Source organism: Streptomyces sp. TRD_SC_5, from assembly GCF_056836825.1.
On record NZ_JBWZZS010000001.1, the window covers coordinates 2775084 to 2832258 of the forward strand.

At 71.1% G+C, this 57175-nt stretch carries 48 protein-coding genes, 2 pseudogenes and 1 riboswitch (2 of these 51 only partly in view); of the genes and pseudogenes, 14 read left to right on the forward strand and 36 right to left on the reverse strand.

What is annotated here, in order from left to right; genetic code table 11:
* Both AC1P0E_RS12750 and AC1P0E_RS12755 read right to left on the reverse strand, forming a co-directional pair.
* On the reverse strand, positions 1–1353 hold the 5' portion of the coding sequence (locus tag AC1P0E_RS12750; protein ID WP_482742298.1) for a metallophosphoesterase. It extends 21 nt beyond the left edge of the window; only the first 1353 of its 1374 coding nucleotides appear in the window; it begins with the start codon at positions 1351–1353; its stop codon lies off the left edge, out of view.
* 2 nt (positions 1354–1355) lie between these two features.
* On the reverse strand, positions 1356–1607 hold the full coding sequence (locus AC1P0E_RS12755; RefSeq protein WP_482742299.1) for an SCO4848 family membrane protein: 252 nt from the start codon (positions 1605–1607) through the stop codon (positions 1356–1358).
* Positions 1608–1686: 79 nt separating this feature from the next.
* Between AC1P0E_RS12755 and AC1P0E_RS12760 the strand changes: the two genes are divergently transcribed.
* The gene (locus AC1P0E_RS12760) at positions 1687–2958 is read left to right on the forward strand and encodes a D-alanyl-D-alanine carboxypeptidase family protein (protein WP_482742300.1); all 1272 of its coding nucleotides are present in this window, start codon (positions 1687–1689) and stop codon (positions 2956–2958) included.
* Here the strand turns inward: AC1P0E_RS12760 and AC1P0E_RS12765 are convergent.
* From AC1P0E_RS12765 to AC1P0E_RS12780, 4 genes are read right to left on the reverse strand one after another with little or no spacing between them, the layout of a single operon-like run.
* A complete protein-coding gene (locus AC1P0E_RS12765) occupies positions 2906–3928 on the reverse strand; it encodes a YihY/virulence factor BrkB family protein (RefSeq protein ID WP_482742301.1) in 1023 nt (340 codons plus the stop codon). The genes AC1P0E_RS12760 and AC1P0E_RS12765 overlap by 53 nt on opposite strands.
* Positions 3916–4368, reverse strand: a complete 453-nt coding sequence (locus AC1P0E_RS12770; RefSeq protein WP_482742302.1) for a GtrA family protein — start codon at positions 4366–4368, stop codon at positions 3916–3918. The genes AC1P0E_RS12765 and AC1P0E_RS12770 overlap by 13 nt, the downstream gene beginning before the upstream one ends.
* On the reverse strand, positions 4365–5369 hold the full coding sequence (locus AC1P0E_RS12775) for a decaprenyl-phosphate phosphoribosyltransferase (protein WP_482742303.1): 1005 nt from the start codon (positions 5367–5369) through the stop codon (positions 4365–4367). The genes AC1P0E_RS12770 and AC1P0E_RS12775 overlap by 4 nt, the downstream gene beginning before the upstream one ends.
* Positions 5362–5964 carry a phosphatase PAP2 family protein gene (locus AC1P0E_RS12780; protein ID WP_482742304.1) on the reverse strand — a complete coding sequence of 201 codons (603 nt, stop codon included), beginning with the start codon at positions 5962–5964 and terminating at the stop codon, positions 5362–5364. Before AC1P0E_RS12780 ends, AC1P0E_RS12775 begins: the two co-directional genes overlap by 8 nt.
* A gap of 183 nt (positions 5965–6147) precedes the next feature.
* Between AC1P0E_RS12780 and dprE1 the strand changes: the two genes are divergently transcribed.
* Positions 6148–7527, forward strand: coding sequence for a decaprenylphosphoryl-beta-D-ribose oxidase (dprE1, locus tag AC1P0E_RS12785; protein WP_482742305.1), 1380 nt, complete (start codon positions 6148–6150; stop codon positions 7525–7527).
* A 32-nt stretch (positions 7528–7559) separates the two neighbouring features.
* Positions 7560–8315, forward strand: coding sequence for a decaprenylphospho-beta-D-erythro-pentofuranosid-2-ulose 2-reductase (gene dprE2, locus AC1P0E_RS12790; RefSeq protein WP_482742306.1), 756 nt, complete (start codon positions 7560–7562; stop codon positions 8313–8315).
* A 36-nt stretch (positions 8316–8351) separates the two neighbouring features.
* Here dprE2 and AC1P0E_RS12795 read toward each other — a convergent pair whose 3' ends face one another.
* Together AC1P0E_RS12795 and trpS are read right to left on the reverse strand one after the other, a co-directional pair.
* The gene (locus AC1P0E_RS12795; RefSeq protein WP_482742307.1) at positions 8352–8945 is read right to left on the reverse strand and encodes a 2'-5' RNA ligase family protein; all 594 of its coding nucleotides are present in this window, start codon (positions 8943–8945) and stop codon (positions 8352–8354) included.
* A gap of 109 nt (positions 8946–9054) precedes the next feature.
* Positions 9055–10068, reverse strand: a complete 1014-nt coding sequence (gene trpS, locus AC1P0E_RS12800) for a tryptophan--tRNA ligase (protein ID WP_482742308.1) — start codon at positions 10066–10068, stop codon at positions 9055–9057.
* Positions 10069–10122: 54 nt separating this feature from the next.
* Here trpS and AC1P0E_RS12805 point away from each other — a divergent pair.
* Positions 10123–10344: pseudogene (locus AC1P0E_RS12805) on the forward strand (siderophore-interacting protein); the annotation flags it as partial.
* 62 nt (positions 10345–10406) lie between these two features.
* Here AC1P0E_RS12805 and AC1P0E_RS12810 read toward each other — a convergent pair.
* Entirely contained in the window at positions 10407–11702 is a 1296-nt protein-coding gene (locus tag AC1P0E_RS12810; RefSeq protein WP_482742309.1) for a serine hydroxymethyltransferase, read from the reverse strand.
* Between the two features lie 39 nt (positions 11703–11741).
* Positions 11742–11833: riboswitch (ZMP/ZTP riboswitch) on the reverse strand.
* Positions 11834–11953: 120 nt separating this feature from the next.
* Here AC1P0E_RS12810 and rocD point away from each other — a divergent pair.
* On the forward strand, positions 11954–13162 hold the full coding sequence (gene rocD, locus AC1P0E_RS12815) for an ornithine--oxo-acid transaminase (protein ID WP_482742310.1): 1209 nt from the start codon (positions 11954–11956) through the stop codon (positions 13160–13162).
* Positions 13163–13288: 126 nt separating this feature from the next.
* Here the strand turns inward: rocD and AC1P0E_RS12820 are convergent, their stop codons facing one another.
* On the reverse strand, positions 13289–14488 hold the full coding sequence (locus tag AC1P0E_RS12820) for a glutathionylspermidine synthase family protein (protein WP_482742311.1): 1200 nt from the start codon (positions 14486–14488) through the stop codon (positions 13289–13291).
* Positions 14489–14530: 42 nt separating this feature from the next.
* A complete protein-coding gene (locus AC1P0E_RS12825) occupies positions 14531–14767 on the reverse strand; it encodes a hypothetical protein (protein ID WP_482742312.1) in 237 nt (78 codons plus the stop codon).
* A gap of 178 nt (positions 14768–14945) precedes the next feature.
* Here AC1P0E_RS12825 and AC1P0E_RS12830 point away from each other — a divergent pair, with 178 nt between their 5' ends.
* A complete protein-coding gene (locus AC1P0E_RS12830; protein WP_482742313.1) occupies positions 14946–15794 on the forward strand; it encodes a DMT family protein in 849 nt (282 codons plus the stop codon).
* Between the two features lie 304 nt (positions 15795–16098).
* Here the strand turns inward: AC1P0E_RS12830 and pdxR are convergent, their stop codons facing one another.
* Entirely contained in the window at positions 16099–17529 is a 1431-nt protein-coding gene (pdxR, locus tag AC1P0E_RS12835; RefSeq protein WP_482742314.1) for a MocR-like pyridoxine biosynthesis transcription factor PdxR, read from the reverse strand.
* A gap of 47 nt (positions 17530–17576) precedes the next feature.
* Between pdxR and AC1P0E_RS12840 the strand changes: the two genes are divergently transcribed.
* Positions 17577–18086: a carboxymuconolactone decarboxylase family protein gene (locus AC1P0E_RS12840; RefSeq protein ID WP_482742315.1), complete on the forward strand. Its 510-nt coding sequence runs from the start codon at positions 17577–17579 to the stop codon at positions 18084–18086.
* Between the two features lie 78 nt (positions 18087–18164).
* Here the strand turns inward: AC1P0E_RS12840 and AC1P0E_RS12845 are convergent, their stop codons facing one another.
* From AC1P0E_RS12845 to AC1P0E_RS12895, 11 genes are all read right to left on the reverse strand, one after another.
* A complete protein-coding gene (locus AC1P0E_RS12845) occupies positions 18165–19130 on the reverse strand; it encodes an ABC transporter substrate-binding protein (RefSeq protein WP_482742316.1) in 966 nt (321 codons plus the stop codon).
* Between the two features lie 49 nt (positions 19131–19179).
* Entirely contained in the window at positions 19180–21222 is a 2043-nt protein-coding gene (locus AC1P0E_RS12850; protein ID WP_482742317.1) for an ABC transporter permease, read from the reverse strand.
* Positions 21219–22301, reverse strand: a complete 1083-nt coding sequence (locus AC1P0E_RS12855) for a quaternary amine ABC transporter ATP-binding protein (protein WP_482742318.1) — start codon at positions 22299–22301, stop codon at positions 21219–21221. Before AC1P0E_RS12855 ends, AC1P0E_RS12850 begins: the two co-directional genes overlap by 4 nt.
* Positions 22301–23833 carry a GMC family oxidoreductase gene (locus tag AC1P0E_RS12860; RefSeq protein WP_482742319.1) on the reverse strand — a complete coding sequence of 511 codons (1533 nt, stop codon included), beginning with the start codon at positions 23831–23833 and terminating at the stop codon, positions 22301–22303. Before AC1P0E_RS12860 ends, AC1P0E_RS12855 begins: the two co-directional genes overlap by 1 nt.
* A gap of 111 nt (positions 23834–23944) precedes the next feature.
* Positions 23945–25447 (reverse strand): aldehyde dehydrogenase family protein, encoded by a 1503-nt coding sequence (locus AC1P0E_RS12865; protein WP_482742320.1) that lies wholly within the window; start codon positions 25445–25447, stop codon positions 23945–23947.
* A gap of 202 nt (positions 25448–25649) precedes the next feature.
* Positions 25650–26186 carry a hypothetical protein gene (locus AC1P0E_RS12870; protein ID WP_482742321.1) on the reverse strand — a complete coding sequence of 179 codons (537 nt, stop codon included), beginning with the start codon at positions 26184–26186 and terminating at the stop codon, positions 25650–25652.
* On the reverse strand, positions 26186–26431 hold the full coding sequence (locus AC1P0E_RS12875; RefSeq protein ID WP_482742322.1) for a helix-turn-helix transcriptional regulator: 246 nt from the start codon (positions 26429–26431) through the stop codon (positions 26186–26188). Before AC1P0E_RS12875 ends, AC1P0E_RS12870 begins: the two co-directional genes overlap by 1 nt.
* A 1157-nt stretch (positions 26432–27588) precedes the next feature.
* Complete coding sequence (locus AC1P0E_RS12880; protein WP_482742323.1) at positions 27589–28578, reverse strand: malate dehydrogenase; 990 nt, start codon at positions 28576–28578, stop codon at positions 27589–27591.
* Positions 28579–29017: 439 nt separating this feature from the next.
* Positions 29018–30229, reverse strand: coding sequence for an XRE family transcriptional regulator (locus AC1P0E_RS12885; protein ID WP_482742324.1), 1212 nt, complete (start codon positions 30227–30229; stop codon positions 29018–29020).
* A 590-nt stretch (positions 30230–30819) separates the two neighbouring features.
* A complete protein-coding gene (locus tag AC1P0E_RS12890) occupies positions 30820–31500 on the reverse strand; it encodes a DUF3017 domain-containing protein (protein WP_482742325.1) in 681 nt (226 codons plus the stop codon).
* Positions 31501–31520: 20 nt separating this feature from the next.
* Positions 31521–32399 (reverse strand): bifunctional methylenetetrahydrofolate dehydrogenase/methenyltetrahydrofolate cyclohydrolase, encoded by an 879-nt coding sequence (locus AC1P0E_RS12895; protein WP_482742326.1) that lies wholly within the window; start codon positions 32397–32399, stop codon positions 31521–31523.
* A 226-nt stretch (positions 32400–32625) separates the two neighbouring features.
* On the opposite strand from AC1P0E_RS12895, the gene AC1P0E_RS12900 reads away from it, so the two are divergent.
* A complete protein-coding gene (locus tag AC1P0E_RS12900) occupies positions 32626–33297 on the forward strand; it encodes an RDD family protein (protein ID WP_482742327.1) in 672 nt (223 codons plus the stop codon).
* Between the two features lie 88 nt (positions 33298–33385).
* Here AC1P0E_RS12900 and purH read toward each other — a convergent pair whose 3' ends face one another.
* Positions 33386–34966 (reverse strand): bifunctional phosphoribosylaminoimidazolecarboxamide formyltransferase/IMP cyclohydrolase, encoded by a 1581-nt coding sequence (purH, locus tag AC1P0E_RS12905; protein ID WP_482742328.1) that lies wholly within the window; start codon positions 34964–34966, stop codon positions 33386–33388.
* Entirely contained in the window at positions 34963–35619 is a 657-nt protein-coding gene (gene purN / locus AC1P0E_RS12910; protein WP_482742329.1) for a phosphoribosylglycinamide formyltransferase, read from the reverse strand. Before purN ends, purH begins: the two co-directional genes overlap by 4 nt.
* 264 nt (positions 35620–35883) lie before the next feature.
* Between purN and AC1P0E_RS12915 the strand changes: the two genes are divergently transcribed.
* A complete protein-coding gene (locus AC1P0E_RS12915; RefSeq protein WP_482742330.1) occupies positions 35884–36681 on the forward strand; it encodes a hypothetical protein in 798 nt (265 codons plus the stop codon).
* A 54-nt stretch (positions 36682–36735) separates the two neighbouring features.
* Here the strand turns inward: AC1P0E_RS12915 and AC1P0E_RS12920 are convergent, their stop codons facing one another.
* The gene (locus AC1P0E_RS12920) at positions 36736–38706 is read right to left on the reverse strand and encodes a cell division protein PerM (protein ID WP_482742331.1); all 1971 of its coding nucleotides are present in this window, start codon (positions 38704–38706) and stop codon (positions 36736–36738) included.
* 116 nt (positions 38707–38822) lie between these two features.
* Between AC1P0E_RS12920 and AC1P0E_RS12925 the strand changes: the two genes are divergently transcribed.
* Positions 38823–40088, forward strand: coding sequence for a helix-turn-helix domain-containing protein (locus AC1P0E_RS12925; protein ID WP_482742332.1), 1266 nt, complete (start codon positions 38823–38825; stop codon positions 40086–40088).
* Between the two features lie 87 nt (positions 40089–40175).
* Here AC1P0E_RS12925 and sucD read toward each other — a convergent pair whose 3' ends face one another.
* From sucD to AC1P0E_RS12965, 8 genes and pseudogenes are all read right to left on the reverse strand, one after another.
* Positions 40176–41060 carry a succinate--CoA ligase subunit alpha gene (gene sucD, locus AC1P0E_RS12930; RefSeq protein WP_215137979.1) on the reverse strand — a complete coding sequence of 295 codons (885 nt, stop codon included), beginning with the start codon at positions 41058–41060 and terminating at the stop codon, positions 40176–40178.
* A 21-nt stretch (positions 41061–41081) separates the two neighbouring features.
* Positions 41082–42263, reverse strand: a complete 1182-nt coding sequence (gene sucC, locus AC1P0E_RS12935) for an ADP-forming succinate--CoA ligase subunit beta (protein ID WP_482742333.1) — start codon at positions 42261–42263, stop codon at positions 41082–41084.
* A 352-nt stretch (positions 42264–42615) separates the two neighbouring features.
* Entirely contained in the window at positions 42616–43566 is a 951-nt protein-coding gene (locus AC1P0E_RS12940) for a hypothetical protein (protein ID WP_482742334.1), read from the reverse strand.
* Positions 43567–43672: 106 nt separating this feature from the next.
* Entirely contained in the window at positions 43673–44560 is an 888-nt protein-coding gene (locus AC1P0E_RS12945; RefSeq protein WP_482742335.1) for a hypothetical protein, read from the reverse strand.
* Positions 44561–44652: 92 nt separating this feature from the next.
* A complete protein-coding gene (locus AC1P0E_RS12950; RefSeq protein ID WP_482745739.1) occupies positions 44653–45711 on the reverse strand; it encodes a VWA domain-containing protein in 1059 nt (352 codons plus the stop codon).
* 300 nt (positions 45712–46011) lie between these two features.
* A pseudogene (locus AC1P0E_RS12955) lies at positions 46012–48312 on the reverse strand (DUF5682 family protein); the annotation flags it as partial.
* The gene (locus AC1P0E_RS12960) at positions 48309–49430 is read right to left on the reverse strand and encodes an ATP-binding protein (protein ID WP_482742336.1); all 1122 of its coding nucleotides are present in this window, start codon (positions 49428–49430) and stop codon (positions 48309–48311) included. The pseudogene AC1P0E_RS12955 and the gene AC1P0E_RS12960, both read right to left, overlap by 4 nt.
* A gap of 102 nt (positions 49431–49532) precedes the next feature.
* Positions 49533–49934 carry a hypothetical protein gene (locus tag AC1P0E_RS12965; protein WP_482742337.1) on the reverse strand — a complete coding sequence of 134 codons (402 nt, stop codon included), beginning with the start codon at positions 49932–49934 and terminating at the stop codon, positions 49533–49535.
* 125 nt (positions 49935–50059) lie between these two features.
* Here AC1P0E_RS12965 and AC1P0E_RS12970 point away from each other — a divergent pair, with 125 nt between their 5' ends.
* The gene (locus AC1P0E_RS12970; protein WP_482742338.1) at positions 50060–51409 is read left to right on the forward strand and encodes an SWIM zinc finger family protein; all 1350 of its coding nucleotides are present in this window, start codon (positions 50060–50062) and stop codon (positions 51407–51409) included.
* Between the two features lie 16 nt (positions 51410–51425).
* The gene (locus tag AC1P0E_RS12975; protein WP_482742339.1) at positions 51426–53273 is read left to right on the forward strand and encodes a DUF5691 domain-containing protein; all 1848 of its coding nucleotides are present in this window, start codon (positions 51426–51428) and stop codon (positions 53271–53273) included.
* Between the two features lie 138 nt (positions 53274–53411).
* Here the strand turns inward: AC1P0E_RS12975 and icmB are convergent, their stop codons facing one another.
* On the reverse strand, positions 53412–53825 hold the full coding sequence (gene icmB / locus AC1P0E_RS12980; protein ID WP_482745740.1) for a coenzyme B12-dependent isobutyryl CoA mutase small subunit: 414 nt from the start codon (positions 53823–53825) through the stop codon (positions 53412–53414).
* Between the two features lie 367 nt (positions 53826–54192).
* Between icmB and AC1P0E_RS12985 the strand changes: the two genes are divergently transcribed.
* Both AC1P0E_RS12985 and AC1P0E_RS12990 read left to right on the forward strand, forming a co-directional pair.
* A complete protein-coding gene (locus AC1P0E_RS12985; RefSeq protein WP_482742340.1) occupies positions 54193–55044 on the forward strand; it encodes an alpha/beta hydrolase in 852 nt (283 codons plus the stop codon).
* Positions 55045–55310: 266 nt separating this feature from the next.
* Positions 55311–56981, forward strand: a complete 1671-nt coding sequence (locus AC1P0E_RS12990) for a M23 family metallopeptidase (RefSeq protein ID WP_482742341.1) — start codon at positions 55311–55313, stop codon at positions 56979–56981.
* Between the two features lie 85 nt (positions 56982–57066).
* Here the strand turns inward: AC1P0E_RS12990 and pcrA are convergent, their stop codons facing one another.
* Positions 57067–57175: the 3' end of a DNA helicase PcrA gene (pcrA, locus tag AC1P0E_RS12995; protein WP_482742342.1), read on the reverse strand. 2351 nt of this gene lie beyond the right edge of the window; only the last 109 of its 2460 coding nucleotides appear in the window; the start codon falls outside the window, past its right edge; it ends in the stop codon at positions 57067–57069.

A 57175-nucleotide genomic window follows, 5' to 3' on the forward strand; every position in this document is an offset into this window, starting at 1 on the left:
TTCCACCACCGTGATGTCGGACTCCGCGCCCACCCGGACCGGCGGGCCCCATGCCCCCGCGCCCCGCGTGACGTACAGCTGTGTGTCGCCGTACCGCTCAAGACCGGCGACGGTCGGATTCGCCTGGGCGGCGATGAAGTTGCCGGGCCAGAGCTGCCCGCCGTGCGTGTGCCCGGACAGCTGGAGGTCCACCCCGTGGCGTACGGCGTCGTGGATGACCACGGGCTGGTGGGCGAGCAGGACGGACGCGCGGGTACGGTCCCGGTCCCCCAGCGCCCGTACGAAGTCGGGCCCCTGCCCCTCCCTCTCCCCCGCGATGTCGTTGACGCCGGCGAGGTCGAAGCCCGCGATCTCGACGCGGTCGTTCTCCAGCGGCCGCAGACCGAGCTCGCGCACGTGGTCGACCCACTCCTCGGCGCCGGAGAAGTACTCGTGGTTGCCCGTGACGAAGAAGGCCCCGTGCCGGGCCCTGATCCGGGCCAGCGGCTCGGCGGCGTGCCCCAGGTCGGCCACGCTCCCGTCGACGAGGTCACCGACGACGGCCACCAGATCGGGCTGGGCGGAGTTGATGGTGTCGACGATCCGCTGCGTGTGGGCGCGCCCGAGGACCGGCCCGAGGTGTACGTCGCTGACGACGGCGATCCGGAACCCGTGCGCGCCACGGGGCAGTTTGGCCAGCGGCACCGTGACCCGCTTCAGCCGCGGCCCACGCATCACCCCGTACGTCCCGTAGCCCACGGTCCCCAGCGCGGCCACGGCAGCACCCGCGCCCACCACCCGCGCGACGAACAGCCGCCGCGAGAAGTCACCGGAGGCGGTGGAACCGCCGGCCACGTCGGCCGCGACCGGAGGCTCGGGGGAGGGCGGCGCGGGAGGTGCGGGTTCCGTCACCGTGTCCGTGCCGCCGGGCGCGGGCGAGGTGTCGCAGGCGCCGAGCCGCGAAGGCGCTCGCGCCCCACCCGCGGCCGAACCGCGAGCCGATGCCGCGGGAAGGAGCTCAGCGGGTGAAACCCCGTCGGCAGTCGCGGACTCCCGGCGGCTCGCCCACCACCGCAGCAGCGGCCGCACCGCCTCGCCGATCACCAGCGCCATCACCAGATACATCAGCACTGCCAGCCACATGTACCCCGGCCACGCCAGCACCTGCTGCGCCCAAAACGGCACACCGGCCCGCGCCGACACCAGCGCCCCGACCGCCAGCAACGGCAGCAGCACCGCCGCCACCGTCCCCGCCCGCCGGGCGACGCCGCCCGGCACGGTCGTGTCGCGGACCAGCCTCCGCCAGACGTACCAGTGCGCCCCGGCGAACAGGGCGAGGACCGACAGCGCGACGAGAACGAAGACGACGACCACAGTTATCCCTGGCTCCGCTCACGTCGCAGGGCCCGCACACCACGGAACCCGATCACCCCGACCGCCGTCCCCAAGAGAAAGGACGTGACGGCGAGCAGCAGATGCACCCAGAAGTACGTGGTCGGGTCACCCGCGTCGTCGAAAGCAAGCCCGCTTCCGTCCTTCAGCAGATTCTTGACGAAAGTGATCCAGATGAACCAGCTCCACACCCCGAAGGCGAGCAGGAACCAGGAGACGGAGCGGCTGAGCTTCATAGGCCCAGTATCGCCACCCCACCCCGGTACCCGCCGCCGGGGTGGGGACACCGGCCCCGCGCCCTGTACGTTCTTGATCGTGTCCGCCGTTAAAAAGACCGCACTGACGGTCCTCTCCGCCGCGCTGCTGCCCGCACTCACCGCACTGCCCGCGCACGCGGCGACCGCGGACGACAAGCCCGGCGCCCGGCAGCCGAAACCCCCCGCCGTGATGTCGACGGTCGGCGGCGCGCAACTCGGTCTGCCCGGTACGCAGGTGAAGCTCGGCCGGGGCGCACCCATCCTCCCCAAGGAGGTGAGCGGCCGGTCGTGGATCGTCGCGGACGCCGAATCGGGCGACGTACTCGCATCGCACAACTCCCACTGGCGGCTGCCCCCCGCGTCCACCATGAAGATGCTCTTCGCGGACACGGTCCTGCCGCGGCTGTCCAAGACGCAGCAATACAAGGTGAAGGACACCGATCTGGCGGGAATCGGCGCGGGCAGCAGCCTCGTCGGCATCAAGGAGGACCACACCTACTCCGTCCACGACATGTGGCTCGGTGTGTTCCTGAGGTCCGGCAACGACGCCGTGCACGTCCTGTCGGAGATGAACGGCGGGTGGGACAAGACCGTGGCGGACATGCAGACGCACGCCGACGAGCTCCAGGCGCTCGACACCACCGTCGTCTCACCCGACGGCTACGACGCGAAGGGGCAGGTCAGCAGCGCGTACGACCTGACGCTCATCGCCCGCAGCGGCATGCAGAAGAAGGACTTCCGCGAGTACTGCTCCACAGCGACCGCCACGTTCCCCGGTGAGAAGAAGAAGGGGAAGAAGCGCGAGAGCTTCCAGATCCAGAACACCAACCGCCTGCTGACGGGGGCCTGGGGCGTCGAGCCGTACAAGGGCATCGCGGGCATCAAGAACGGCAACACCACCCACGCGGGGGCGACGTTCACGGGCGTCGCGCAGCGCGGCGACAAGGTGTTGCTGGTGACCGTCATGAACCCGTCGGCGAGCGAGGGCAGCGCCGTCTACAAGGAGGCCGCCCGCCTGCTCGACTGGGGCTTCGAGGCGTCGGGGAAGGTCACGCCGGTCGGTGAGCTGGTGCCGCCGAAGTCCGCGAAGACGGGCCAGGGCGCGCCGCCCGTGAAGGGCAAGGGCAAGGGCCGCAGCGCGGGCACGGGTGACACCGCCGCCGCGAAGGACGGGCAGACGCAGCTGGCGGCGACGGACGAAGGAACCAGCGGCGTGGGCACCGCGCTCGCGATCGCGGGCGGTGCCTTGGTGGTGCTGGCCGCAGGGGTGTTGCTGGTCAACCGCCGCTGGCCGCTGCCCGCCCTGTCGCGTCGCCGCCCGCGCCGCTAGGGGGCGCGCCGGTGGGCGGGGGCTTCTGGGCCTTGTCGGCTGACGTCTCGGGCTCCTCGGGCTCCTCGGCCTCCTCCGCGTCGGACCGTTCCTCCTCCGCCTCCGCCGCCCGCTCGCTGTCGTGCCGCGTCGCCGTCCAAGCCGCGCAGCACAGCAGCAGTTTCGCCGTGAGGTTGATCCACAGCAGCAGGGCGACCGGAACGCCGAAGGCCCCGTACATGCTCTTCGCCGCGACGCCCTTCATATAGCTGCCCAGCAGCACCTTGAGCAACTCGAAGCCGATCGCGCCGATGAGCGACGCCGTGATCAGCCGGTGCCTGGCCGGCTGCACCCCCGGCAGCAGCGTCAGGACGTACAGCAGGATCAGGAAGTCCGCGCCGACCGCGAGGGCGAGCGCGGCGATCCGCAACAGCACGCCTCCCGCGCCGCTTTCGGACATGCCGACCTGCTCGGCGGTCCAGTCGACGGCCGTCGAGCCGATCGAGGAAGCCGCCCAGGACGAGAGCCCGATCACGCCGAGGCCGGCCAGCACACCGGCGTCCTTGAGTTTGCGGAGGAAGAGGTTGCCCTCGTCGGTGTCGTCCAGCTCCCAGACGGCCCGCAGGCACTCCCTCATCGAGCCGACCCACCCGATGCCCATGAAGAGCAGCACAGCGCCGGCGACGATTCCGACGGTGCCCGCGTTCGCCACCAGGGATTCGAGGTCGAGCTGCCCGGAGATGCCGGGCACCTGCTCGGCGATCTTGTTCTCCATGCGGTGGAGCTGATCGTCGGAGAGCAGGGCCGCGCCGATCGCGGCGGCGACGGTGATCAGCGGGAAGAGGGCGAGAAAGCTGATGAAGGTGATCGCGGCGGCCAGCCGGGTCCAGTGGGCGCGATCGAGCGTTTCGTACGTACGCCATGCGTGAGTGACCGCCAGCCGCCGCGTCACGAACGGGCCGACGACGGGCAGATTCTTCAGCCAGTCCATGACGAACGCTTACCCTCCGAGGCGAAAACCAGCGTCCTGGTCCCCCAGAAACGCAGGCATGTCGCGAGCGCCATGCCGACGACCGCTCCGGAGACGGTGTCGGCGCGGGGCGACGTCAGCCCGAGGCCGTAGTGCGAGGCGGTGAGACAGAGGAGTTGTACGAGCGCTCCCGCGACGTTGACGGCGAAGAAGACGGCGTACTGCCGCGCCCGCTCCCGGGCGCGGACCACCACCCGCCGCCGGTAGGTGCCGAGTGCGTTTCCGGCGTACGCGACCGAGCATCCGGCGACGAAGGACAGCGCCTTCGCGGTGAGCGGGTCCCAGCCGAGCGGGCCGCGCAGCCACATGAAGAGCGCGAGGTCGACGGCGTACGCACAGCCGCCGGCGAGCGCGAAGCCGCGCAGCTCGGCCCAGGTCGAGCTGCCCCCGGCCCGTCTCACAGATCGGCCACGGCAAGCCCGTACATCGCCACCCAGACGAGCCCGATGACGGCGAGCCCCCGGTCGCGCAGGACGACGTCCTCGGGGGCTCCGGCCGTGCCCCGGTCGGCGAAGACGGCGTACCGCAGCACGGAGAGGATGAACGCGACCATCGACAGCTGGCGCCACGGCAGCAGGCTGCCGTTGGCCGTGCCACCGCTCTCCAGGGCCCACAGGCAGTACGCGAGTACGGCGACCCCGGCCGCGAGCTGCCAGACGAAGCGCAGGTATCCGGTGGTGTATTCGCCGAGGAGGGCGCGGGTGGCGCCGCGCTTCTCCGGGCGGCCGGCCATCTGCACGGCCTCGGAGTAACGCTTCGCGGCGACCATGAAGAGCGCGCCGAAGCCCGCGGTGATCAGGAACCAGCGGGAGAGGGGGATGTGGAGGGCGACCCCGCCGATCATCGCGCGCATCAGGAAGCCGGTGGTGACGACGGCGAGATCGACGACGAGGACGTGCTTCAGCCGGACGCAGTACGCGAGCTGCATGGCGACGTACGCCGTGAGGAGAGCGGCCGTCATCGCGTTGCAGAGCAGGACCGCGGCGACCGGCGCGAGGACGGCGAGCAGCCCGCCGGCCGCGTACGCCACGGGTACGGGGACCTGTCCGGCGGCGACGGGGCGGTGGCACTTGACGGGGTGCGCGCGGTCGGCGTCGGCGTCGCGCGCGTCGTTGATGAGGTAGACGGCGGACGCGGCGGCGGTGAACAGCACGAAGACGACGGCGAGTTGGGCGACGGCGTGGCGGGAGGCCAGTTCCCCCGCGGCGGCGGGCGCGGCGAGGACCAGTACGTTCTTGACCCATTGGCGGGGGCGCGCGGTGCGCAACAGTCCGGCGGGCAGGCTCAGGGGGCGTCGCTTCGGCGGTCTCGGGGGTGCGGCAGCGCGGCGGGGCTGCCCGATCACGGCGGTGGCGGCGGTTGTTGTGGTGGTGGCGGTAGTGCTGCTGCTGTGCTCAGGCATGTACGGCACCTCCTTCAGCCACGGCCACCGAGGCGCTCGCGGCGGCGGTGGTCGTCCCGGTCGTGACAGTGGTGACGGTGGTGACGGTGGCCGGCCCGGTCATCCAGGCCGCGCCGAGTCCGGCGGTGATCCCGCCGAGCAGGACACCGGCCACCACATCGGTCGGGTAGTGGACCCCGGCAACCAGCCGCGACACGCACATCGCGGCGGCCAGCGGCGGCGCGAGGTGGTGCCCGACGGGCCGCAGCGCGCCGAAGGCCACCGCCGCGGCTGCCGCCGAGGCCGCGTGGGAGCTGGGGAACGAGTGCCGGCCGGCGGTGGACACCAGGGGCTCCAGGGCGGCGAGTTGGGGGCGGGCGCGGCGTACCGCCAGCTTGACGGCCATGCTCGCCAGGTGCGCCGCACCGACCAGCGCCGTACCGCGCAACCAGGCGCGGCGGCGCTCGTGGTCGGCCCCCGCGCCCAGCAGGCCGGCGGCAATCCAGACGGCGCCGTGCTCACCGCACCAGGAGAGCCCCCGGGCGGCGGACGCCACGCGTGGATCCGTACCGCAGTCCCGCATTGCCGACAGCAGACGGCGATCAACCTCTCGCATCTGTCACCCCTCTTCCGTAGCGGCGACCCGGCCGGTCGGTCGGCCGCAGGCCAGGGGCGACTCTGCTCGGATTAAGCAGACTAGTCATGTTAATTGCCCACGACACACCACCAATCACCCATTCGCCCAGCACAACAGGCGATTTACAGAACTGCGATGTTTAGGGACGATACGGTCACTGCCATGTCTGTCGACACCGCCTCAGTGGAAGTGACCGGTTGGGGCCGCACCGCCCCGACAACCGCCGCCCGCCTGGTCCGGCCGCGTTCGTACGAGGAGGCGGCGGCAGCGGTCCTCGACTGCGGGACGGGCGGGGGGCACGCACCGCGCGGCGGCATCGCCCGCGGGCTCGGCCGGGCGTACGGCGACGCGGCACAGAACGCGGGCGGCTCCGTACTCGACATGACCGGCCTCGACCGCATCCGTACGATCGACGCCGGGTCGGGCGTCGTGGTGTGCGACGCGGGCGTGAGCCTGCACCGGCTGATGGAAGTGCTGCTGCCGCTCGGCTGGTTCGTGCCGGTCACGCCCGGAACGCGGTACGTGACCGTGGGCGGCGCGATCGGCGCCGACATCCACGGCAAGAACCACCACGGCTCGGGCTCCTTCTCGCGTCACGTCGTCTCGCTCGAACTGCTCACCGCCGACGGCGAGGTACGTACCGTCCCTTCCGGCACCGACCTCTTCGACGCCACGGCGGGCGGCATGGGCCTGACCGGCGTCATCCTCGGTGCGAGCATCCAACTCCTGTCCGTCGAGACCTCGTTGATGTCGGTCGACACGGAACGGGCCACCGACCTCGACGACCTGATGGCCCGGCTCACCGCCACCGACCACCGCTACCGCTACTCGGTCGCCTGGATCGACCTGCTCGCGCGCGGAGCCGCCATGGGGCGCTCGGTCCTCACCCGGGGGGATCACGCCCCGCTCGACGCGCTCCCGGCGCGCGCCCGCCGGGCGCCGCTGACGTTCCGGCCGGGCAGGCTCCCGGCCGCGCCCGGCTTCGTACCGGAAGGGCTGCTCGGCCGGGCGACGGTGGGGCTGTTCAACGAGCTCTGGTACCGCAAGGCGCCCCGCGCACCTCGCACCGGCGAGATCCAGAAGCTGTCGACGTTCTTCCACCCGCTGGACGGTGTCCCGCACTGGAACCGGATCTACGGGCGCGGCGGATTCGTCCAGTACCAGTTCGTCGTCGGGTACGGACAGGAAGAGGCCCTGCGCCGGATCGTCGGACGCATCTCGGGGCGGGGCTGCCCGTCGTTCCTCGCCGTACTGAAACGCTTCGGAGAGGGCGATCCGGGCTGGCTGTCGTTCCCGCTGCCCGGCTGGACGCTCGCGCTGGACATTCCGGCGGGCCTGCCGGGACTCGGCGCGTTCCTCGACGAGCTCGACGATGAGGTCGTGGCGGCCGGCGGCCGCGTCTACCTCGCGAAGGACTCGCGGCTGCGGCCGGAACTGCTGGGCGCGATGTATCCGCGACTGCCGCGATTCCGGGCGCTGCGCGCGGAACTCGACCCGCGCGGCGTCTTCGCGTCGGACCTCTCCCGCCGCCTTTCCCTCTGACTTACGGTCTTCCACCCTCCAGGAGCGCACTCATGAAGGACGCCTTCGGCACCCCGCAGTCCCTGCTCGTCCTCGGCGGCACGTCCGAGATCGGCCTCGCCACGGCCCGCCGCCTGATCGCGCGCCGCACCCGTACGGTCTGGCTGGCCGGCCGCCCGTCCCCCGGCCTCGAAACGGCGGCGGCCGGGCTCCGCGCGCTGGGTGCGGAGGTCCGTACCGTCGCCTTCGACGCGCTCGACCCGGTGGCGCACGAAGACAAGCTCGGCAAGGTCTTCGCCGAGGGCGACATCGACATGGTGCTGCTGGCCTTCGGCGTCCTCGGCGACCAGGCGCACGACGAGGAGCAGCCGCTGTCGGCGGTCCGGATCGCGCAGACCAACTACACGGGCGCCGTCTCGGCGGGCCTGGTGTGCGCGAGGGCGCTCCAGGGACAGGGCCACGGCTCACTGGTCGTGCTGTCGTCGGTGGCGGGCGAGCGCGCCCGTCGCGCGAACTTCATCTACGGATCGAGCAAGGCCGGCCTGGACGCCTTCGCCCAGGGCCTCGGCGACGCGCTGCACGGGACGGGCGTACACGTGATGGTCGTACGCCCCGGATTCGTCCGGACGAAGATGACGACGGGCCTGCCGGAGGCCCCACTGGCGACCACGCCGGAGCTGGTCGCCGCCGCCATCGAGCTGGGGCTGCGGCGCCGCTCGGAGACCGTGTGGGTGCCGGGGGCCATGCGTGCGGTGATGTCGGCGCTGCGCCATCTGCCACGGCCGCTGTTCCGGCGGCTGCCGGTCTGAGGGGGTCCTCCCCGCCTCGCAGGGCGCTCCCGGCGGTCAGGAGCGCAGTGAAGGCCGCGCAGGCTGGTCCACCGGTGAGTTCTGCGCGGGCACGACGCCCGCCGCCCCGCCGCCGAACGCGTACTCACGGAGCTTGCGCCACACGCCGTCCGCACCCTGCTCGTACAGCGCGAACCCGGCGCAGGCCCACTGGGCCTCGTACTCGGAAAGCTCTTCGTACGCCCGGTCCATGCCCTCTTCGGAGATGCCGTGGGCGACCGTGACGTGCGGGTGGTACGGGAACTGGAGCTCGCGCACGAGCGGCCCCGACGCGTCCCTGACCCGCTTCTGGAGCCACGCGCACGCCGCCGCCCCCTCGACGACCTGCACGAAGACGACCGGCGAGAGCGGACGGAACGTACCCGTCCCCGACAGCCGCATCGGGAAGGAGCGCCCGGACGACGCGACCTCCGCGAGGTGCGCCTCGACGGCGGGCAGCAGCGCCGCGTCGACCTCCGTGGGCGGGAGGAGGGTGACATGCGTGGGGATGCCGTGCGCGGCCGGGTCCCCGAAGCCCACGCGCCGCTCCTGGAGCAGGCTGCCGTACGGCTCCGGGACCGCGATCGAAACGCCGAGCGTTACGGTCCCCACGTCGTTCTCCTCCGTCGTCGTCCAGTACGTCCTGTGGTGGTGCTGCCAGTGTGCAGTGTGGCGGGCGCGCGGGCCCTGTGGCCAGAGTCCTTGGTCCGAACCTTGGCGGTCAGTGCTTGGCCGGCAGCAGGCCGACCTTCTCGTAGGCCTGGGCGAGGGTCTCCGCGGCGACCGTACGGGCCTTCTCGGCGCCCTTGGCCAGGATGGAGTCCAGCGTCTCCGGGTCGTCCAGATATTCCTGGGTGCGGGTCCGGAACGGAGTGACGAACTCCACCATGATCTCGGCGAGGTCCGTCTTGAGCGCGCCGTACATCTTGCCCTCGTACTTCTTCTCCAGCTCGGCGACGGTCTCGCCGGTGAGCGTGGAGTAGATGGAGAGGAGGTTGCTGACGCCCGGCTTCTCCACGGCGTCGTAACGGATCACGGTGTCCGTGTCCGTGACCGCGCTCTTGATCTTCTTGGCGGTCACCTTGGGCTCGTCGAGCAGATTGATCAGGCCCTTCGGCGTCGACGCCGACTTGCTCATCTTGATCGCCGGGTCCTGGAGATCGAAGATCTTCGCCGTCTCCTTGAGGATGTACGGCGCCGGGACGGTGAACGTCTCGCCGAAGCGGCCGTTGAAGCGCTCGGCGAGGTCGCGGGTCAGCTCGATGTGCTGGCGCTGGTCCTCGCCGACCGGGACCTGGTTGGCCTGGTAGAGCAGGATGTCCGCGACCTGGAGGATCGGGTACGTGAAGAGGCCGACGGTGGCGCGGTCGGAGCCCTGCTTGGCGGACTTGTCCTTGAACTGCGTCATGCGGGAGGCCTCGCCGAAGCCGGTGAGGCAGTTCATGACCCAGCCGAGCTGGGCGTGCTCGGGCACGTGGCTCTGCACGAAGAGCGTGCAGCGGTCCGGGTCGAGGCCGGCGGCCAGCAGCTGGGCGGCGGCCAGCCTGGTGTTGGCACGCAGTTCGGCGGGGTCCTGCGGAACCGTGATCGCATGCAGGTCGACGACCATGTAGAAGGCGTCGTGCGATTCCTGCAGGGCGACCCACTGGCGTACGGCGCCAAGGTAGTTGCCGAGGTGGAACGAGCCTGCGGTGGGCTGGATGCCGGAGAGCACGCGAGGACGATCAGAGGCCATGAACTCATTCTCTCAGGTGTCGAACCCAACTCGGTTCTCCGGTGTATCAAGAGTGTGAGGACGCGGGAGGGGACCCTGGAGGGGGCCGGGGAACCCGAGGCGTACGCGGAACTGGTGCGCGCCTGCAACGGAAGACGTGGTGCGGGCGGCGTTTTCTTCAGGGCGTACCAGTCGCCGGGGCGCTTCGGGGACGGCTCGGCCTTCCGGCCGTGGTCGCTGCGAATTGTCGCAAATGAGACGAGAAACACAGTGCGCTCGGCGAGTCGGCTGCGGGCGGCCACGGCGGGGACCCGGGCCCACCGGGGCCCCGCCGTCGACTCATCGATTCGTGAAGGACATCAGTCCGTCGGAAGGCCGGGTGCCGGGAAGGCGGCCATGAGGTCGGCGACCTCGGCGCGGATCGCGGCGAGCGCTTCCTCGTCGCCGGTGCGGGCGGCGGTCACGCCCCGGTCGATCCAGTCGGCGACGGCCGGCATGTGTTCCGTGGCGAGACCGCGCGAGGTGAGGGAGGGGGTGCCGATGCGGACGCCGGAGGGGTCGAACGGCTTCCTCGGGTCGTAAGGGACGGTGTTGTAGTTGACGACGATCCCGGCCCGGTCGAGCGCCTTCGCCGCCACCTTGCCCGGTACGTCCTTCGGGGTGAGGTCCATCAGGATCAGGTGATTGTCGGTGCCGCCGGAGACCAGGTCGAAGCCGCGCGCGAGCAGTGCCTCGGCGAGCGCCTTGGCGTTGTCGACGACCGCGTGCGCGTAGTCGCGGAAGGAGGGCTGGGCCGCCTCGTGGAGGGCGACGGCGATCGCGGCGGTGGTCTGGTTGTGCGGGCCGCCCTGGAGGCCGGGGAAGACGGCCTTGTCGATGACCTTCGCGTGCTCCTCGCGGGACATCAGCATGGCGCCGCGCGGGCCGCGCAAGGTCTTGTGGGTGGTCGTGGAGATCACGTCGGCGTGCGGGACCGGGGACGGGTGGGCACCGCCCGCGATCAGCCCGGCGATGTGGGCGACGTCCGCGACGAGCACGGCGCCGGACTCGCGGGCGATCTCCGCGAAGGCCGCGAAGTCGATGGTGCGGGGGAGGGCGGTGCCGCCGCAGAAGATCAGCTTCGGGCGCTCCTTGAGCGCGAGGTCACGGACCTCGTCGAAGTCGATGAGCCCGGTGTCGTGGCGTACGCCGTACTGGACGCCGCGGAACCACTTGCCGGTGGCCGAGACGCCCCAGCCGTGGGTGAGGTGGCCGCCCATCGGCAGGGCCATGCCCATCACGGTGTCGCCGGGCTCGGCGAAGGCGAGGTAGACGGCGAGGTTGGCGGGCGAGCCGGAGTAGGGCTGGACATTGGCGTGGTCGACGCCGAACAGGGCCTTGGCGCGGGCGGTGGCGAGCCGCTCGACCTGGTCGATGTTCTGCTGGCCCTCGTAGTAGCGCCGGCCCGCGTAGCCCTCGCTGTACTTGTTCTGCAGGACGGTGCCGGAGGCTTCCAGCACGGCCTGCGAGACGTAGTTCTCGCTGGGGATCAGGCGCAGGGTGTCGGCCTGGAGCTGTTCCTCGGCTCCGACCAGCGCGGCCAGTTCGGGGTCCGTGGCGGAGAGTGCTGGGTGGCGGGGCGGGAGATTCGCAGCGTGGCTGAGCGGGAGAGTCATCTTGTCCTCCGGGGCGAGCGGTCAGTGTCCGTCGTGATCCCGGGGTGCCCAGGCGGGCGGCACCTCGTGCTGTTGTTCCCCGCACGGCTTCCCCGCGGTCTGTTCCGCGTACGCCAGTCGCCGTGCGTACCCGCCACCCTAGCGGCCGCACCGCAAAGCATGGTTTCTTCGTCCGGCATACGAGCGACGATAGAAAGGGGCACCATCCCTGCCCCTCGCCGGATGGATTTGTTGCGACGATCGGAGACCCCGTGTCGACCACCACCCAAGCCGCCATCACCTCTGCCGAGGCACACAGCGCGCACAACTACCATCCCCTCCCCATCGTCGTCTCGTCGGCGGAGGGCGCCTGGATGACGGACATCGAGGGGCGCCGCTACCTCGACATGCTCGCCGGGTACTCCGCACTCAACTTCGGCCACGGCAACCGCCGGCTCATCGATGCCGCCAAGGCGCAGCTCGACAGAGTGACGCTGACCTCCCGGGCCTTCCACCACGACCGGTTCGCCGAGTTCTGCGCACAGCTCGCCGAGCTGTGCGGCATGGACATGGTGCTGCCGATGAACACCGGGGCCGAGGCGGTGGAGACCGCGGTGAAGACCGCCCGCAAGTGGGGCTACAAGGTCAAGGGCGTACTGGACGGCACGGCGAAGATCGTCGTCGCGGCCAACAACTTCCACGGCCGTACGACGACCATCGTCAGCTTCTCCACGGACCACGAGGCCCGGGCGGACTACGGCCCCTACACGCCGGGCTTCGAGATCGTCCCGTACGGAGACCTGACGGCGCTCGACGCCGCGGTGACCGACAACACCGTGGCCGTACTGCTCGAACCCATCCAGGGCGAGGCGGGGGTCCTGGTGCCGCCGGCCGGATACCTGGCGGCCGTAAGGAAGTTGACCCGCGAGCGGAACGTGCTCTTCATCGCGGACGAGATCCAGTCGGGCCTCGGCCGTACGGGCAAGACCTTCGCCTGCGAGCACGAGGGCGTCGTCCCCGACATGTACGTCCTGGGCAAGGCCCTGGGCGGCGGCGTCGTGCCGGTGTCCGCCGTCGTGTCGTCGGCCGAGGTGCTGGGGGTGTACGGGCCGGGCGAGCACGGTTCGACGTTCGGCGGAAACCCGCTGGCCTGCGCGGTGGCGCTGGAGGTCATCGCGATGCTGCGCACCGGCGAGTTCCAGCAGCGCGCCACCGAGCTGGGCGACCACCTCCACCAGCAGCTGGGCCTGATGGTGGGCGGCGGCGCGGTGGAGGCGGTGCGCGGCCGCGGGCTGTGGGCGGGCATCGACATCACCCCGTCGCGCGGCACGGGCCGGCAGATCTCGGAGAAGCTGATGGACCGGGGCGTACTGGTCAAGGACACGCACGGCTCGACCATCCGGATCGCCCCGCCGCTGGTGATCAGCAAGGAGGACCTGGACTGGGGCCTGGACCAGCTCGGCGCGGTGCTGGCGGGCTAGGGACCCGTACGACCCACTGCACTGCTCCGTGCGTTCGCTGTGGCAGAGCGCGGCGAACGCACGGTTCGGTGGTGGGTGCGGTCACCGCTCGGGGCAGTGCACCGCGGGATTCCGCGCCGGCGCCCGTCAGAGGATGACGTGCGGCAGGAAGCGGGCGTACTCGTCCGTGATCAGGCCCGAGGACTCCCGGATGCCGAGGCCCGCCGCCTCGTCCTCGACAACCCACGCACCGAGCACGACACGGTTGCCGTCGAAATCGGGCAGCGGGGCCAACTCCTGGTAACAAACCGGCTGTTCGCCGCCGGGCCGAGCGGCTGCGGGGGCCGAGCCCGGCTCGTAAATCGTGACACCGGCGCCCTCCCGGCCGAGCAGCGGCTTCGCGACGTAGCCGGGACCGCCGGGGGCGGCCAGCTCGCGCGGGCCGTCGAGATACGCGGCGAGCAGGTTCGGGTGGCCGGGGTAGAGCTCCCAGAGGATCGCGAGCAGCGCCTTGTTGGAGAGCAGCATCTTCCAGGCCGGCTCGATCCAGCAGGTGGTGCCGGTGCCGCCGCCGTTGTCGAGGGTGTTCAGTACGTGCGGCCCGAACCGGTCGGTCGTCAGCCACTCCCACGGGTAGAGCTTGAAGCAGCTGCGGATGAAGCGCAGCCGTTCGTCGACGAAGCGGCCCGACAGCCGGTCCCAGCCGATCTGTTCGACCGACAGCGCCTCGGTGACGAGCCCGGCCTGCTGGGCGGTCTCGCGCAGATACGCGACCGTCATCAGGTCTTCGCCGAGTTCGTCGCCGTCCGAGTGGACGAAGTGCAGCGGCCCCGGCGGCAGGAGGTGCGCCTGGCGCTTCCACGCGTCGACCAGCCGCTCGTGCAGCGAGTTCCACTGGTCGGCGCCGGGGAAGCGTTCCTCCATCCAGAACCACTGCGGGCTGGCCGCCTCGACCAGCGAGGTGGGGGTGTCGGCGTTGTACTCCAGCATCTTGGCGGGGCCCGACCCGTCGTACCGCAGATCGAACCGGCCGTAGATGGAGGGAAGTTCGGCCCGTCGCCGCCAAGAGGTGGCAATGCGTGAGACCAGTCGCGGGTCCGTGATACCGAGGTCGGCGAAGCGGTCGTGCTCGACGATGTGCGCGGCGGCGGCCAGGCACATGGCGTGCAGCTCCTCGACGACCTCCTCCATCGCCTCGACCTCGGGCAGCGAGAACTCGTAGTACGCGCTCTCGTCCCAGTAGGGGCGGAGCGACCCGTCGGGGAAACGGGTCAGCGGGTAGATGAGGCCCTGCTCCTCGACGGTCTGCTGCCAGCCGGGGCGGGGCTCGATCGTGTGTCGCTTCATCGGTGAGTGCCTGGGTGCCTGTGCCTGGGCCCGAAGGCCCGGTCAGCCGCCGCCGGAACCGGAGGAGCCGAAGCCGCCCCGGTCGACCGCGGACTTGTCGAAACTGCCGTCCGTGACCTTGCCGCTGCTGACGTGGCCGCCGTAGTAGTACCTGCCGTTGCTGGAGCCGTCATCGTCGTCGCACTCGTAGTCGGGCAGCACTTCCTGCGTGACCCGGTCCACGCACCGCTGGTCCGGCTCCGAGCCGCAGGCGGTGAGCGTCGCCGCGAGCACGCCCATACCGCCGAGCAAAACAGTGCCCGACCTCAATTTGCGCCGTTGTGCCGCCATGTCCCGGCCCCTCCCCCGTCGTTCGAACAGATTCTCCAGACCGTCCGACAGACTAGATGGCCCGCTTCCGTCGCCGGAACCCGGTGCCCGATCTCCACCCATCTAGAGTCGGTTTGTGATCCTTGGGATGATCTGCGCACTCTCTTCGGCGGTCTGCATCGGTACGGCTTCCGTGCTCCAGGCAGTCGCCGCGCGTGCCGCGCCGCCCGGCACCGGCAGCGGAGTCGACGTAACGCTGCTGCTGCACGCCCTGCGTCAGTGGCGGTACGTCGTCGGTCTCGCCCTCGACGGCCTCGGCTTCGCGCTCCAGATCGTCGCCCTGCTCACCATCCCCATCTACGCGACCGAGGCCGCCCAGGCCGCGAGCCTCGCCGTCACCGCGGTGGTCGCCGCGCACGTACTGAAGGTCCGGCTCAGGGGCACGGAGTGGGCGGCGGTGGCCGTGGTCTGCGCGGGGCTGGCGATGCTCGGGCTGTCCGTCGGCGCGGAGGGGGAGAGCGACGGCCCGCCCGCCCTGCCGTACGCCCTGCTCGGGGTCGCCTTCGCCGTACTGCTCGCAGGCGCCGTGGCGGGCCGCCTGCCGGGCCGGGCCCGCGCGCTGGTACTCGGCTTCGGCGCGGGCACGGGCTTCGGTGTGGTGTCGGTCTCGGTACGGCTGATCGACGACCTGGCGCCGTCTGCGCTGGTCGCCAATCCTGTCTCGTACGCCCTTCTGCTGGCCGGCGGTACGGCGTTCCTGCTGCTCACGTCGGCGTTCCAGCGCGGCTCGGTGACCACGGCGACGGCGGGCATGGTGGTCGGCGAGACGATCGGCCCGGCCGTGGTGGGCGTCGTGTGGCTCGGCGACCGCACCCGCGAGGGCCTGGCGGTGGCAGCGGTCCTGGGCTTCGCGGTGGCGGTGACGGGCGCACTGGCCCTGGCCCGGTTCGGCGCCCCGCCGGCGGCCGCCGCGGCGGGGTCGCCCGACGCCCCGTAGCCGGCGCTGCCGTGCCCGGCTTGGGCACCGCGCGAAACCACCGTCCGGGTTGCAAGCCTCCTCAGCCACATCCAGCCCGGCCGGCGCTTGAGGCCTTCCGGGGAGGGGCGGGGCGGGGGAGGAAAAGGCCCCGTGGGCGCCCCCGGCGCAGACGCTCGCCGGGGGTGGTTTATCGTTCATCCATGCGTGGAGCGTGCCGCCGCAATGCGGCCGCCAGCCGCACCCGTACGAGCCCCGGTCGGTCCCCCCGTCCGGCCGGGGCTCCCCCCTCTCCCCCTCCGTCGGCCAGGCCAGGCGCGAGCCGTCACGGCAGCGCCCGGCACAGCGCGTCCAGCGCCCCCGCCCACGCGCTGTCCGACGGCCTCGCGTACCCGACGACCAGCGCGTCCCGGTCCCGCTCCGCCGACGGATGCCGGAAGCTGCCCACGCCCTCCAGCGCGAGCCCCTGCCAGGCCGCTGCCTGCACCACGGACCGTTCCGTGCCCGCCGGCAGTTCGAGCACCGCGTGCAGCCCCGCCGCGATCCCCGTCACCCGTACGTCCGGCGCACGCTCAGCCAGCGCCGCCACCAGCTGGTCGCGCCGCCGCCGGTAGCGCAGCCGCATGGAACGCACATGGCGGTCGTACGCGCCCGAGGCGATGAACTCCGCGAGCGTGAGCTGGTCCAGAGAGCTCGACGCCCAGTCGACCACCCCCTTGGCCGCCGCCACCTCCTCCGCGAGCGCCTCCGGCAGCACCATCCAGGCCAGCCGCAGTCCCGGCGCGAGCGACTTGCTCGCCGTACCCAGGTAGACGACCCGCTCCGGATCGAGTCCCTGAAGGGCGCCGACCGGCTGCCGGTCGTAGCGGAACTCCCCGTCGTAGTCGTCCTCCAGGATCAGTCCGCCCGTACCGCGCGCCCAGTCCACGGCTGCCGCGCGCCGGTCCGGACGCAGGGCGACCCCGATCGGGAACTGGTGGGCCGGCGTCAGCAGCACCGCCCCCGCGCCCCGCAGCTCCCCCAGCTCGCCGGTGCGCGATCCGTAGCCGTCGAACCCCAGCGCCGGGGTGCGCAGCCCGCCGTCCGTAAGCAGGTCCCGGTGGAAGGGCAGACCGTACGACTCGACCGCCACCTCCCGTACGCGCCGCTGCCTCAGCACCTTCGCGACCAGCATCAGCCCGTGCACGAACCCGGAGCAGATGACGACCCGGTCCGGCGTGGCCCGCACACCGCGCGCCCGCGCCAGATACTCCGCGACCGCGGTACGCAGTTCGACACGCCCGCGCGGATCGCCGTACCCGAACGCGTCGTGCGGCGCTGCGGTCAGCGCGCGCCTGGCCGCCTTCAGCCACTGGGCACGCGGAAAGGACGCGAGGTCGGGCGAGCCCGGCATGAGGCTGTACGCCGGGTCGCGCCGCGCGCTGTGCCGCGTCGCGGCGGCCGGTGCGGCCTTGCGCGGCGCGGCCACGGCCCGCTGCGCGACCCGCGTGCCCGAGCCCTGCCGGGCGGTGAGGCGGCCCTCGGCGACCAGCTCGGCGTACGCGTCGGCGACGGTGTTACGGGCGACGCCCAGGTCGGCGGCGAGCGAACGCGACGACGGCAGCCGCGCCCCGGGCGCCAGCCTGCCCGTACGGACAGCTTCGCGCAGGGCCTTCGTCAGGCCCGTACGCAACCCGGAAGCGCCCATCTCCACATGCAGGTCGATCCCGGCGATGACATCGGCGGCTGCCGCCGAAGTGGCCCATGAATCCGTCACGGAAATGGACCATACCGGTGCGCCAACCGCGCCGTAGCGTCGTACCCATGACGATCGACAAGGCCACGGCAAGCACCGAGTACGCCCCCGAGCACACCCCCCGCCTTGACATGGCGAAGCTGGCCCCCGAGGTCTACAAGGCCATGAGCGCGCTCGCCGGGGCGGCGAAGAAGGGCCTCGACCCGGTCCTCGTCGAGCTGGTCACGATCCGCGCCTCACAGATCAACCGCTGCGCCTTCTGCATCGACATGCACACCAAGGAGGCACTGGCCGCGGGCGAGACGGTCGAGCGGATCGTCCAGCTCGCCGCCTGGGAGGAGTCCCGGCACTTCTACACGGAGCGGGAGGCCGCGGCGCTCGAACTCACGGAGGCCGTGACCGTCCTGACCGAAGGGTTCGTCACGGACGAGGTGTGGGAGAGGGCCGCCAAGCACTTCGACGACGCGGAACTGGCCCAGCTGACCGCCGTGATCACGGTGATCAACTCCTGGAACCGTTTCGCGGTGACGACCCGCATGGTCCCGGGCCACTACACCCCGGGTGCCTTCAAGCACTGACACACGCGCCACGGAGACGAGGCGCGGCGAGGGGCCCGCTGCCAGGCAGCGGGCCCCTCGCCGAACCTCACCTGCCGTCTACTTCTTCGGCATCCAGGTCTTCCACGTCGACTCGTTCGCCTTGACCCACTTCTCGGCCGCGGCCTCGGGCGACAGCTTCTCGTCCGCGATCATCAGGGCGACCTCGTTCTGCTGCTCGGTCGTCCACTTGAAGTTCTTCAGGAACTCCGCCGCCTTGCCGCCGTTCTTCGCGAAGTCCGCGTTGAAGAACTTCTGGAGCGGCGTGTTCGGGTAGGCGCAGGCGACCTTCTTCGGGTCGGCGTCGCAGCCTTCCTTGTACTCCGGCAGCTTGACCTCGACCATGTCGATCTCGGCGTTCAGCCACTGCGGCGTCCACCAGTACGTCAGGAACGGCTTCTCCGCCTTGGCGTACTTCTTCATGGCCGTGATCTGGCTGGCCTCGGAACCCGAGTAGTTCGTCTTCAGGTTCAGCTTCAGGTTCTTGATGATCGCGTCGTCGTTGGTGACGTAGTCGGGCGAACCTTCGAGGATCTCGCCCTTGTCACCGCTCTCCGCGGTCTTGAACTCGTCGGCGTACTTGTTGAGGTTCTTCCAGTCCGTGACGTCCGGGTGCTTGTCCGCGAAGTACTTCGGCACGAACCAGCCGATGTGCCCGGTGACACCGAGGTCGCCGCCCTTGACGACGGTCTTCTTGGTGTCGACGTACTGCTTCTCCTCCTTGGGGTGGCCCCAGTCCTCGAGGATCCCGTCGATGTCGCCCTTCGACAGCGCGTCCCACGCGAGGACCTCGCCCATCTGCTGGGTCTTGACGGTGTAGCCGAGCTCCTTCTCCAGGAGGTACGCCGCGACAGCGGTGTTGGCCTGGGCGCCGACCCACGAGGGGACGGTCAGCTTCACGGTCTTCTTGTCGCCGGCGTCGTCGCTCTTGCCGGTCTCGGCGGCGCCGCACCCGCTGAGGGCGAGCAGGCCGAGGGCGGCGGCGGAAGCGACGGCCGTACGAAGTATGCGTGTGTTCGTGCGCATGGTGAGGATGTCTCTCTTCTGGCAGGAATGAGGCAAAGAGTGGGTGGAGTCAGCTGTCGTCACGGCCGCGGGAGCGGCCCGCGCCGGGCTGGGTGAGGCGGTCCAGTACGAGCCCGAGGCAGACGATCGCGGCGCCGGCCGTCATGCCGACACCCATCTCGCCGCGCGAGAGGCCCTTGACCACGTCGTAACCGAGCGCGCCACCGCCGACGAGGCCGCCGACGACGACCACGGCGAGCACCAGCACCACGCCCTGGTTGACGGCGAGCTGCAGTGCCGGGCGGGCCAGCGGCAACTGGACCTGGAGGAGCTGCTGGCGGGAGCCGGCGCCCAGGGAGCGCGAGGCCTCCAGTGCGGACGGGTCGACATCCCTGATGCCCTGGGTGGTGATGCGTACGACTGCGGGCAGCGCGTACACAACGGCCGCGATGATCGCGGAAGCGCGCGTGACACCGAACAGCGCGACCACCGGGATCAGATACACGAACTGCGGCATCGTCTGCATGGCATCGAGCACCGGCCGCATCCACCGTTCGAAGCGTCCGGCCCGCGCCGCCGCGATCCCGAGCGCGAAGCCCAGCAGCAGTGTCACGAAGAGCGCCGCGATCACCTGGGACAGCGTGTCGAGGGACTTCGTCCATACGCCGAGTACGCCGATGGCGCCCATCGCGAGCGTGGAGGTGACCGCGGTCGCCCACGACCCCACCAGCCACGCCAGCCCGGCGACGATCAGCAGCAGCGCCCACCAGGGCATCCACACCAGCCCGTCGCGCAGCGGGTTGAGGATCCACAGCGTGAAGCTCTCCGACCACACCTCGGTGCCGCCGATGACCGGGATGCCCGACGTGAGGTGCTCGGTGATCCAGTCCTGGGCCTTGTTGACGGGCGTGGAGATGTCGTACGTCCAGCCCTCCGGCCAGGTCTGCGTCAGCAGCGCCCGCCCGGCCGCGGCAGCGGCGGCGGTGACGACGGCGACCAGCGCCCAGGCGCGCCACCCGTGCAGCAGCCGCGAGCCGCCCGGCACGGAGGTGCCGATACGCTCGCCCGCCGACGCGGTCGTACGGTCGAGCCAGACCGCGATCAGCACGATCGGGATACCGGCCGCGAGCGCCTTGCCGACATCGACCGTGGAAAGAGCCGAGTAGACCTCTTCACCCAGCCCGCCGGCGCCGACGAGCGCCGCGATGACGACCATCGACAGCGCCATCATGATCGTCTGGTTGAGGCCGAGCAGCATTTCCTTGCGCGCGAGCGGCAGTCGCGCCGTCCACAGCCGCTGCCGGCCGCTGGCGCCGAGCGAGGCCGAGGCCTCCAGGACGCCGGCGTCGGCGCCGCGCAGCCCGAGGGCCGTGAGGCGGGCCATCGGCGGGGCGGCGTAGATGACCGTACAGAAGAGGGCCGCCGGCGTACCGGTGCCGAAGACGAGCACGAACGGCAGCAGGTACGCGAAGGCCGGCATGACCTGCATGGTGTCCAGCACCGGTCGCAGCATCCGGTGGAACCGGTCGGACAGCCCGGCCGCGAGCCCGAGCAGTATGCCGAGCACGGACGCGAGCCCGACCGCCACCACCATCAGCGCGATGGTGAGCAGCGTGGCGTCCCACATGCCCAGCAGCCCGCACACGGCGAACACGCCGGCCGCGATGCCCGCGGTCTTCGCGCCGCGCCGGTCGAGACCGGCGGCACGCCACGCGAAGAGCACCGCCATGGCGGCGAAGCCGACCCAGCCGAGCGCGTCGAGGCCGCTGTAGACGGCGTTGACCGCGTCGGTGGCGGTGTTGGAGAGGTGCAGCAGGAAGTACAGGAAGAGAGGGTGGGTCTCGCGGTTGTCGATGACCCACTGGTTGACGTCGTCGAGCGGACCCGACACGTCGACGGTCATGCCGGCGGGCCAGCTGCCCCCGCCCCACAGCAGGACTCCGAGCGGTACGAGCACGAACGCCGCGACGGCGAGCGCCAGCAGCTTCCGGCCGGCCCGGTGACGTACGACCGAGACGAACCGGCCGGGGGCGCGCCCAGCCACCTCCTCCTCCCTCGTCTCCGTCTTCTCCGTCATGGGGTCCTTCGGGGGCGAGGTGACGGCCGCCGTCATGCGGCGACCGCCTTCGCCGTATCGATGCCCGCGACGACGGCGAGCAGGCCCTGATGGTCTACGACGCCGATGCAGCGTCCGTTCTCCATGACGCGGGCGGGCTCACCGGTGCGGGCGACGGCCTCGATGGCGGTCGAGACCGTGGCGTCGGGTGAGACGGACGCGCCGGTCTCGGTCTCGGTCACGTCCTCGGCGGGGCGCATGGCCGTGCGTACGGTCATGACCTGCTCACGCGCCACGTCGCGGACGAAGTCGCGCACGTAGTCGTCGGCGGGCGATCCGACGATCTCCTCCGGGGTGCCGAGCTGCACGATCCGGCCGTCGCGCATCAGCGCGATCCGGTCGCCGAGCCGCAGCGCCTCGCTGAGGTCGTGGGTGATGAAGACCATGGTGCGACCCTCTTCGCGGTGCAGGCGGATGACTTCTTCCTGCATGTCGCGGCGGATCAGCGGGTCGAGCGCGCTGAACGGCTCGTCGAACAGGAGTACTTCGGGGTCGACGGCGAGAGCGCGGGCGAGGCCCACACGCTGCTGCTGCCCGCCGGAGAGCTGGCTCGGCCGACGCTCTCCCATGCCTCCCAGGCCCACCTTCTCGACGACCTCGGCGGCCTTGGCGCGGCGCTCGGACCGCCCCATCCCCTGGATTTCGAGCCCGTAGGCGACATTGTCGATGACGGACCGGTGCGGCAGCAGACCGAAGTGCTGGAAGACCATGGAGGCGCGGTGCCTGCGCAGTTCGCGCAGCCGCGACTTGTCCATGGACAGGACGTCCTCGCCGTCGATGGCGATGGCGCCGGAGGTCGGCTCGATGAGCCGGGTCAGGCAGCGTACGAGGGTGGACTTGCCGGAGCCCGAAAGCCCCATGACGACGAAGACCTCACCCTTCTGTACGTCGAAGGAGACGTCGCGCACGGCGGCGGTGCAGCCGGTGCGGGCCCGCAGCTCCTCGGCGGACAGTTCGGCGTAGTCCTTGTTCGCCGGTATTCGGTCGGCCTTCGGTCCGAAGACCTTCCACAGGTTCTGTACAGAGAAAACCGGTTCGGCAGCGTTCGTGTTTTTCGTGTGCTCAATAGCGGTCATCACGCATCACCTCCCGGTGCAGTTGTTGAGGCAAGCAGTTCGGCGCACTTCTCCCCGACCATCAGGACCCCGATCATCGGGTTCACGGCGGGCATCGTAGGGAAGACGGATGCGTCGGCGATGCGGATGCCTTCGAGCCCACGGATTTTCAAGTCCGGTGACACTACGGCAAGTTCATCTGAGGGTGCCCCCATCCGGCAGGTCCCTGCCGGGTGGTAGACCGTGTGCGCGACCTTGCGGGCGTACTCGCTGATGTCCTCGTCGGTGGTGACGTCGGGCCCGGGGCAGACCTCGCGCTTCAGCCACTTCGCCAGCGGTTCGGCCTTGGCGATCTCGCGCGCGATGCGGATGCCGTCGACGAGCGTACGGCCGTCGTAGTCGTCCTCGTCCGTGAAGTAACGGAAATCCAACGAGGGCTTCACAGACGGATCCGCGCTGGTCAGGAAGAGCCGGCCGCGGCTGCGCGGCTTGGGGATGTTCGGGGTCATCGACACGCCGTGCGCGGGACGTTCGTACCCGAGCCGCTCCGGATTGTCCGTGAACGGAATCTGATAAAAGTGGAACATCAGATCGGGCCCGCGGCTGTCGGGGTCCCTCCGGACGAACAGCCCCGCGTCGGAGTCCATCGCCGAGTTCTCGGGGATCGGCCCGTCCGTCTCCCAGACGATGACCGACTCGGGGTGGTCGAGCAGGTTCTCGCCGACGCCCGGCAGGTCGAGCGCGACGGGAATCCCGAGCGCTTCGAGATCGGCCTTCGGACCGATACCGGAGTGCATCAGCAGTCGCGGGGTGTCCACAGCCCCCGCACACACCAGCACTTCACGACTGGCCTCGACGAAAACTTCCTCCCCACCCTTTGTCCGGACGTGCACACCGGTGGCCCGCGTCCCGTCGAGCTCCAGCTTGTACGCCCAGGTCTCCAGCATGATGTGGAGGTTCGGCCGGTCGAGGAACGGATGCAGGTACGCGACGGACGCGGACGAGCGCTTGTTGTTCTCGGGGTGATAGGCGAGGTCGAAGAACCCGACGCCCTCGTGGAACGGCTCCCGGTTGAACCCCTCGACACGGGGTACGCCAATGGCCTCCTGCGCCGCGTCGACGAAGTCGCGGGCGATGGCGTTCCGGTCCTTCTCGTCGACCGGCACGATGTTGTTGCGGAGCTTGTGGAAGTACGGCCCCATGGCGGCGGCGTCCCAGCCCTCGGCACCGGCGGCCGCCCACTCGTCCCAGTCGGACGGCAGGGGCTGGAAGGCGATGAGGGTGTTGTGCGAGGAGCAGCCACCCAGGACGCGGGCGCGGCTGTGCCGGATGTGGGAATTGCCGCGTGGCTGCTCGGTGGTGGGGTAGTCATAGTCGAACTCACCGCCGAGCAGGCCCATCCAGCGGCGCAGCGTCAGCACTTCGGGGCGGTCGACGTCCGAGGGGCCGCCCTCGATCACGGCGACGCGGACGGACGGGTCCTCGGTGAGCCGGGACGCGATCACCGATCCCGCGGTGCCGCCGCCGACGACGACGTAGTCGTATACAGGCATGGGGTTACTGCTCCTCTTTCGTGCAACCACGGAAAAAATTGAGCCCGTCCGGCGTTTGACGACCGGGGCCTGAGGCGGAGCCCCAGTTGCGGGAACGGGTGAGGAAAACCCTCAGCCCGCGAACCAGCGCACCGGGCGCGGGTCCAGGTTCTGATACACGTGCTTCGCCTCGCGGTACTCGGCCAGTCCGGAGGGGCCCAGTTCGCGCCCGACACCCGACTTGCCGAAGCCGCCCCACTCCGCCTGCGGCAGGTAGGGATGGAAGTCGTTGATCCACACCGTGCCGTGCCGCAACCGCCCGGCGACTCGCCGCGCGCGCCCCGCGTCAGCGGTCCACACGCCACCGGCCAGCCCGTACTCGGTGTCGTTGGCCAGAGCGACGGCCTCGTCCTCGGTACGGAAGGTCTCGACCGTCAGGACGGGCCCGAAGACCTCTTCCCGTACGACGCGCATCTCGCGGTGGCAGTGGTCGAGGAGGGTAGGCGCATAGAAGTACCCGCCCTCCGGCCGTACGTCGGACGGCTCGGGGCGGGCGCCGCCGGAGCGCAGCACCGCGCCCTCCTCCAGCGCGGAGGCGACGTACATCTCCGTCTTCGTCAGCTGCTGCGCGGAGACGAGCGGTCCGCACTCCACACCGTCGGCCGTACCCCGCCCGAGCCGGATCTTCGAGGCCCGGCGGGCGAGCTCGGCGACGAACCGTTCGCGCACCGACTCCTCGATGATGAGCCGGGAACCGGCCGAGCAGACCTGACCGCTGTGGATGAACGCGGCGTTCAGCGCCTGGTCGACGGCGGTGTCGAAGCCTTCCTCGGTCGCGCAGGAGTCGGCGAAGACGACGTTGGGGTTCTTCCCGCCGAGCTCCAGCGCGACCTTCTTCACGGTGACGGCCGCCGCCTGCATGACCTTCGTACCGCTGGCGAGGCCGCCCGTGAACGAGACGAGGTCGACATCGGGGTGCTCGGACATCCGCGCGCCGACGGGGTCCCCGGCGCCGGTCACGAGGTTGGCGACACCGGCCGGAAGACCGGCCTCCACCAGGAGCTCGACCAGTGCGACGGTCGTCAGCGGAGTGATCTCACTCGGCTTGAGGACGAAGGTGTTGCCCGCGGCCAGCGCCGGAGCGATCTTCCAACTCGCCTGCAAGAGCGGGTAATTCCACGGCGCGATGAGCGCGCAGACGCCGACCGGCTCGTGCACGACGACGCTGTGGATCTCGGGAGAGCCGGCGTCGACGACGCGCCCTCCGCTCTCGCCCACGACGAGGTCGGCGAAGTACCGGAAGGCGTCGGTCACGCAGTCGACGTCGACCCGGCCCTCTTCGAGGGTCTTCCCCGCGTCGCGGCTTTCGAGGAGCGCGATCTCCTCGCGGTCCCGCTGGAGCAGCTCACCGACGCGCCGCAGCAGCGCGGCCCGCTCGGCGACCGGGGTGCGGGGCCATTCGCCGGTGTCGAATGCCGTACGGGCCGCCGCCACGGCGGCATCGACGTCAGCGGCACCGCCCTCGGCGACGAGGGCGAAGGGCTTGGCGTCCGCGGGGTCGATGATCTCGCGCGTGGCGCCGGAAGCGGCTGCCTGCCACTTCCCGCCCACATGGATGGTCTTTTGTGCCGACACGTCGCGTTTGGCCTTCCGTTCCCGATATGTTCCGCCAGTAAAGAGACCGGCAACCGGGAGCCCTCCCCCCGGGGCCGGGAACCATGCGCAATACATGGCCGAAAGTGCCCTGCATCACGAACGTTATGAAGCAAATCAGGTCATAACCTGCCACTAATCCGGAGGCATCAGCCCGCGACCCGGGCAAAGCGACGCCACACACTCACCCCTCGACGGGCTCGTCCCGCACCATCAGACCGGCGACCCACAACGGCATCAGCCAGTGCCCGGCCAGGACCGCGGTCAGTACAGGCGCGATCAGCCCTTCGACCTGTACGTCGCCGATCCAGCCGGCCGCACCGACCCCGAGGGCCGCGACCAGCAACAGCCCGGAGGTCAACCGGTGCGCGCGGGCGCGAGCCCGGTCACGGTCGGCGAGCTGCCGCTCGTCGAGCACGCGGCCACTCAGTTCGAGCAGGCCACGTGTGGCGGAATTGATGACGCCGGTCGCGAAGCACCAGGGCAGCAGCAGGGCCAGCGTGGCGACGAGCGCCCAGACTTGCCGCTCCCCGAAGACGAGGATGTTCCAGCACGCGACGGAGACGATCGTCATGAGGACGTGCGCGCCGACGAAGAGCCGCCGACGGGCGGCCGTGGCATGAAGGGCGGCGCCTTCTTCGCGGTTCATCAGCGCGAACATGCGCCGATCGTGGCTGGTGACTGCGGCGGCTGCCCGCCCCTGTGCTTGCCCTGCGGTCATCACTGCTTCCTCCCGTAGACCTCGTCGGTGAGCGGCCGGAACGGCCGGAGGGAGAACAGCGCCTCCACCGGCAATTCGAAGAACTCGGCAATTTTCAGGGCCAGATCGAGACTCGGGTTGTACTGCCCGCGTTCGATATACCCGACGGTCTGGTAGTGCGCCCCGACAGCCTCGGCCAACGCCTGCCGCGACACCCCACGCTCGGCCCGAACCACCGCCAGCCTGTTGTGTACCTGCTCGCTCATGTATAAGAAGTACTACATTCCGTTGGAGAACTGCAAGAGGCGGCAGGTGAGGCAACCGGACCCCGAAGAAGGCGAAATCCAGCCAGCTGCTCCGGCTGCGACACGGGCGGAAAGAGCGCCCCCTCCCCCGCAAGCACCGAACCGACGGTCGACAACCGCCACACCAAGCTCACCAGTCACACCCGCCGAGCCGACCCCCAACGCCAGCCCTTCTCGACCCCACCACGCCCTGCCGGTGGGTCGAAACGCTCCCGCGATGACCGGAAGCGCAACGGCTGTGACGAGTGAGGCGTGAGAGGCGCCCAGATTCACCAAGTGTCGAGTTCGTCGCATCGGACGACCGCAGCTCATCAACAACGGACGCCCATACGGGCGCCATAAGCGACCTGAGCCGCTGACCGGGCCGAGCGGAAACGTCCAGCCGACAACCGGCGGTCTCACCGGATGTCGGCTCGGACATACGAGCGCTCGAGGCGCATGCCGCGCCGCTGGTGTGGCATCCGGCCCGGGAAGGGGCCACGGTCTCGACCGACAACTCGCCCCTGGATTCCCTTCCACACACCAAGCCCAGCCACGTGCTTGTGGTTCGACCGGTCACCGGGCGGGGTGGACGCCGAACCGGCCCGAGTCGCCCCATTCAACTGTCGCGCCCCACCCGCGCAGACATCAGTTCGCAGGTCGGCCCGGACGGCCGACCGCCCACCCAACCTGGGTGCGCGTGTGCGTTGGAATGGGGGTCGTGCACCAACGGCCGTCGCCGCACTCGCTGAGACTGGGGCCGAGCCGCCCCTTAGACCGACCGCGCCCCACCCACCAGCCCGCAAGCCACCGAGCCGACCCGCGCCCGTATCCCAGTTGTCGTGCAGGGCGTTTTTTCTTGGGCCGTCCCCTGTTGAGCGTTAGCGGTGGGACGGGGCGGCGGGTCAAGGGTGGGCCGCAGGCCCATCGCGCAGCGACGCGACCGCAGGGAGCGCCCTTGACGCGCCGCCCCGGCCCACCGACACTCGAGCGCTCGGGACGGCCCGAAACCCCCAGACGCAACCAGTGGTTCCGGTGGCTCCAGCGGCCCCCGTGTCACGACAACGCCCCCGGCGGCCGACTCAATCGGCTACCGGGGGCGTTGGCATTGGCATACGTACGGACGTACGCCAGTCAGGTCAGATCAGGCCCAGCTCGCGCACCGCGTCGCGCTCTTCCTTGAGCTCCTGCACCGAAGCGTCAATGCGTGCGCGGGAGAACTCGTTGATGTCCAGGCCCTGGACGATCTCGTACTTGCCGTCCTTCGTCGTGACCGGGAAGGAGGAGATCAGGCCCTCCGGGACGCCGTACGAACCGTCCGACGGGATACCCATCGACGTCCAGTCGCCGGCCGCCGTGCCGTTGACCCACGTGTGGACGTGGTCGATGGCGGCGTTCGCGGCCGAGGCCGCCGAGGACGCACCGCGCGCCTCGATGATCGCCGCGCCGCGCTTGGCGACGGTCGGGATGAAGGTGTCGGCCAGCCACTGCTCGTCGTTGACGACCTCGGCGGCGTTCTTGCCGGCGATCTCCGCCTGGAAGATGTCCGGGTACTGCGTCGCCGAGTGGTTGCCCCAAATCGTGAGGCGCTTGATGTCGGCGACCGTCGAGCCGGTCTTCTTCGCGAGCTGCGACAGCGCGCGGTTGTGGTCCAGCCGCGTCATCGCGGTGAAGCGCTCGGCCGGTACGTCCGGGGCCGCCGCCTGCGCGATGAGCGCGTTGGTGTTGGCCGGGTTGCCGACGACGAGGACCTTGATGTCGTCCGCCGCGTTGTCATTGATGGCCTTGCCCTGCGGCTTGAAGATGCCGCCGTTGGCGGACAGCAGGTCGCCGCGCTCCATGCCCTTCGTGCGCGGGCGGGCGCCGACGAGGAGCGCTACGTTCGCGCCGTCGAAGCCGACGTTCGGGTCGTCGGTGATCTCGATGCCCTGGAGCAGCGGGAAGGCGCAGTCGTCGAGCTCCATGGCGGTGCCCTCGGCGGCCTTCAGGCCCTGCGGGATTTCCAGGAGACGCAGCTTGACCGGCACATCCGCGCCGAGCAGGTGGCCGGATGCGATGCGGAAGAGCAGCGCGTAACCGATCTGGCCGGCCGCGCCGGTGACGGTGACATTCACGGGAGTGCGGGTCATGGCGATCTCCGTAAGACAGCTGGCGGTGGGGGTCCCTGCCCCTCGTTGCTGGATATCCCGGCCCGTCCAGGCGCAGACGCCGTTCGGCGTCTGAATCTTGACGTGAAGAGATATCCAGCGGTCAGGCTATCCGACCCCAGCAGCGCCGGTCTCCCGACCCCATGTGGTGCGGCGCACATACCCCCGAACGCCAGGCGGCCGCCCGCGCCGGGGGGTGCGCGGGCGGCCGTCCGACCGGGGTGCTGTGCACCCGTGGGGGGATACCTTGCGCCTTCCCCGTTCAGGCGCGGGCATTCCCCCCTCTTACCTCTTGGCGCCTCTTGGCGCCGATTGGCGCTTCTTCGCGCCCCTCACGGGTTCACGGTTGACGGACTGACGACTCACGGACTCACGGCTTCGCACCGCTTTCCAGCGCCGCACTCCACCACCGCTCCTACCGCTATTCCTGCGTGGTGCAGCCCTTCACGCCCGACGCGAGGGTCGCGCACGCCTTCGCGTCAGCGGCCTTGGTGACGGCGACCATTGGGGTGTACGCGTCCCTGTCCGCGTTGACCAGGCCGTTCTGCGCCTTCGGCTCCTCGCCCCCGCCCGTCCCCACAGCGGCATCCGAGGCGATCTGCACCTTGTCGCCCACTGCGGCCTGCGTGATACGAGCCCACGCCGCCCCGCACGTCTTGCTGTACCGGACCTCGACGAAGGCGGTGCCCACCGTCCCGCTGGCCGTCGTCTTGGCGAACTCGCCGCCGCAGCCCATGGCCTCCGGGTCCTCACCCGTGCATTTGTCGCCACTGCACTCGACGCCCACGGGCAGCTCGGGGGCCGACGTGGTCGGTTCGGCCGTCGGCTTGTTCTTCGCGACGGGGTCCTCGTCCTCGCCGCCGAGGCCGGTCAGCAGTACGGCGGCCGCGATCACCAGCAGCGCGCCCACGACGCCTGCGAGGAACATCGTGACTTTCCTGTGCCTGCGCCGCCCGTCCGACGAACCCGGGCCTGCCCCCGAACCCGTACGCGAACCCGAACCGGCTCGCGAACCCGAACCCGAACCCGTACCCCTGCCAGCCGACTGCGGCGATATGACGTAATCCTGCGGCGAGCCCGTCGGCGTACGCCCGCCGGCCCCATTGCCCACCGCACCCAGACCCGCACCAGCACCAGCACCAGCACCAGCACCGATGGAGCCCGCGCCGGGCCCCATCCCCGTACCGGGGAAGCCGGTGCCCGTGCCTGCGCCCGTGCCTGCGCCCGGAGCTGCCGGGTCCGTGGTTGCGCGCCGGTTCGACCGGCCGCCCTTGGCCGGCGCCGGAGTCTGGCCGAACTCGCCCAGCGCGGCCCGCGCCTGTGAGATCCGTATCGCTTCCATGGTCATGTCGTGGCGCATCTCGGAACGGCTCCACGCACGCTCCGCGAGCTCCCACATGGTGGTCAGATGGCCCGAGTTCGTACCGGTCACCTCGGCCAGTGCGACGACCGCGCCCTTGGGCGCGAGCAGCCGGCCGTTCAGGTAGCGCTCCCACGACGTCTTGCTGTACCCGGTCCGGTCCGCGACCGCCGCGACGCTGAGCCCACTCCGGTCGACGAGCCGGCGCAGCTGGCTTGCGAACTCCTTGACCTGCGGATCGAGATCCTCCGGTAGAGCTTTCCAACGAGGCATTGCTTCCCCCTTGTCCCCCCGTACGTGCCTGATGTGCCATGTGCCCCGTGCTCTCGTGCCCCCTGCCACGCACCCTCCGCCGCCCGTGTTCCGGGCCAACAAGAGGGATGCACAAAGCCAGGATGTCAGTTCCTGGGGTAGGAGCGCACGGGAGCATCCGGGAGTCCGGCGCGCCCCTTGCGCGCCCCCCTCCCGATTCCCTGGAACAGTGTCCCACCGCAGTGGCCCGGCGCGGTCCGTAGCCCCTCTGTTGCGTGGTGATCGCTCCGTGGCGGAATGGTCACCTCCGTGCCACAGGGATCGGGCAGCCCTTGATCGGGATTGACGGGTCCCTGACGCTGAAAACCGTGCCGCGCCCGTCCTTCCTCGGGGGAGAGGACGGGCGCCGGCATGCCCGTACCCGTCCGGGCGTCACGCCGCACTGCCCAACACGCGGGCGTGGATGCGGCCTTGGACACGGCCCGCCCGGAGGAGCCGGAGGAGCCGACGTAGCCCAAGGAACCGAAGGGGCCGAGGAGCCCGAGGCGGGCGTGGCAGCGGGCGCGCTCACGCCGCCCCCCGGGGGGCTGGCCGGACTGGGCCGCTCGCCCCTAGCGCACCGTGAAACGGACCGCCGACTCCAGGAACGGAATCTCGAGCCACGGACCGGGCTGGGCCATCAGCGCGAGGAGCACGATGGCGAAACCGAGCAGTCCGTACGTCGCCATGTCGGTGAAGCGGGAGCGCACGGCCAGCATGCCGACCGACGGGATGAGGCGGCGCAGCACGGCGCCGGAGATCAGGGCCAGGCCGATCAGCAGCGTGCCGAGACGGAAGCCGATGCCGAACGCGTCGACCGCCACGACCAGCAGCCCGAGCGCGGTCGTGCCGAGGACGGCCAGGAACGGCCACTGCCGGACCGGAGCCGCGGCGGCCCCGGAGGCGGCGCGTCCACCGCCCTCGGGCCGCGCGGTGTCCCGGGTGAACAACGGAAAACGCCGCGTGGTGCGGACGGGCCCGTCCGGGCCCGGGGCGCTGACGACGCCCTTGGCCGCCGGTTCGGGCCCGCCTGCGCCGTCGGCCTCGCCGCCCCCGGCCCGGACCGTCTCGCCCGTCTCGCCCGCAGTCGCCGCGTCTTGCGCGTCTTCCGCATCTCTCGCGTCTTGCGCGTCTTGCGCAGCCTGCCCGCCCTGCGCGGACTCCGCAGACTCCCCAGCCTGCGCGTCCACGCTGACGTCCCCGGCGGCGTCCCCGGTGGCGGTCGGTTCGTCCGGGCTCGTAGCAGCACCCATCGGAGACGTTCCCTTCCCGCTCAGCCCGAGACCACGTCGGCAGCGTCCGCCACTGCTCGCTCCGCCGCCTCGACGACGTTGACCAGCAGCTGGGCGCGGGTCATCGGGCCCACACCGCCCGGGTTGGGGGCGACCCAGCCGGCCACCTCCGCGACGCCCGGGTGGACGTCGCCGACGATTTTGCCGTCCTCGTCACGGCTGACGCCGACATCGAGAACAGCCGCGCCCGGCTTGACGTCCTCGGGCTTGATCAGGTGCGGCACGCCCGCCGCGGCGATGATGATGTCCGCCTGCCTGAGGTGCGCGGACAGGTCACGCGTACCGGTGTGGCACTGCGTCACCGTCGCGTTCTCCGACTTGCGGGTCAGGACCAGCGGCATCGGACGGCCGATGGTGATGCCGCGGCCGACGACCACGACGTTCGCTCCCTTGATCTCCACATCGTGGTGGCGCAGGAGCTGGACGATGCCGTACGGCGTGCACGGCAGCGGGCCGGGCTCGCCGATCACGAGGCGGCCGAGGCTCATCGGGTGCAGGCCGTCGGCGTCCTTGGCCGGGTCCATCAGCTCCAGGACGCGGTTGGTGTCGATGCCCTTGGGGAGCGGGAGTTGGACGATGTAACCCGTGCACTCCGGGTTCTCGTTCAGCTCCCGTACAACTGCCTCGATCTCCTCCTGGGAGGCGGTCGCGGGCAGTTCGCGCTGGATCGACGCGATGCCGACCTGGGCGCAGTCGCGGTGCTTGCCCGCGACGTACCACTTGCTGCCCGGGTCGTCACCGACCAGCAGGGTTCCGAGACCGGGGACGACGCCCTCGGACTTCAGAGCCGCCACGCGGGCGGTCAGGTCGGACTTGATCGCGGCTGCGGTGGCCTTGCCATCGAGAATCTGGGCAGTCATGCCCCCATCCTCGCGGATGGACCCGCCCGGGTTCCAATCAAGCCGCCTTGGCCGAGGTTGCACTTGCACAACACATATGGACGCCGACTGGACAAAGAGACGAGTGAACTACAACGATGATCGGCGCAGTGCCGCGGACAGCGGCGGGGGGGCACCGCTCATTCTTTGTGACGTTCCTCCGCTCGGGCCGCGACGTCCCCAGCACTTCCAACGGAGGAACACCGCCATGAGTTTCGGCGACCCGAACAACCCGTACGGCCAGCCCGGCCAGCCCGGCCAGCCGCCGCAGCCGCAGGGCCAGCCCGGCCAGCCCGGCTACGGCTACCCGCAGCAGGCCCCCCAGGGCGTGCCGCCGCAACAGGGTTACGGCTACCCCCAGCAGGGCGCTCAGCAGCCGGGCCAGCCCGGCTACGGCTACCCGCAGGGCGCCCCTCAGGCCGCACAGCCATACGGTGCGTACCCTCAGCAGCAGCCCGGGATGCCGTACGGCAGCATGCCCCCGTTCGCTCACTGGGGGCTGCGGTTCGTCGCCCTCCTGGTCGACAGCCTCGTCCTCATGGTTCCGTACATCCTGGTCCTCGCCGGTGGTGCGATGGGTGACGCCGTCGGCTCGATCCTCGCGATCATCGGTTTCCTCGCCGTCATCGGCGTGGCGATCTGGATGCTGGTCCAGGAGGGCAAGACAGGCCAGACCATCGGCAAGAAGACCATGGGCATCCGCCTGCTGCGGGAGGCCGACGGCCAGCCGCTCGGTGTCGGCATGGCGTTCGTCCGCCGCCTCGCCCACTTCCTCGACAGCATCGCCTGCTACATCGGCTGGCTGTGGCCGCTGTGGGACGACAAGAAGCAGACGTTCGCCGACAAGGTCTGCTCCTCGGTGGTCGTCAAGTCCCAGTAGCCCGACCCCGATCCGACCCCGAGCACGGCGAGAGGCCGCAACCCCCACCGGGGTTGCGGCCTCTCGCATGTCCGCGTCCGCGTCCGCGTCAGTGGAAGAAGTGGCGCGTGCCCGTGAAGTACATCGTCGCGCCCGCCTTCTTCGCGGCCTCGACGACCAGCTCGTCACGGACCGAACCACCGGGCTGGACCACGGCCTTGACGCCGGCGTTCAGCAGGATCTCCAGTCCGTCCGGGAACGGGAAGAACGCGTCCGAAGCGGCGTACGCGCCCTTCGCCCGCTCCTCACCCGCGCGCTCCACCGCGAGCTTCGCGGAGTCGACACGGTTGACCTGTCCCATGCCGACGCCGACCGACGCGCCGCCCTTGGCGAGCAGGATCGCGTTGGACTTCACGGCGCGGCAGGCGCGCCAGGCGAAGGCCAGCTCGGCGAGTTCGCCGTCGGACAGCGCCTCGCCCGTGGCGAGCGTCCAGGACGACGGGTCGTCGCCCTCGGCCTGGAGCCGGTCGGTGACCTGAAGCAGTGCGCCGCCGTCGATGGCCTTAAAGTCCATATAGCTGCCGCGGGCGACCACATCCGACGGGGCGTCGGGGCAGGTCAGCACGCGGATGTTCTTCTTACGGGCAAGCACCTCGACCGCGCCGTCCTCATAACCCGGCGCGACGACGACCTCGGTGAAGATCTCCGCGACCTGCTCGGCCATCGCCACCGACACCGGCCGGTTGACGGCGATGACACCGCCGAAGGCGGACAGCGGGTCACACGCATGCGCCTTGCGGTGCGCCTCGGCGACGTCCGCACCGACGGCGATGCCGCACGGGTTGGCGTGCTTGATGATCGCGACGCACGGCTCGGTCTGGTCGTACGCGGCACGCCGAGCGGCCTCGGTGTCCGTGAAGTTGTTGTACGACATCTCCTTGCCGTGCAGCTGCTCCGCCTCGGCGAGGCCGCCCGTGCCAGAGGTGTAGAGGGCGGCGGGCTGATGCGGGTTCTCGCCGTACCGGAGGACGTTCTTGCGCTCGTACGTCGAACCGAGGAAGTCCGGGAAGCCGGTGTCGTCCGCCGACGCGTAGTCGGCGGCGAACCACGACGCCACCGCCACGTCGTACGCCGCCGTGTGCTGGAAGGCCTCGGCCGCGAGACGCTTGCGCGTCGTCAGGTCGAAGCCTCCGGTCTTCACCGCTCCCAGCACATCGGCGTACCGCTCGGGGCTGGTGACAACCGCCACAGAGGGGTGGTTCTTGGCGGCGGCGCGGACCATCGAGGGGCCGCCGATGTCGATCTGCTCGACGCACTCGTCCGCGGTGGCGCCGGAGGCGACGGTTTCCTTGAACGGGTACAGGTTCACGACCACGAGGTCGAAGGGCTCGACGCCCAGCTCCTCCAGCTGCGCGCGGTGCGCGTCGAGGCGCAGGTCGGCGAGGATTCCGGCGTGCACGCGCGGGTGCAGCGTCTTGACCCGCCCGTCCAGGCACTCGGGGAAGCCGGTGAGCTCCTCGACCTTGGTGACCGGTACGCCGGCCGCGGCGATCTTCCCGGCGGTGGAGCCGGTCGAGACGAGGGTGACGCCCGCCTCGTGCAGGCCGCGGGCCAGCTCCTCGAGGCCCGTCTTGTCGTAGACGCTGACCAACGCGCGGCGGATGGGCCGCTTCGTACCTTCGGCGGTCACTGGATAACTACCTTTCGTCCCTCAATGTGAAAGCCGTTACGGGCCAGGCGCCCCACGACATCGACGAGCAGCCGTCGCTCGACTTCCTTGATGCGCTCATGAAGAGCGACCCCATCGTCTTCGTAGTCCTCGTCCCGGACCTCGACCACGCCCTGCGCGATGATCGGGCCGGTGTCGACACCGTCGTCGACGAAGTGGACCGTGCATCCGGTGACCTTCGCGCCGTACGCGAGTGCGTCACGTACGCCGTGAGCTCCGGGAAAGCTGGGCAGCAGGGCGGGGTGGGTGTTCACGCACCGGCCGCCGAAGCGTGCGAGGAACTCCTTCCCCACGATCTTCATGAAGCCGGCCGAGACGACCAGGTCGGGCTCGTACGCCGCCGTGGCCTCGGCCAGCGCCGCGTCCCACTCCTCGCGCGTGCCGTGGTCCTTCACACGGCAGACGAAGGTCGGCAGCCCGGCGCGCTCTGCGCGTTCCAGCCCCGCGATACCGTCGCGGTCCGCGCCGACGGCCACGACCTGCGCGCCGTACGCCGCCGGATCGTCGCCGATGGCGTCGAGCAGGGCCTGGAGGTTCGTACCGGAGCCCGAGACCAGCACGACGAGGCGGGCGGGCGAGCCGGGGGGACGGGCGGAGGGAGGCGGGGAGGCCACGGCGGGTCTCTTTCTCGCGGGTGGTGCGGCTTGTGTGGTCGTACGAACGAATCGCGTCCCCCGATACGGGGAACTCTACGAAGACGCCAACCGTCGGCAACGATACCGGCACACCGAGCGGCCCCCACGGGACGGGTACGTGGCCGGGAGGTAGCGTCAGGGGACAGGTTCGTTCTACGGACTGGGACAATCCGTCTCCGGACGGGAACAGATCGACACATAAGACCCTCTGTGCACCGGGTCTGAGGGGAAGACGTTCACCAGATGACGGACCGACGCCGCCGCGCGGCTCTCCGCCTGCAGCTTTCCGCGACGTATGCCGGACAGCGGGGTTCGCAGTTGCTGCTGCGGGAACGCCAGTCCTCTTCCACTCCGCCTCCGTCGCCGCAGGGCGACGACAATCCCTTCGCGCCACCGCCCGAGGGCCGGCCCGATCAGCCGTGGCAGCCGCGCAAGCCTGAGAACAGCGGCGACCAGGGCGACGGCGACCAGCGGGACGCCCCGGCGCCCGGCCAGTGGAGCCCCCGCCAGCCGGGCCGCCAGAGCGGTGGATTCGGCGGGCCCGGGCGCCAGGGCGGCCCGGAGGGACAGGGCGGCGGCCAGGGAGGCAACGGCCCGGCACTGCGCTGGGACCCCACGGACCCCGCGCAGCGAAGGGCGCGCTACGCGCTGCTGTCCGGCATGTGGGCCTTCTTCTTCGCGCTGTTCGACCTCCCCGAGCTCGCGCTGCTGCTGGGAGCGCTGGCGCTGTACTGGGGCATCAGCTCGCTGCGCGCGAAGCCCCGCCGCGGCCAGGACGCCACGGCGGACACCGGCGCCGCGCCGGCCACGCCCGCGGCGGCTCCGGCGGCCGGCAGCACCAAGCAGCAGACGACGACGGCGGTGAGCGGCCTGGTCACGGCGGCGCTCGCGCTGGCGATCGTGGCGACGACGTTCACGGTGCAGCTGGTCTACCGCGACTACTACACATGCGTGCAGGACTCGCTGACCCAGTCGGCGCAGGCGTCCTGCAACGACCTGCTGCCGAAGCCCCTGCGCCCGGTCTTCGGCGTAAAGGAGTAGCGGGCCCCGGTCGGCGCCGCCCGCCCCGGGCGGCGCCGAGACCGTCAGGAGCCACTACTCGTCCCCGGACCCCGGCGGCACCTGCGGCCCGGACGGCGGCTCGAGCGCCTCCGCACCGGGCTGGGCAGTGGAGGACGACGCGTCCGGAGCAGGGGCGGGGAAGCCGTCGTCCGGCCCTCCGGAGGCACCTTCGGGCCCCGGCGGCACCTGCGGCGACGTATGAGCCGTGGAGGACAACGCCTTCCCGGCCGGCCGGGAAACATCGGAAGCCGCGGCGGGGAAGCCGGCCATCAGCCCGCCGGAGGCTTCCTTCAGGGCCGCCCATCTGATCTCGCGCGACCCGCTATCGTGCCAGTCCGCACCGACGGTGGCGCCGGGATCGCCGATGGGCAGGAAGTCGGCTTCGCTGTCGTACGGTCCGGTCTCGTCGTCGGCGACAGTGCCGCGCCGCCACCAGGGGGCCGCCGCCGAGTCGGCGGTGAGAGCCCGGCCACCGCCGCTCCCGCCCCGCCCGAACCGCCACCACCGGCGCGACGCGCCCTTTTCGACGGGCGGCCCCTCCGCCGGCCGTTCCCCGGCAGAGCCCCACCGCCACCACCCACGCTTCGCACCATCGGCCACTTCCTCCACCGCCCGTGCGAGCGGTTCCTCGGCGGATCCGCGCCGCCACCACCCGCGCTTCGCCGGCCCGGTCCCTTCCCCGTCACCAGCCGACTCCCTCACCCCTCGCCAGGAGCGTGGAGTCCGGTCGCGCAAGCGCCACGCGCGCAAGATCAGCGCGGCGGGGACGCCCAGCGTCACGGTCCACGCCACCGCCGCCCCGCCCGTACGCCACCACACCGGCCCGAACTCCGACAGCGCCCCCACACCGAGCGGCCCGCCGGCCAGCGCCGCCAGTACCGCCATCGCCACCCCGCACCCCACTCCCGCCAGCGCCGCAGTGGCGGCCGTTTCCCGGAGGGTCCAGCCTTCCTCGCGTACGGCGAAGGGCGGCGCGGCCGTGCGCACCGTGAACCAGGCGACGGCGCCCGCCGCCAGCACCGGCACGGCCAGCGTCGCCCAGTGGGCCGGCGTCGCCCCCTCCCCGGACGGCACCGCCGCGACCAGCGGAAAGTGCGGCAGCGCCGGCGTCCCCACCACACCCAGCGGCGAGGCGGTCGCGCCCGCACCGAGGGCGAACCCGGGCCCCAGCCCGTACGCGGCGCCCCACACCGCGGCATTCGGCGCGAGCGCCAGAACCAGCAGCAGCACCGCCAGCCGCCCCGACCAATCCCCCGCGAGCTGCAGCAGCGTGCCCTGCGCCACCCCCGCATGCCACACCAACGACGCCAGGGCGAGCACCGAACCCCCGCCGATCAGCACCAGGACGCCCACCCCCGCGCTCCGGAGCGCGACCCGGAACCGGGGGCGCACAAGGACCTCCCGCACGCCCCCCGGCACCCACCCCGGCAGCGGCCCGCGCGGCCGCGAGCCGGCCGTCCACACCCCGCCGGCCGCGCCCACCGCCGCGACGAGAGGCAAATGCAGCGCCGCGCTGACGCCCTCCGCGGGAAGCGCCCCACCGTACGCGTACAGGAAGACAGCAACCCCAACAGCCAGATACCCAGCGACAACGCCGCAAAAGACACCCCCCGCAGACGGCCCGGAAGCCACCTCGTCCCGCGCGGAATCCGCCTCTCCCTCCCTCTCCATCGCATCCCGAGCGGCCCGATGGGTGAGCCACACCGGCAGCGCGACGAGCAGCATCGGAGTCAGCCCGAGGGGGGCGGGAGCGCCGGAGAGGGTCTCGTGCCGGACGACCTCGGCCCCGTGGGCGACCAGCCACAGCCCGGCGGCGACGCGCAGAGCCCCGCCGGGCCCGCTGTCGGGGTACGGCGAACTGATCCACAGCACCATCACCAGGACGGCGAGCGAGCCGAGACCGAGCCCCGCAGCGATCACCCCCCGCACGAAACAGGCAGCCTGTACGGAGGAGCGGCTGTGCACGGACGGCAACCACGTACCGCGAGGGGTCACTTGAGTCACCCGGCCATGCTGTCAACGACACGCGCTTAATCCATGTAACAGGCGAATGACTGCCGTGTCGCTCAATATACGTTTATGTACTTTTTCGTCCGGTGTAGCGCTGCGGGGGGACTTTCATGACGCAGGGCACCGAAACCGCCCCCGCCGCCCCGCTGCCCTCCCCGAAGGAGCGGCGCAGGCTGCGCGAAGCGAAATCGCTGACCCAGGAGCAGGTAGCGGCTGCGCTGGGCGTATCCCGCGAGACGATCAAGGCATGGGAATCGGGCCGCATAAACCCGAAGCGCCGCAAGCGAGCCGCGTACGCGAAGCTGCTCGCCTCCTTCGAGGACGAACCCCCCGCACAGGACACGGTGCCGGGCCGGGCGGAAGGGGACGAGCCGAGGCACGCCTCGCAGGACTCGGTGGCAGGAGGGGACGTGCCGGGGCGCTCCCCGCAGGGCGTCGAACGCAACCACCCCGACGAAAAACCAGTACCCGAACGTTCGACGCCCGAGGAGACGCCCCGGCGCGGTACCGACCCCAACGCCCCCGTAAAAGGCACCGCCCCTGAAGCCGCACTCACCCCCGCCCAGGCCTTCGACGCCCTCTACGCCCACTGCGCCCACGCCCTGCTGAGTCAGGCGTACCTCCTCACAGGAAACCGCCCCCTGGCCCGGGAGTCCGTCGAGTACGCCTTCCGCCTGGCCTGGGAACGCTGGCCCGCCGTGGCCACCGACCGCGACCCGGCGAGCTGGGTCAGAGCAGCGGCGTACGAGTACGCGCTCTCCCCCTGGCACCGCCTGCGCCGCGCGCACAAACGCCCCGAACGCCCCCCCGCCGACCGCGACCGCCGCGTCCTGCTCCAGGCCCTCCTCGCCCTCCCGCCCGTCCACCGCCGCACACTCCTGCTGTACGACGGCCTGGGCCTCGACCTCCCCGACACGGCGGCCGAAACAGAGGCGAGCACCCCCGCCGCGGCGAACCGCCTGCTCAACGCGCGCTCGGCGATCGCCCAGCGCCTCCCGGAGCTGGCCGACGCCGGCACCCCCGCCGACCAGTCCGCGCTGCTCCGCGAACGCCTGGCCCACCTGGCCGAGATCGCCACGACGCCGCCGGTCAAGCTGCCGCCCGCCCGAGCCGTACGGACGGGAAGCGAGCGCAGGACACGGTTCTGGACGCGCGCGGCCATCTTCTTCACGGCGATGATCGTCAGCGCCACAGGTTTCACACTGGTCACAGCCCCGACGCGGTACGAGCCCGCGCAGACCCCCGGCGAACCGGTGCGCGGCGTCCCGGTGCGCGGTGGCCCTCAGCCGCTGACCCCCCAGGACGAGGAACTGCGCAGCATGCTGCACGACGCGCCCGTGACGGGCCCGCCCCGCCTGGTCCCGGAAACACGCTGAACGCGGGCGGGCCCGTACCTCCTGACCAGGGGATACGGGCCCGCACCACAACACAACCGCACCGCCGAAAGCAGCGGCAGCGACGTACTAGCCCGCCAGAATCGCGCGCGCCAGCTTGGCCGTCTCGGTGGGCGTCTTGCCGACCTTGACGCCCGCGGCCTCAAGGGCCTCCTTCTTGGCCTGTGCGGTGCCAGAAGAACCGGACACGATGGCGCCGGCGTGACCCATGGTCTTGCCCTCCGGCGCCGTGAAGCCCGCGACGTAACCGACGACCGGCTTCGTCACGTTCTTCGCGATGTAGTCCGCGGCACGCTCCTCGGCGTCGCCACCGATCTCACCGATCATCACGATGAGATCAGTGTCGGCGTCAGCCTCGAACGCGGCCAGAGCATCAATGTGGGTAGTACCGATGACCGGGTCGCCACCGATGCCGACGGCGGACGAGAAGCCGATGTCACGGAGCTCGTACATCATCTGGTAGGTCAGCGTGCCGGACTTCGACACGAGACCGATGCGGCCGGGCTTGGTGATGTCGCCCGGGATGATGCCGGCGTTGGACTGGCCCGGAGTGATGAGACCGGGGCAGTTCGGACCGATGATCCGGGTCTTGTTGCCCTTCGCACCGGCGTACGCCCAGAACGCGGCGGAGTCGTGGACGGCGATGCCCTCGGTGATCACGACGGCCAGCGGAATCTCGGCGTCGATCGCCTCGACGACGGCGGACTTCGCGAAGGCCGGCGGCACGAAGAGAACCGACACATCGGCGCCGGTCTTCTCCATCGCTTCCTTGACGGAGCCGAAGACCGGAACCTCGGTGCCGTCGAAGTCGACGGACGTACCGGCCTTGCGCGGGTTCACGCCGCCGACGATGTTGGTGCCATCGGCCAGCATGAGCTTGGTGTGCTTCATGCCCGTGGCGCCGGTCATCCCCTGGACGATGACCTTGCTGTCCTTGGTGAGGAAGATAGCCATGGTGTTGGAGTCCCTCGTCCCTTACTTCGCAGCCGCGGCGAGCTCGGCGGCCTTGTCGGCCGCGCCGTCCATGGTGTCCACGCGCTGAACGAGCGGGTGGTTCGCGTCGGAGAGGATCTTGCGACCCAGCTCCGCGTTGTTGCCGTCCAGTCGCACGACGAGGGGCTTGGTGACAGCCTCGCCCTTCGACTTCAGCAGCTCCAGAGCCTGGACGATGCCGTTGGCGACCTCGTCACAGGCGGTGATGCCGCCGAAGACGTTGACGAACACGGACTTGACGTCCGGGTCGCCGAGGATGATCTCCAGGCCGTTCGCCATGACCTCGGCGGAGGCGCCGCCACCGATGTCGAGGAAGTTGGCGGGCTTCACGTTGCCGTGGTTCTCACCGGCGTACGCGACGACATCGAGCGTCGACATGACCAGACCGGCACCGTTGCCGATGATGCCGACCTCGCCGTCGAGCTTGACGTAGTTGAGGTTCTTGGCCTTGGCCGCAGCCTCGAGCGGGTTGGCTGCGGCCTTGTCCTCGAGCGCCTCGTGGTCGGGCTGACGGAAGTCGGCGTTCTCGTCGAGAGACACCTTGCCGTCGAGCGCGATGATGCGGCCGTCGGCGACCTTCGCGAGGGGGTTGACCTCGACGAGGAGCGCGTCCTCGGCGACGAAGGTGGCCCACAGCGTCACCAGAACCTCGGCGACCTGCTCGGCGACCTCGGCCGGGAACTTCGCCTGGGCGACGATCTCGCGGGCCTTCTCGATCGTCACGCCGTCATTGGCGTTGACCGGGACCTTCGCGAGGGCCTCGGGGCTCTTGACCGCGACCTCCTCGATGTCCATGCCGCCCTGTACGGACGCCATGGCGAGGAAGGTGCGGTTGGTGCGGTCGAGGAGGTACGAAACGTAGTACTCCTCGGCGATCTCGGGTGCCGTCTCGGCGATCATCACCTTGTGGACCGTGTGGCCCTTGATGTCCATCCCGAGGATGTCCGTCGCCCGGGCGACGGCCTCGTCCGGGGTCGCGGCCAGCTTGACGCCGCCGGCCTTGCCGCGGCCGCCGACCTTCACCTGCGCCTTGACGACCGACTTGCCGCCCAGCCGCTCAGTGGCCTCGCGCGCCGCCTCAGGCGTTTCGATGACTTCACCGGCCAGCACCGGTACACCGTGCTTGGCGAAGAGGTCCCTCGCCTGGTACTCGAACAGGTCCACGCGCGTCCGTCCCTTTTCTGGTGATCGCGGTTCGTTGCGTTGTCTCCAATGGGCGTGCCGCGAAGGGCAACGTGACGGCGCAGTCACAAGGGAGGCGTAACGGTGTCCGGTACGCGGCATGTCCGTCTCGCAGGTTATCCCCGTGGGCCACAGGTCCCTAAATCGCAGATCACACCTGAGCGGTGATACCGGTCACAGCGGGTCACGGAACGCACGTGCTACCGACGCGACCGCGGCGGCCGGCGCCGAACAGCGGCAGACACGGAGCCGGGCGGCCCCCACCCCAATGGAGACCGCCCGGGGAGCATCGGACCCGCCTGTCGGATGCCCTACGTCCTGATGCGTACCTGTGTCAGATGCCCTGCGTCAGGTAGGACGCGTAGCCCGGGGTGACCGAGCCGGCAGCGTCCTGGCCGCCGGAGGCGACGTTGCCGGCGAGCGGGGTCGAGGCGACCGTGCCGGAGAGGTCCTGGGCGAACGGCTGGACGTCGGACACGACGCCACCGGCGAACGGCGACACATCGCCGACGACACCGTGCGCGAGGGTGTGGGCGCTGCCGCCGACGCCGTACGCGACCGGCTCGACGTGGTCGACGACGGCCTGGACGAACGGCTGGACCGCGCCGTGGACGCCACCCGCGAACGGGCCGACCTCGGAGACGACGCCACCGGCGAACGGCTGCACGTCGGAGACGACACCGCCCGCGAACGGCGTCACGTCGCCGACCGCACCCTGCGCGAGGCCACCGACGTCACCGACGGCCTGACCGGCGACGGGGACCACACCGGCGACGGCGCGGGCGGCGATGGGCGGCAGGGTGTCCTGGGCGGCGGCGTGGGCGAGCGGGGTGGCGTCGGCGACGGTGCCGTGGGCGTAGGCGGGGGCCTGGTCGGCGTAGCCGTGGGCCTGGCTCTGCACCTGCCCCGGCGCCTGCTCCAGCTCCGACGCGAAGGCGGACAGCGGACCGAAGAGGTAGTCGACCTCGGCCTCGGCGTCGACCTCGGCGTCGTGCCGAACGTCCTGGACGGCCGCCTCGGCGGCGACCTTCGGGGCGGCCGCGTCCTCGGCGGCCTTGTCCTGGACCCCGGCAGCAACGTCCTTGACGTCACCGTCGATCCCGGCGACGCCGTCGACACCGGACGCGACGTCCTGGACGTCGTCCATGACGTCCGACGCCTGGTCGGGGGTCGACAGCGGCACCGAGACGGGCAGCTCGGCCGCGCTCGCGGCGGCGGTGCCGAGGGCCCACATACCGCCGGCGGTGGCGGCGACGGCGATGGAACGGCGAATGTTCTTGTTCATGCTGGTGTCAGATCCTTCGAATTCGTTCGGCTGTCCGGATTTCCGGATGGCGGGCAGACCTGTCCCGCCCCCGCGCGGCAGGTCATTGAGCGGGGGACGGTCTGCCCTAGCCGGGGAATTCGAGGATTTCGTTCGGTCGGTCGTACGTCGGTGCGGTGGTCGCCGGCAGCGTGGACCCGCGCACCAGCCCGAACCGTGCGCCGCCCGCGAACGTGGCCGCGTGCTTGTCGCCGGAGCGCGACGAGGGCCCGTCGCCGGCCGACTGCCGCACGCCGTCACCGCACGGCCCGGCAGGCGCCTGTACGGGCGCCTCCCCGTACTCCGCACGGCCCCCACGGCGGTCCGCGTCGTCGCGGTGCGGAACGGTGGGGTCGTACGCATACACGCCTCGGTCGGCCAGACCCGCGACGCCGGTTACGGACCCGCTCCCGTCGAGCTGCGCACGGTCGCCGGAGCCCCGGTGCACGGACTTCTCCGGCTGCACGGGCGGCTCCGTACCGCCACTGGGAGGCGGCGTCGGCACCACGGGCATCTCGGCCACGGGCACTTCGGGCATGGGCAGTTCCCGTACGGGCAACGAAGGCACCGGCAGCTCAGGCGCGGCCGGTCGACGACTCTCGGCCACCCGGTCCTTGAGCTCACCCACGCCCGCCGCGACGCCCCCTGCGACATCGGCCACCGGCTCCGCGACCCCACGCACGGCCTGCCCGGCGTCGCGCACCGCCGACTTCTGCGGCACCTGCGCCTGCACCGGGGCATCAGGAGCCACAGGGACCACAGGAGCCACCAGGGCGACGGGGGCGGCCACCGCATCCACGGCAGCGGTGGAGTCATGAGGCGGCCGCGGCGCCTCAACGGCGTACGCCTGGCCGCCCCACAGGAACCCCAACGCCAGCAGACCCCCCAGGAAGAACACCACCCGCAGCGCACGCCGCCGACCCGCCCGGCGCATCACGCGCAGGGCGGCAAGAGGGCGAGCGACTACGGCAGTCAAGAGGAACGGCACCTTCGCACGGCAACGGAACAGGGTGGCGGAACGACGGGGTGATGCTTGCACGAGCCTCATGGGGTCGCGCAAGTCGGATGTTACCGATGAGTCGCCATGTCCGGTATCGGGAGGGGTCGTTTTTCGATCGCCGCGGCCATCACCTCCGGAAAAAGGTCCGGCGTACAGGCGAAGGCAGGGGCGCCGAGGGCCGCCAGAGCTGCCGCGTGCTCCCGGTCGTAGGAGGGGGCGCCTTCGTCGGAGAGCGCGAGCAGGGCCACGAACTGCACTCCCGAGGCCTTCATCGCCGCGACCCGCTTCAGCATCTCGTCCCGTATGCCGCCCTCGTAGAGGTCACTGATCAGCACGACGACGGTGTCGGCGGGCCGGCTGATCTGCGACTGGCAGTACGCGAGGGCGCGGTTGATGTCCGTTCCCCCGCCGAGTCGGGTGCCGAAGAGAACGTCGACCGGGTCGTCCAGCTGGTCGGTGAGGTCGACGACGGCGGTGTCGAAGACGACGAGGCGGGTGCTGACCGAGCGCATGGAGGCGAGAACCGCGCCGAAGACCGACGCGTAGACGACGGAAGCGGCCATCGACCCCGACTGGTCGATGCACAGGACGACGTCCTTCTTCACCGACTGCGACGCCCGCCCGTACCCGACGAGCCGCTCGGGCACGACGGTCCGGTACTCGGGAAGGTAATTCTTCAGGTTGGCCCGGACGGTCCGGCCCCAGTCGATGTCCCGGTGGCGGGGGCGGTTGACGCGGGCGCTGCGGTCGAGGGCTCCGGTGAGAGTGGCCCTGGTGCGAGTGGCGAGCCGCTTCTCCAGGTCTTCGACGACCTTGCGGACTACGGCGCGTGCCGTTTCCCGGGTCGTCTCGGGCATCGCCTTGTTGAGCGAGAGCAGCGTCCCCACCAGGTGGACGTCCGCCTCGACGGCCTCCAGCATCTCGGGTTCCAGGAGCAGCGCCGACAGACCAAGTCGCTCAATGGCGTCGCGCTGCATGACCTGCACGACGGAGCTCGGGAAGTACGTACGGATGTCGCCGAGCCAGCGCGCGACCGACGGCGCGGATGCGCCGAGCCCGGCCGTGCGGCCGGCCGGACGGCCGGCATCGCGCCCGCCGCCGTACAGCGCGGCCAGCGCCCCGTCCATGGCGGCGTCCTGTCCGCCCAGCGCGTGCCCGGTCCCGTCGGCCTCCTCCCCGCCCAGCACGAGCCGCCACCGCCGAAGCCGCTCCCCGTTGCCCGTCTCACCGCCGCGCGCGTCCGAGGCCACTGGGGGCCCCGGGCGCGGGCCGGGCGCGCCTGCGGCGGGCGTGTCCCCCTCCACGCCCCTTCCCTCCGCGACACTGTGCGACTCCGCCGCGGAGGCCCAAGCCCCAGACCCCGAACCCCCTACGGCCGTGTTCTGACCCAACTCAGCACGCTCCAGCACGCCCTGACGCCCCACCGGCGTGTTCTCCGACGCCGGCCAGGCTGGGTCAACCGCATCGAGCAGCAGCCGCACCACCGGTAGCACCGCGTCGGCGCGTTCCTCGTCGAGGCCGGGGCCGAACCCCGGTGCACCGGACTCCGTCCGCGCCTGCCGGGCGGCGGACGGGCCGCGCCGGACCAGTTCCCCCAGGGTGCGCCGCACTCCCGGCTCGTACGCCGAGAACGTGCGGCGCAGCAGCGGCAGTACGCCGGTGAACGCGCCGTCCGGCACGCCCGTCAGCCAGGAATCCACCAGTCCGAGCAACCGCTCGTCGTGCACCAGGAGCATCCCTCCCCCGGCGGCTCCGCCGACGAAGCCCTCGATCCAGGCCGCCGCGTCGGCCGGCGGTGTGCCGGGCGAGAGCGCGAGCGACATGAGGCGCGCCGCCTCGTCCTCCGCCAGCCTCCCGTCGTCCAGCAGCAGCCGCACCGCGCGGCCGCGGATCACCCCTCTCACGCTGTCCCGCCCCGAAAGCGTCCTGAGCACGGCCGACCAACGCCCACGCACGTCACGTCGCTTGCCCGGCCCGGTCCCTGCCAGCAGACCGACCGCCGCGTGGACCGCGTCGAGGTGGCGTCGCATGTCCGCCGCACCGTCCTCGTCGAGGCCGGCGCAGGCGGGCGGCAGTCCCACACAGATCCGCTCGGCGAGCCCGGCCGCGACCTCGCCCAGCGCCACCGTGTCCGTGCCCCGCACGTCGCCGTACCGCAGCGAGCGGGCGAGCGCCGGCAGCGCCTGGGCGAGGTGGCCGACATCCGCGTCCAGCGCCGCCCGGTCCGCGAGGGCCCGCATGACCACCGGGAGCGCGTCGGGCAGCTCGGCGAGGAGGCAGTGCTCGGCGAGCGCGGTGACGTCGGCGAGCGCGGTGGCCGACACGGCCCGGGTCTCGGCCTTGGCGGTCGCTGCGGACAGCACGGTGGTGCCCCACACACCGGCCTCCGCGACACGCACCGACAACTCCGGCTCCCAGCGCAGCCGCCAGGTCTCCCGGAACGTCCCCGTGCTCCCCCGCGCCTCGGCCGGCTCGCCCCAGCCGATGGACAGCAGCCGCAGCCGGTGCAGCAGCCTGCTGCGCGCCGCGTCGGTCTCCTTTCGCAGGTCGAGCTCCAAGTCGCGCTCCCGCGCTTCGGGTTTGAGCCGCAGAGTGCGCTGCGTACGGGTCAGGTCGCGCTGCAGTGGTACGGCGGGTGCCGTGTCCGGGACCTCACCGAGAACATCACCGACGACGAGCCGGTCGTGCACGAGCGCGAGCGGTACGTCGGAGCCCTCGCACATCACGGCCCGCACCGCGTCGGTCGTCTCGGTGAGCCCCGCGAGCGGCCTCCCCCGCATGACGGCCAGTGTCTCGGCGAGCCGTACGGCCTCGATGACGTGGGCGGGGGAGACCGTCCGGTCCTCGGCCCGCAGCAGCCCTGCGACCTTGGTCATCCAGCGCTCGACGGGCCGGTCGGACGCGCCGAAGAGATGCCCGTACCAGCCGGGCGACTCGATTCCCGCGCCGTATCCGCTGCGCCGGGCCAGCCTGCGGTACGTCCACGGCACCCAGGTCATCTCGGCCTTGACCTTGGGCAGGCCCTTGAGCACCGCACGGTCGGCGGTGGCGGTCGCGACCTTCTCGTCGAGGGCCGGCAGATGCCACGCGCCGCAGACCACGGCGAAGCCGTCGCCGAACTCCTTGCGCGCGGCCCGTAGCTGGAGCCGCATGCAGGCCTCGCGGGCGTGGTCGCGGCTGTGCCCTCCGTCTCCGTACGTCTCGCGCAGGGCGCCCATGGCCTCGGCGAGCGCCTGAAACGATGCGAACGGATCGACAACCCCTGCCCCCCGGTGCTCGACCACGTCCTCCCACCACCGCTCCGGATCGTCGTACCCGGCAGCCTCCGCGAGCACCCCCACCGGATCAACGGCAACGTCCGTCTCCCCACCCGCCTCCCCATCCTCCCCATCCCCCTCCTCCGTCAGCGCCAACGAGTGCGCCGCCGGAAGGTCGATGAAGCGGACCGGTACGCCGTGCCGGAGCGCCCACCGGATCGCGACCCACTCCGGGGAGAACTCGGCCAGCGGCCAGAACGCGGCCCGGCGCGGGTCGTCCGTGACGTGCGCGAGCAGAGCCACGGGCGGGCGCATCGCCTCGTCGGCCGCGAGTGACAGCAGCGCGTCGGCCTCGGGCGGCCCTTCGATCAGTACGGCCAGGGGCCGCGCGGCGTCGAGCGCCCCGCGCACCGCACGCGCCGAGCCGGGCCCGTGGTGGCGCACGCCCAGCAGCAGGGGACCCGGTGTCATCCCGAGACCTCCCGGCAGGCGCGGTAGAAGTCCTTCCAGCCGTCCCGCTCGCGGACGACCGTCTCCAGGTACTCCTGCCAGATGACACGGTCCGCCACCGGATCGCGCACGACCACGCCGAGGATGCCGGCCGCCACGTCGCCGGAGCGCAGTACGCCGTCCCCGAAGTGCGCGGCGAGGGCCAGACCGCCCGTGACGACGGAGATCGCCTCGGCCGTGGACAGCGTCCCCGAGGGCGACTTGACCTTCGTACGCCCGTCGGCCGTGACGCCGTCGCGCAGCTCGCGGAAGACGGTGACGACGCGCCGGATCTCGGCGAATCCGTCGGGCGCGGCCGGGAGATCGAGCGAGCGCCCGATCTGGTCGACGCGCCGTGCCACGATGTCGACCTCGGCCTCCGCCGTCTCGGGCAACGGCAGCACAACCGTGTTGAACCGGCGTCGCAGCGCACTGGACAGGTCGTTGACCCCGCGGTCGCGGTCGTTGGCGGTGGCGATGAGGTTGAAGCCTCGGACGGCCTGCTGCTCCTGCCCCAACTCGGGTATGGGCAGGGTCTTCTCCGACAGGATCGTGATCAATGTGTCCTGTACGTCGGCCGGGATGCGGGTGAGCTCCTCGACCCGCGCGGTCATGCCGTCTGCCATGGCCCGCATGACGGGACTGGGCACGAGCGCGTCACGGCTCGGCCCGTGCGCGAGCAGCCGGGCGTAGTTCCATCCGTACCGAATGGCTTCCTCGGGCGTCCCCGCCGTGCCCTGCACGAGCAGGGTCGAGTCACCGCTGACGGCCGCCGCGAGATGCTCCGACACCCAGGTCTTCGCGGTGCCGGGCACACCGAGCAGCAGCAGGGCCCGGTCGGTGGCGAGCGTGGTGACGGCGACTTCGACGATCCGGCGCGGCCCCACGTACTTGGGCGTGATCACTGTGCCGTCGGACAGCGTCCCGCCGAGGAGGTACGTGGCCACGGCCCACGGCGAGAGGAGCCACCTGGCGGGCCGCGGCCTGTCGTCGGCCGCGGCCAGCGCCTTGAGCTCGTCGGCGAAGGCTTCCTCGGCGTGCGGCCGCAAGGCCTCGCCATGGTCCGCGGTCGCACCGGCTTTGGTTTCGGGCACGGTCATGGATCCCCCTCCAGATTTCCCGGATGTGGGATCCACCGTGCACCCTGCCACTGACAATCGACCGTAGCCGCAGGTCAGGGCACAAATGGCGGCCTGCGGAAGCTACTTACCGACCGGGGATTCGGCAATGCAGCCGAGCATGGCCTTCTCGCCGGTCGCTTCCTTGATCGTCTCGCCCTTGTAGATGACCTTGCACGTCAGGTCGGCTGTGTCCTCGAGGCTGATCGGGGAGACGGCGGACGGCATGATGCCGCGCAGCGTGACCGTCTTCTTCCACGGCAGCGTGGGGTTCTTGACCGTCTCCATCTTCGGGTCCATGGCCGTGCCACCGCCGCCCGCGAACTCGATGGACTCGACGCCCTTGCCAGTGACCTCGTACGTGACCTCGTACTTCTCGTCCACGGCCTTGTCGACCTGCTCGACGGCCTCGGAGCAGGCGCCCAGAGCGAAGGCGAGACCGGTGGCAGCAGCGGCACAGACGGCGGTACGGATGAAGCGGTTCATGTGGGATCCCCCCGGATCTGAAATGTGTGAGGAAATCGCACCCAATCGCAAGGGCGACGTCAAGTCAAGCCGACAAACCCGCAGCTCAGAGCCGACTGTCAGTGGCGCCCCGTAGCGTCTTTCCCATGAATCAGCAGGGGGTGCGCTGGACTGCGGATCAGGTGCTGGCCTTGGCTCCTGACGACGCGTCACGCAAGACGGGAAGCAGGCTCGGCGCGTCCGGGCCGTGGTCGGAGGCGGGGAGCAGCGGTTCGGGGGCGGTGTGGGGGCTGTGCAAGGGCAGCGGCAGCACGCCCTACCGGACCGTGGTCGACACAGCAAACGGCAACCCTGCCTACAAGTGCACGTGCCCGAGCCGCAAGTTCCCCTGCAAACACGCGCTGGGGCTGCTGCTGCTCTGGGCGGCCGACGGAACAGCCGTGCGGGACGGGGAGGAGGTACCCGACTGGGCCGGCGATTGGCTGGAGACGCGCAGGAAAAGGACGGACGACGAACCACCGGCCCCTTCCCCCAAGTCGGCCGATCGCGAGGCGGCGAGGCGCAGGGCGGAGCAGCGTGCCGAGCGGATCACCATGGGAGCTTCGGAGCTGGAGCAGCGCCTGACCGACCTGCTGCGCGGCGGTCTGGCCGCCGCCGAACAAGCCGGCTACGGGCTGTGGGAAGAGACAGCCCGCCGCATGGTCGACGCCCAGGCGCCGGGGCTGGCAGCGCGGGTCAGGGAACTGGGCGCAGTACCGGCGTCGGGGCCGGGCTGGCCGGCGCGACTGCTGGAGGAGTGCGCGCTGCTGCACCTGCTGGACACGGCGTGGCTGGCGCGCGACCGGCTGCCGGAGCCGCTGGCCGCGACCGTACGGACCCGCGTCGGCCTCACCGCGCCCGCCGAGGGCCCACCGGTCCGCGACCGCTGGCTGGTGCTGGCCCAGTACGACACCCCGGACGGCAAGCTGACCACGCGCCGCATATGGCTGTACGGAAGGGAGTCGGGCCGCACGGCGCTGGTGCTGTCCTTCGGAGCCGGAGGCCGGGCACCCGAAGTCGCCCTGCCCGCAGGCCTGATGCTCGACACGGAGCTCACCTTCTACCCGGGCGCCGGCCGGCTCAGAGCCGATATGGGCGAGCGGCCACCCCTGATCCACCCGATCGACGCCCCGCCACCCGGCGTCGGCCCCACCCAGGCGATCCACGCCTACGGCAGCGCCCTGCGCGACGACCCGTGGCTCGAAGCCTGGCCGGTAACGCTCAACCGCGTCGTACCCATCCCGTCCCCCACCGCCTGGCAACTAGCTGACGCAGAGAGCGACTTCGCACTCCCCATAGCTCCCGCAGCGCTGTCCCGCCCCGGACTGTGGAAGCTCGCCGCCCTGTCCGGCGGCGCCCCCGTAACGGTCTTCGGCGAGTGCGGCCACCAAGGCTTCACACCTCTGACGGCCTGGTCCGAAGACTCGGCGGAAACAGTCCCGCTGACCGCCCCCTGACCGTACGGAGGCCCCCATGACCACCACCGACCACCCCACACCGCAGGAGCGCACGCCACCAGTCGCCCCGGCATCGCACTCCACGGTGCCGGGAGGGGACGTGCAGGGGCGCTCCCCGCAGGGCGTCGAACGCAACCACCCCGACGAAAACCGAGTACCCGAACGTTCGACGCCCGAGGAGACGCCCCGGCGCGGCACCGACCCCAACGCCCCGGGAGTCACGGCCACGCCCCAGTGGGAAGAGCTGGTCACCGCCGCTCTCCTGGGCACCGACCGCCGCACGCTGCCGCCAAGCGCCGCCGCGCCCGGCAAGGACGCCCCGGCGGCGCTGCTGGACGCCGCCGCACAGCAGACCGTACGACGCAGGGCAGGCCTCCTCCCCGCCCCCGCCGCCGTACGTCCCGACCCCGCACCGCAAGACCCGCGCCCCCCACTTCCCCCGGCGGCCCGCCGCCGGCTCGCGCAGCTGCTGGCCGGCCGCTCCTCGTCGCCCACCGGCGCCGGTGGCAGGCGCGGCACCGCGCCCGATCTCACCGAGCTGCTCCCCCAGTGGCTCGCCGCCGCGAACCGGCGCCGCTTCCAGGCGCCGCCGGCCCTGCTCCCCGCGCTGCTGGACGCCGCCCGCGCCCGTACCGACCTACGGTCGCAAGCGCTCACCTTCGCGGGCCCACGCGCCCTGTGGCTGGCCCGGCTGAACCCGGACTGGCGCTACGCGCTGCGCGGCACCAGCACCAGCACCAGCACCAGCACCAGCACCAGCACCAGCACCACAACGATGCCCAACCCCCAGGACACGGCAGCCGTGCGACGCCTGTGGGAGGAGGGCCTGTTCGCCGAGCGCGTCGGCCTCCTCACCGCCGTCCGCGCCCAGGACCCGGCGGCCGCGCTCACGCTGCTCACCACCACATGGCCCACCGAGCGCGCCGAGGACCGCCTGATGTTCCTCGATTCCCTGCGCTCCGGCCTCTCCGACGCCGACGAGCCCTTCCTCGAGCAGGCCCTGTCCGACCGCAGTCGCAATGTGCGGGCCACCGCCGCCGAGCTGCTCTCCGCACTGCCGGGCTCCGCGCTCGCCGCACGGATGGCGGCGCGGGCCACGACCTGTGTGAGCCTGGACCGTTCCGGCCGCGCGACCGGCGGCGAGCGCATCGCCGTGGAGGCCCCGCACGAATGCGACGCGGACATGCAGCGCGACGGCGTGTCGCCCAGACCTCCGGCGGGGCGCGGCGAGCGGTCCTGGTGGCTGGGCCAACTGGTGGAGTCGGCCCCGTTGCACACCTGGCCGCGCCGCCTGGGCGCCCGTACACCGCAGGAAATAGTCGCTCTGCCGGTGGCCGACGACTGGAAAGAGGAGCTGCACGCCGCCTGGTGCCGCGCGGCGGTGCGCCAGCGGGACGCCGACTGGTCCCGCGCGCTGCTGGGCGCGCCGTCCGCACCGCCGGCGACCGGCCCCGGTACGTCGTCCCTTGCCGAGCGGGCGAAGCTGCTGGCCACCTTGCCGGACGGCGAACGGGCGGAATGGGTGGCCGGGTTCATCGCGGCGCACGGCCTTTCCGAGGCGTTCCAGCTGCTGGGGGTGTGCACCGTCCCGTGGGCGGAGCCGCTCGGCCGCGCGGTGGTCGACGCGCTGGACATCGCGCGGGACGCGGGGAGCTACCCCTGGAGCTTCAGCGGGGTCATGGGCCTGGCGGAGCGCTGCCTCGATCCCGGTGAGGCGGACCGCCTGGCGATACTCACGACGACGCCGGACGAGCAGGAGGACGCGTCGCCCGGCGCGGCCGGCTACTGGTCGGAGGCGTTCCAGCGCCTTGTCGGCACCTTGCGCCTCAGAGCCGCGATGCTGGCGGAGCTAGCAGAGGTCTGAGCCGCACGGCGAGGGCACCTGGGGCTCCGCCCAGACCCCGCCCTGCCCCGCCCCCGCTCCTCGAACGCCGGAGAGGCTGGAAATTCCCGACCCGGAGGTCGAAAATCAAATCCAGGCCGTCCGGCGATTTGAGGGCTCCTACGCCTGCGCCGCCTGGCGGACGTGAGCGTTGACCCACTCCACGATCGAATGTGTCGTCGCGCCCGGCGTGAAGATCTCCGCGACACCCTTCTCCTTCAGCGGCGCGATGTCCGCCTCCGGGATGATGCCGCCGCCGAAGACCTTGATGTCCTCCGCATCGCGCTGCTTGAGCAGCTCGATGACCTTCACGAAGAGCGTGTTGTGCGCGCCCGAGAGGATGGACAGACCGATCGCGTCGGCGTCCTCCTGAATGGCGGTGTCCACGATCTGCTCGGGCGTCTGGTGAAGCCCGGTGTAGATGACCTCCATACCGGCGTCGCGCAGAGCCCGCGCGATGACCTTCGCCCCGCGATCGTGTCCGTCGAGTCCCGGCTTGGCGACCACCACGCGGATCGGCCCGGTCACACCCATCACTGCCTCCATGTACGACTGCGCCGTCTTTGGCACGCGCCCCGCACCTGAAAGGCCGGGGAAGTGAACGAACGTTATCGACAGCATCCCGCAACCACCCGTTTCACGGTGGACAGGGAGGGGGAAATCACACATGGGACATGTTCGCTATGCGTCGTTCCTGCCACATCAGGCGCTACGGCGGCAGCAGCCGCAGCAGTCGCAGCAGCCGGGACGACCGCAAGGGGAGCCGCAACGAGGTCGCCGTTCCACTGTGCCGTCAGCCGCACGGCGCAGTGGGACGGCCCACCGCGTTCCTCAGTACGGCACCCCATGAGGGCATACGGGGGACGGAGCCGCCTCCCCGCGTGTCGTTCGGGAGGTCGGCATGAGGGCCCTGCCCTTCTTCTTTCCGCTCTGTCTGCCCCACCTACGCCTGTCGGCCGCGCTGCTGAGAGCCACCGCCCTCGAGATCGCGATCCTCGCCGGGCACCTTCTCCTCTACCCCTCCGGCATCGCGCAGGAGCGCCGACCGGGCGCGGACGCGCTCCCCGATCCGGCACCCGTGCCGCCCGAGACCACCCGGCTCCCCACCACCGGCCGGGAGCACCCGCCCGTCGTGCTGCTCCACGGCTTCGTCGACAACCGATCGGTCTTCGTCGTACTGCGCCGCTCCCTCGCCCGGCACGGCTGGCGCCACCTGGAATCCCTCAACTACTCCCCGCTCACGTGCGACATCCGTACGGCGGCCGAGCTGCTCGGCCGCCACGTGGAGGAGATCTGCGACCGTACGGGCCACACCCGGGTCGATATCGTCGGCCACAGCCTCGGCGGCTTGATCGCCCGCTACTACGTTCAGCGGCTCGGCGGTGACGTGCGCGTACGCACGCTGGTCACTCTCGGTACCCCGCACACGGGCACCAGCGTCGCCCCGCCGATGAGCGCCCACCCCATCGTGCGGCAGATGCGGCCCGGGTCCGACGTGATCGAGGAGCTGCGCAGGCCCGCGCCCTCCTGCCGTACGCGGTTCGTGAGTTTCTGGAGCGACCTCGATCAGCTGATGCTCCCGGTCGAAACCGCGTGCGTCAGCCACCCGGATCTCATCGCCCAGAACATACGGGTGACAGGAATCGGCCACCTTGCCCTGCCCGTCCATCCGACGGTCGCCGCCGGCATCCGGCAGGCGCTGGAGGAGCAGGGCACGTCGGCGGACGCCTCAGGCACGGTCTCAGTCGCCTGAAATCTCCTGCAACTCTCTTGCAACTCGCCTGAACTCGTCTGAACTCACCGAACCCCGGTCGAACATCCGTCGAACGCAGCATCAAAGCTGTGCCCGTCCTCCGCCAAAAGACGGCCGAATGCCCGTTTCCGGAGCACCTAAAATCTGGCGAAGATTGTCGTCGTCCCTTACCGCCGGGTACAGTCGCGCCACTGCCTAGCCTCTGGGGCCCCTCCCGGGACCCCAGCCCCCACAGGTCCTGCATTGCCGAGGCGAGAGAGAAGTTGGTGGACGACCAGCACGCCCACGCCGGGTACGACGGCTACTCCACCGGCAGCTTTCAGACAGATCCCCTCTTCGGAGCCCTCCCCGCCCAGGGAAGTCACTACGAAGCAGGCCACAGCGGCGAGTACGACACCACCCAGTGGGACGCCACGGGCGCCCAGCAGACGGTCGGTTACGACACGTACGGCACGCAGCAGCAGTACGACGCCACCGGAGCGTGGCCCACCGCCGGCTGTCAGACGGCGGCCGACATCCCGGCACAGTCCACCGGCCAGTGGGACTCCAACGCCTGGAACCAGACAGGGCAGTTCGACACCAACCACTTCACCACCGGGCACCTCAACACCGCCCAGTACGACACAGGCCAGTACGAAACGGGCCAGTACGACACCGGCCACTTCGACACCGGCCAGTACGACACAGGCCAGTACGACACCGGCCAGTACGACACCGGCCAGTACGAAACGGCGCAGTTCACCCAGGCCGCCGACGCCACCGGGCAGTGGCGCACGACGCCGGTCTACGACACCGGCGCGTACGACGCCACGGCCTGGAACTCCGGCCACATGGACGGCCACACGGGAGTGCACGAGAGCGTCCCGCCGCAACAAACCTTCTACGAGACAGCCGAGTTCTCGCCGGTCGACCCGGCCGAAAGCCTCGCCTCGTACGAACCTCACGCAGCGCACGCCCCTCACGGCGCGCACGAGGCGTCCGACGGGCCCGACAGCCCCGGCAACACGCCCGAAGCCGAGCACGAATACGCGCCGGAGTACTCGTCCGAACACGAGCCTGAACCCGAGCCCGAACACGCCCCGGAACTCGATCACGCTCCGGCCGCCGCCGCAGCAGCAGCAACAGCCGCCACAGCCGCAGCCCCCGGCCCCCGCTCAGCCCGCCGCAGCGCCGGCAACTCCGGCCGCGGCCGCCGCCGTACCCCCGCCAAACGCTCCGCGCTCCTCACCGTCGCCGTCCCCTCCGCCTGCGTGATGGGCGTGGCCGGCATCGCCGCCGCCTCGGTCGGCAGCGTCGGCGGCGGTGCCCCCGCCGAGGAGAAGAAGGACACGACCACGACGGCGTCGGCGGCCGACCCCGGCTCGGTGAAGCCGGTCGCGGTCAACAACAAGCTCGACACCCAGCTCGCCAACCTCAGCACGGACGCGGAGGACTTCGCCGACCGCGCGAGCCGCACGCAGGAACGTATCGACCTCCAGGCCCGCCAGGCCGCCGAGAAGAAGCGCAGGGCAGAGGAGGCCGCCCGCAAGGAGGCCGCCCGCCCCAAGTTCGCGCTGCCGGTCCAGCAGCACGGCCTCAGCGCGTACTACGGCCAGGCCGGCGTCAACTGGATGTCGGTGCACTCCGGCATCGACTTCCCCGTTTCGTACGGCACCCCGGTGATGGCCGCGACCGACGGCACGGTCCGTACGCAGTACAACAGCGCCTACGGAAACATGGCGATAGTGACCGCCGCCGACGGTACGGAGACCTGGTACTGCCACCTCAGCAGCACCAAGATCCGCTCCGGCTCGGTCCAGGCCGGCGACGTCATCGCGTACTCGGGCAACTCGGGCAACTCCACAGGGCCGCACCTCCACTTCGAGGTGCGTCCCGGCGGCGGGTCGGCGATCGACCCCCTGCCGTGGCTCCGCAGCCACGGCCTCAGCCCGACGTAAAGCCGCGGACGTAAAAGCTGCTGACCTAAAAAGCCGCTGACCTAAAAAGCCGCCGACGTACAGCAGCAGCCCGGCGAAGAAGCCGCTACAGCTTCTCGACCGGCGCGTACCGCAGCAGCAGCTTCTTCGGCCGCTCGTCGCCGAAGTCGATCGTCGCCTGCGCGTCCGATCCGGTCCCCGTCACCGTCATCACG

Coding starts and splice junctions, on each gene's coding strand:
- dprE2 (WP_482742306.1), top strand. CDS start 7,560: ATGAAGGACGCCTTCGGCACCCCGCAGTCCCTGCTCGTCCTCGGCGGC.
- AC1P0E_RS12765 (WP_482742301.1), bottom strand. CDS start 3,928: ATGGACTGGCTGAAGAATCTGCCCGTCGTCGGCCCGTTCGTGACGCGG.
- AC1P0E_RS12775 (WP_482742303.1), bottom strand. CDS start 5,369: ATGCCTGAGCACAGCAGCAGCACTACCGCCACCACCACAACAACCGCC.
- trpS (WP_482742308.1), bottom strand. CDS start 10,068: ATGGCCTCTGATCGTCCTCGCGTGCTCTCCGGCATCCAGCCCACCGCA.
- AC1P0E_RS12885 (WP_482742324.1), bottom strand. CDS start 30,229: ATGCCTCGTTGGAAAGCTCTACCGGAGGATCTCGATCCGCAGGTCAAG.
- AC1P0E_RS12950 (WP_482745739.1), bottom strand. CDS start 45,711: ATGGACGGGGCGCTGGCCGCGCTGTACGGCGGCGGGCGCGATGCCGGC.
- AC1P0E_RS12960 (WP_482742336.1), bottom strand. CDS start 49,430: ATGACCGTGCCCGAAACCAAAGCCGGTGCGACCGCGGACCATGGCGAG.
- AC1P0E_RS12985 (WP_482742340.1), top strand. CDS start 54,193: ATGAGGGCCCTGCCCTTCTTCTTTCCGCTCTGTCTGCCCCACCTACGC.
- AC1P0E_RS12830 (WP_482742313.1), top strand. CDS start 14,946: ATGATCTGCGCACTCTCTTCGGCGGTCTGCATCGGTACGGCTTCCGTG.
- AC1P0E_RS12895 (WP_482742326.1), bottom strand. CDS start 32,399: ATGACTGCCCAGATTCTCGATGGCAAGGCCACCGCAGCCGCGATCAAG.
- AC1P0E_RS12845 (WP_482742316.1), bottom strand. CDS start 19,130: ATGCGCACGAACACACGCATACTTCGTACGGCCGTCGCTTCCGCCGCC.
- AC1P0E_RS12940 (WP_482742334.1), bottom strand. CDS start 43,566: ATGAACAAGAACATTCGCCGTTCCATCGCCGTCGCCGCCACCGCCGGC.
- AC1P0E_RS12860 (WP_482742319.1), bottom strand. CDS start 23,833: ATGCCTGTATACGACTACGTCGTCGTCGGCGGCGGCACCGCGGGATCG.
- AC1P0E_RS12755 (WP_482742299.1), bottom strand. CDS start 1,607: ATGAAGCTCAGCCGCTCCGTCTCCTGGTTCCTGCTCGCCTTCGGGGTG.
- AC1P0E_RS12880 (WP_482742323.1), bottom strand. CDS start 28,578: ATGACCCGCACTCCCGTGAATGTCACCGTCACCGGCGCGGCCGGCCAG.
- AC1P0E_RS12850 (WP_482742317.1), bottom strand. CDS start 21,222: ATGACGGCGGCCGTCACCTCGCCCCCGAAGGACCCCATGACGGAGAAG.
- AC1P0E_RS12780 (WP_482742304.1), bottom strand. CDS start 5,964: ATGCGAGAGGTTGATCGCCGTCTGCTGTCGGCAATGCGGGACTGCGGT.
- dprE1 (WP_482742305.1), top strand. CDS start 6,148: ATGTCTGTCGACACCGCCTCAGTGGAAGTGACCGGTTGGGGCCGCACC.
- AC1P0E_RS12855 (WP_482742318.1), bottom strand. CDS start 22,301: ATGACCGCTATTGAGCACACGAAAAACACGAACGCTGCCGAACCGGTT.
- AC1P0E_RS12810 (WP_482742309.1), bottom strand. CDS start 11,702: ATGACTCTCCCGCTCAGCCACGCTGCGAATCTCCCGCCCCGCCACCCA.
- AC1P0E_RS12925 (WP_482742332.1), top strand. CDS start 38,823: ATGACGCAGGGCACCGAAACCGCCCCCGCCGCCCCGCTGCCCTCCCCG.
- sucD (WP_215137979.1), bottom strand. CDS start 41,060: ATGGCTATCTTCCTCACCAAGGACAGCAAGGTCATCGTCCAGGGGATG.
- AC1P0E_RS12915 (WP_482742330.1), top strand. CDS start 35,884: ATGACGGACCGACGCCGCCGCGCGGCTCTCCGCCTGCAGCTTTCCGCG.
- AC1P0E_RS12820 (WP_482742311.1), bottom strand. CDS start 14,488: ATGAAGCGACACACGATCGAGCCCCGCCCCGGCTGGCAGCAGACCGTC.
- AC1P0E_RS12875 (WP_482742322.1), bottom strand. CDS start 26,431: ATGAGCGAGCAGGTACACAACAGGCTGGCGGTGGTTCGGGCCGAGCGT.
- AC1P0E_RS12900 (WP_482742327.1), top strand. CDS start 32,626: ATGAGTTTCGGCGACCCGAACAACCCGTACGGCCAGCCCGGCCAGCCC.
- AC1P0E_RS12870 (WP_482742321.1), bottom strand. CDS start 26,186: ATGACCGCAGGGCAAGCACAGGGGCGGGCAGCCGCCGCAGTCACCAGC.
- AC1P0E_RS12840 (WP_482742315.1), top strand. CDS start 17,577: ATGACGATCGACAAGGCCACGGCAAGCACCGAGTACGCCCCCGAGCAC.
- icmB (WP_482745740.1), bottom strand. CDS start 53,825: ATGGGTGTGACCGGGCCGATCCGCGTGGTGGTCGCCAAGCCGGGACTC.
- AC1P0E_RS12975 (WP_482742339.1), top strand. CDS start 51,426: ATGACCACCACCGACCACCCCACACCGCAGGAGCGCACGCCACCAGTC.
- AC1P0E_RS12825 (WP_482742312.1), bottom strand. CDS start 14,767: ATGGGCGTGCTCGCGGCGACGCTCACCGCCTGCGGCTCGGAGCCGGAC.
- AC1P0E_RS12965 (WP_482742337.1), bottom strand. CDS start 49,934: ATGAACCGCTTCATCCGTACCGCCGTCTGTGCCGCTGCTGCCACCGGT.
- AC1P0E_RS12890 (WP_482742325.1), bottom strand. CDS start 31,500: ATGGGTGCTGCTACGAGCCCGGACGAACCGACCGCCACCGGGGACGCC.
- AC1P0E_RS12970 (WP_482742338.1), top strand. CDS start 50,060: ATGAATCAGCAGGGGGTGCGCTGGACTGCGGATCAGGTGCTGGCCTTG.